This is a genomic window from Peptoniphilus stercorisuis, assembly GCF_017874395.1.
Taxonomy (GTDB): domain Bacteria; phylum Bacillota; class Clostridia; order Tissierellales; family Peptoniphilaceae; genus Anaerosphaera; species Anaerosphaera stercorisuis.
In genome coordinates, this window is sequence record NZ_JAGGLJ010000007.1 from 57672 (window position 1) to 109475 (window position 51804).

The 51804-nt window shown below is 28.9% G+C and carries 46 protein-coding genes, 3 tRNA genes, 1 rRNA gene and 1 riboswitch (1 of these 51 cut by a window edge); of the genes, 10 read left to right on the top strand and 40 right to left on the bottom strand.

Annotation, left to right across the window (positions count from 1 at the left end):
• The 15 genes from J2Z71_RS04620 to J2Z71_RS04690 all read right to left on the bottom strand — a co-directional run.
• Positions 1-74, bottom strand: partial view of a DMT family transporter gene (locus tag J2Z71_RS04620; RefSeq protein WP_210060688.1) — the 5' end (the start) only. It extends 820 nt beyond the left edge of the window; only the first 74 of its 894 coding nucleotides appear in the window; it begins with the start codon at positions 72-74; its stop codon lies off the left edge, out of view.
• Positions 75-152: 78 nt separating this feature from the next.
• Positions 153-2153 (bottom strand): sodium-translocating pyrophosphatase, encoded by a 2001-nt coding sequence (locus J2Z71_RS04625; RefSeq protein ID WP_210060689.1) that lies wholly within the window; start codon positions 2151-2153, stop codon positions 153-155.
• A gap of 9 nt (positions 2154-2162) precedes the next feature.
• Positions 2163-2387 carry a preprotein translocase subunit SecG gene (gene secG / locus J2Z71_RS04630; RefSeq protein ID WP_210060690.1) on the bottom strand — a complete coding sequence of 75 codons (225 nt, stop codon included), beginning with the start codon at positions 2385-2387 and terminating at the stop codon, positions 2163-2165.
• A 195-nt stretch (positions 2388-2582) separates the two neighbouring features.
• The gene (locus J2Z71_RS04635; RefSeq protein ID WP_210060691.1) at positions 2583-3794 is read right to left on the bottom strand and encodes an FprA family A-type flavoprotein; all 1212 of its coding nucleotides are present in this window, start codon (positions 3792-3794) and stop codon (positions 2583-2585) included.
• Positions 3795-3811: 17 nt separating this feature from the next.
• Complete coding sequence (locus tag J2Z71_RS04640; RefSeq protein ID WP_210060692.1) at positions 3812-4564, bottom strand: exodeoxyribonuclease III; 753 nt, start codon at positions 4562-4564, stop codon at positions 3812-3814.
• Positions 4561-5400, bottom strand: a complete 840-nt coding sequence (locus tag J2Z71_RS04645; protein ID WP_210060693.1) for a tRNA 2-thiocytidine biosynthesis TtcA family protein — start codon at positions 5398-5400, stop codon at positions 4561-4563. The genes J2Z71_RS04640 and J2Z71_RS04645 overlap by 4 nt, the downstream gene beginning before the upstream one ends.
• 177 nt (positions 5401-5577) lie before the next feature.
• Positions 5578-6144 carry a redoxin domain-containing protein gene (locus tag J2Z71_RS04650; protein WP_210060694.1) on the bottom strand — a complete coding sequence of 189 codons (567 nt, stop codon included), beginning with the start codon at positions 6142-6144 and terminating at the stop codon, positions 5578-5580.
• A gap of 75 nt (positions 6145-6219) precedes the next feature.
• Positions 6220-8025 carry an LTA synthase family protein gene (locus J2Z71_RS04655; RefSeq protein WP_210060695.1) on the bottom strand — a complete coding sequence of 602 codons (1806 nt, stop codon included), beginning with the start codon at positions 8023-8025 and terminating at the stop codon, positions 6220-6222.
• A 339-nt stretch (positions 8026-8364) separates the two neighbouring features.
• Entirely contained in the window at positions 8365-9396 is a 1032-nt protein-coding gene (locus J2Z71_RS04660) for an S-layer homology domain-containing protein (RefSeq protein ID WP_210060696.1), read from the bottom strand.
• A 148-nt stretch (positions 9397-9544) separates the two neighbouring features.
• Entirely contained in the window at positions 9545-10111 is a 567-nt protein-coding gene (locus J2Z71_RS04665) for a manganese efflux pump MntP (RefSeq protein ID WP_210060697.1), read from the bottom strand.
• A gap of 200 nt (positions 10112-10311) precedes the next feature.
• Positions 10312-11106 (bottom strand): L,D-transpeptidase, encoded by a 795-nt coding sequence (locus tag J2Z71_RS04670; RefSeq protein ID WP_342590797.1) that lies wholly within the window; start codon positions 11104-11106, stop codon positions 10312-10314.
• Between the two features lie 57 nt (positions 11107-11163).
• Positions 11164-13977, bottom strand: coding sequence for an excinuclease ABC subunit UvrA (gene uvrA / locus J2Z71_RS04675; RefSeq protein WP_210060698.1), 2814 nt, complete (start codon positions 13975-13977; stop codon positions 11164-11166).
• Between the two features lie 9 nt (positions 13978-13986).
• Positions 13987-15978, bottom strand: a complete 1992-nt coding sequence (gene uvrB, locus J2Z71_RS04680) for an excinuclease ABC subunit UvrB (protein ID WP_245311183.1) — start codon at positions 15976-15978, stop codon at positions 13987-13989.
• A 197-nt stretch (positions 15979-16175) separates the two neighbouring features.
• Complete coding sequence (gene hutH, locus J2Z71_RS04685; protein ID WP_210060700.1) at positions 16176-17711, bottom strand: histidine ammonia-lyase; 1536 nt, start codon at positions 17709-17711, stop codon at positions 16176-16178.
• A 206-nt stretch (positions 17712-17917) separates the two neighbouring features.
• Positions 17918-19249, bottom strand: coding sequence for a Na+/H+ antiporter family protein (locus tag J2Z71_RS04690; protein ID WP_210060701.1), 1332 nt, complete (start codon positions 19247-19249; stop codon positions 17918-17920).
• 199 nt (positions 19250-19448) lie between these two features.
• A riboswitch (TPP riboswitch) is annotated at positions 19449-19544 on the top strand.
• A 46-nt stretch (positions 19545-19590) separates the two neighbouring features.
• Between J2Z71_RS04690 and thiT the strand changes: the two genes are divergently transcribed.
• Together thiT and murI are read left to right on the top strand one after the other, a co-directional pair.
• A complete protein-coding gene (gene thiT / locus J2Z71_RS04695; protein WP_210060702.1) occupies positions 19591-20115 on the top strand; it encodes an energy-coupled thiamine transporter ThiT in 525 nt (174 codons plus the stop codon).
• Between the two features lie 202 nt (positions 20116-20317).
• A complete protein-coding gene (gene murI, locus J2Z71_RS04700) occupies positions 20318-21145 on the top strand; it encodes a glutamate racemase (protein ID WP_210060703.1) in 828 nt (275 codons plus the stop codon).
• Positions 21146-21170: 25 nt separating this feature from the next.
• On the opposite strand, the gene J2Z71_RS04705 is transcribed toward murI, so the two are convergent.
• Complete coding sequence (locus J2Z71_RS04705; protein ID WP_210060704.1) at positions 21171-22328, bottom strand: amidohydrolase; 1158 nt, start codon at positions 22326-22328, stop codon at positions 21171-21173.
• Positions 22329-22509: 181 nt separating this feature from the next.
• Here J2Z71_RS04705 and J2Z71_RS04710 point away from each other — a divergent pair, with 181 nt between their 5' ends.
• The 3 genes from J2Z71_RS04710 to J2Z71_RS04720 all read left to right on the top strand — a co-directional run bounded on the left by J2Z71_RS04710 (position 22510) and on the right by J2Z71_RS04720 (position 24502).
• A complete protein-coding gene (locus J2Z71_RS04710) occupies positions 22510-22860 on the top strand; it encodes an encapsulin-associated ferritin-like protein (protein ID WP_210060705.1) in 351 nt (116 codons plus the stop codon).
• Between the two features lie 9 nt (positions 22861-22869).
• On the top strand, positions 22870-23670 hold the full coding sequence (locus J2Z71_RS04715; protein ID WP_210060706.1) for a family 1 encapsulin nanocompartment shell protein: 801 nt from the start codon (positions 22870-22872) through the stop codon (positions 23668-23670).
• A gap of 106 nt (positions 23671-23776) precedes the next feature.
• The gene (locus J2Z71_RS04720) at positions 23777-24502 is read left to right on the top strand and encodes a copper amine oxidase N-terminal domain-containing protein (RefSeq protein ID WP_210060707.1); all 726 of its coding nucleotides are present in this window, start codon (positions 23777-23779) and stop codon (positions 24500-24502) included.
• Positions 24503-24521: 19 nt separating this feature from the next.
• On the opposite strand, the gene J2Z71_RS04725 is transcribed toward J2Z71_RS04720, so the two are convergent.
• The 9 genes from J2Z71_RS04725 to J2Z71_RS04765 form a co-directional block, all read right to left on the bottom strand.
• Positions 24522-25466: an ABC transporter ATP-binding protein gene (locus J2Z71_RS04725; protein ID WP_210060708.1), complete on the bottom strand. Its 945-nt coding sequence runs from the start codon at positions 25464-25466 to the stop codon at positions 24522-24524.
• Entirely contained in the window at positions 25459-26427 is a 969-nt protein-coding gene (locus J2Z71_RS04730; RefSeq protein ID WP_210060709.1) for an ABC transporter ATP-binding protein, read from the bottom strand. The genes J2Z71_RS04725 and J2Z71_RS04730 overlap by 8 nt, the downstream gene beginning before the upstream one ends.
• Before the next feature lie 2 nt (positions 26428-26429).
• Positions 26430-27266 (bottom strand): ABC transporter permease, encoded by an 837-nt coding sequence (locus J2Z71_RS04735; protein ID WP_210060710.1) that lies wholly within the window; start codon positions 27264-27266, stop codon positions 26430-26432.
• Positions 27267-27273: 7 nt separating this feature from the next.
• Positions 27274-28203, bottom strand: coding sequence for an ABC transporter permease (locus J2Z71_RS04740; protein ID WP_210060711.1), 930 nt, complete (start codon positions 28201-28203; stop codon positions 27274-27276).
• A 70-nt stretch (positions 28204-28273) separates the two neighbouring features.
• Entirely contained in the window at positions 28274-29788 is a 1515-nt protein-coding gene (locus tag J2Z71_RS04745) for an ABC transporter substrate-binding protein (RefSeq protein WP_210060712.1), read from the bottom strand.
• Positions 29789-29803: 15 nt separating this feature from the next.
• Positions 29804-31063 (bottom strand): UDP-N-acetylglucosamine 1-carboxyvinyltransferase, encoded by a 1260-nt coding sequence (gene murA / locus J2Z71_RS04750; protein ID WP_210060713.1) that lies wholly within the window; start codon positions 31061-31063, stop codon positions 29804-29806.
• Positions 31064-31191: 128 nt separating this feature from the next.
• The gene (locus J2Z71_RS04755) at positions 31192-31782 is read right to left on the bottom strand and encodes an ATP-binding cassette domain-containing protein (protein WP_210060714.1); all 591 of its coding nucleotides are present in this window, start codon (positions 31780-31782) and stop codon (positions 31192-31194) included.
• On the bottom strand, positions 31779-32522 hold the full coding sequence (locus J2Z71_RS04760) for an ABC transporter permease (RefSeq protein ID WP_245311184.1): 744 nt from the start codon (positions 32520-32522) through the stop codon (positions 31779-31781). The genes J2Z71_RS04755 and J2Z71_RS04760 overlap by 4 nt, the downstream gene beginning before the upstream one ends.
• Positions 32500-33480, bottom strand: coding sequence for an ABC transporter substrate-binding protein (locus tag J2Z71_RS04765; protein WP_210060716.1), 981 nt, complete (start codon positions 33478-33480; stop codon positions 32500-32502). The genes J2Z71_RS04760 and J2Z71_RS04765 overlap by 23 nt, the downstream gene beginning before the upstream one ends.
• Before the next feature lie 169 nt (positions 33481-33649).
• On the opposite strand from J2Z71_RS04765, the gene J2Z71_RS04770 reads away from it, so the two are divergent.
• The gene (locus tag J2Z71_RS04770) at positions 33650-34180 is read left to right on the top strand and encodes a guanylate kinase (RefSeq protein WP_210060717.1); all 531 of its coding nucleotides are present in this window, start codon (positions 33650-33652) and stop codon (positions 34178-34180) included.
• 14 nt (positions 34181-34194) lie between these two features.
• On the opposite strand, the gene J2Z71_RS04775 is transcribed toward J2Z71_RS04770, so the two are convergent.
• The 6 genes from J2Z71_RS04775 to J2Z71_RS04800 all read right to left on the bottom strand — a co-directional run bounded on the left by J2Z71_RS04775 (position 34195) and on the right by J2Z71_RS04800 (position 41110).
• Positions 34195-34968, bottom strand: a complete 774-nt coding sequence (locus J2Z71_RS04775; RefSeq protein ID WP_210060718.1) for an alpha/beta hydrolase family protein — start codon at positions 34966-34968, stop codon at positions 34195-34197.
• 9 nt (positions 34969-34977) lie between these two features.
• Positions 34978-35646: a uracil-DNA glycosylase gene (locus tag J2Z71_RS04780; protein ID WP_210060719.1), complete on the bottom strand. Its 669-nt coding sequence runs from the start codon at positions 35644-35646 to the stop codon at positions 34978-34980.
• 106 nt (positions 35647-35752) lie between these two features.
• A complete protein-coding gene (gene trkA / locus J2Z71_RS04785) occupies positions 35753-37126 on the bottom strand; it encodes a Trk system potassium transporter TrkA (RefSeq protein WP_210060720.1) in 1374 nt (457 codons plus the stop codon).
• A 15-nt stretch (positions 37127-37141) separates the two neighbouring features.
• Positions 37142-38587, bottom strand: coding sequence for a TrkH family potassium uptake protein (locus J2Z71_RS04790; RefSeq protein ID WP_210060721.1), 1446 nt, complete (start codon positions 38585-38587; stop codon positions 37142-37144).
• Positions 38565-39950 carry a Trk system potassium transporter TrkA gene (gene trkA, locus J2Z71_RS04795; RefSeq protein WP_210060722.1) on the bottom strand — a complete coding sequence of 462 codons (1386 nt, stop codon included), beginning with the start codon at positions 39948-39950 and terminating at the stop codon, positions 38565-38567. The genes J2Z71_RS04790 and trkA (J2Z71_RS04795) overlap by 23 nt, the downstream gene beginning before the upstream one ends.
• Positions 39947-41110: a cation diffusion facilitator family transporter gene (locus J2Z71_RS04800; RefSeq protein WP_210060723.1), complete on the bottom strand. Its 1164-nt coding sequence runs from the start codon at positions 41108-41110 to the stop codon at positions 39947-39949. The genes trkA (J2Z71_RS04795) and J2Z71_RS04800 overlap by 4 nt, the downstream gene beginning before the upstream one ends.
• A 91-nt stretch (positions 41111-41201) precedes the next feature.
• Between J2Z71_RS04800 and J2Z71_RS04805 the strand changes: the two genes are divergently transcribed.
• A complete protein-coding gene (locus tag J2Z71_RS04805) occupies positions 41202-41714 on the top strand; it encodes a hypothetical protein (RefSeq protein ID WP_210060724.1) in 513 nt (170 codons plus the stop codon).
• Between the two features lie 27 nt (positions 41715-41741).
• On the opposite strand, the gene gltX is transcribed toward J2Z71_RS04805, so the two are convergent.
• Both gltX and J2Z71_RS04815 read right to left on the bottom strand, forming a co-directional pair.
• Complete coding sequence (gene gltX, locus J2Z71_RS04810) at positions 41742-43394, bottom strand: glutamate--tRNA ligase (RefSeq protein WP_210060725.1); 1653 nt, start codon at positions 43392-43394, stop codon at positions 41742-41744.
• 103 nt (positions 43395-43497) lie between these two features.
• Positions 43498-44037: a DUF3783 domain-containing protein gene (locus tag J2Z71_RS04815; RefSeq protein WP_210060726.1), complete on the bottom strand. Its 540-nt coding sequence runs from the start codon at positions 44035-44037 to the stop codon at positions 43498-43500.
• Positions 44038-44146: 109 nt separating this feature from the next.
• On the opposite strand from J2Z71_RS04815, the gene J2Z71_RS04820 reads away from it, so the two are divergent.
• Both J2Z71_RS04820 and J2Z71_RS04825 read left to right on the top strand, forming a co-directional pair.
• Positions 44147-45046 carry a DMT family transporter gene (locus J2Z71_RS04820; RefSeq protein WP_210060727.1) on the top strand — a complete coding sequence of 300 codons (900 nt, stop codon included), beginning with the start codon at positions 44147-44149 and terminating at the stop codon, positions 45044-45046.
• A 72-nt stretch (positions 45047-45118) separates the two neighbouring features.
• The gene (locus J2Z71_RS04825) at positions 45119-46018 is read left to right on the top strand and encodes a DMT family transporter (RefSeq protein WP_210060728.1); all 900 of its coding nucleotides are present in this window, start codon (positions 45119-45121) and stop codon (positions 46016-46018) included.
• A gap of 22 nt (positions 46019-46040) precedes the next feature.
• Here J2Z71_RS04825 and J2Z71_RS04830 read toward each other — a convergent pair whose 3' ends face one another.
• Together J2Z71_RS04830 and J2Z71_RS04835 are read right to left on the bottom strand one after the other, a co-directional pair.
• Positions 46041-46667 (bottom strand): DedA family protein, encoded by a 627-nt coding sequence (locus J2Z71_RS04830; RefSeq protein WP_210060729.1) that lies wholly within the window; start codon positions 46665-46667, stop codon positions 46041-46043.
• A gap of 127 nt (positions 46668-46794) precedes the next feature.
• Positions 46795-48393 (bottom strand): Na/Pi cotransporter family protein, encoded by a 1599-nt coding sequence (locus J2Z71_RS04835; protein ID WP_210060730.1) that lies wholly within the window; start codon positions 48391-48393, stop codon positions 46795-46797.
• A gap of 141 nt (positions 48394-48534) precedes the next feature.
• Between J2Z71_RS04835 and J2Z71_RS04840 the strand changes: the two genes are divergently transcribed.
• On the top strand, positions 48535-49152 hold the full coding sequence (locus tag J2Z71_RS04840; protein ID WP_210060731.1) for a DUF47 domain-containing protein: 618 nt from the start codon (positions 48535-48537) through the stop codon (positions 49150-49152).
• 316 nt (positions 49153-49468) lie between these two features.
• Here the strand turns inward: J2Z71_RS04840 and gltS are convergent, their stop codons facing one another.
• The 5 genes from gltS to rrf all read right to left on the bottom strand — a co-directional run.
• Positions 49469-50686, bottom strand: a complete 1218-nt coding sequence (gene gltS, locus J2Z71_RS04845) for a sodium/glutamate symporter (RefSeq protein ID WP_210060732.1) — start codon at positions 50684-50686, stop codon at positions 49469-49471.
• Positions 50687-50913: 227 nt separating this feature from the next.
• Positions 50914-50989 (bottom strand) — tRNA-Val (locus J2Z71_RS04850).
• A 434-nt stretch (positions 50990-51423) separates the two neighbouring features.
• Positions 51424-51499: transfer RNA gene (locus J2Z71_RS04855), tRNA-Lys, on the bottom strand.
• Between the two features lie 76 nt (positions 51500-51575).
• Positions 51576-51650 (bottom strand) — tRNA-Glu (locus J2Z71_RS04860).
• Between the two features lie 66 nt (positions 51651-51716).
• A 5S ribosomal RNA gene (gene rrf, locus J2Z71_RS09085) occupies positions 51717-51804 on the bottom strand; the annotation flags it as partial.

Below are 51804 nucleotides of genomic sequence, written 5' to 3' on the forward strand. Positions count from 1 at the left end.
TGTGCTATAAATGATATTCCCCAAATAAATGCTACTATTAATAATGATATACTTGCTATTATTTTTTTATTCATTTCTACCTCTTTTTATGTATTTAAAATTAAAAAGAGACTTTCTACTTTTATAGAAAGTCTCTAATATAGAAATTTTATTTAGAATAGAATTCCACCGTATTGTACAAATAATGGTGCAAATACAAGTGAAACTACTGTTATTAGTTTGATTAGTATATTAAGTGATGGTCCTGATGTATCTTTAAATGGATCTCCTACAGTATCTCCTGTAACAGCTGCTTTATGAGCTTCTGATCCTTTTCCACCATGATTTCCATCTTCAATATATTTCTTTGCATTGTCCCATGCTCCACCAGCGTTTGACATAAATATTGCCATAAGAACACCTGTAATTAGTGCTCCTGCTTGAAGTCCACCTAGTGCTTCTGCTCCAAATAATAGACCTACTACTACTGGAACTACTACTGCAATTAGTCCTGGGATAATCATTTCTCTTAGAGCTGCTGTTGTAGAAATATCTACACATTTACCATATTCTGGTTTAGCTTTTCCTTCCATAATTCCAGGAATTTCTCTAAATTGACGTCTTACTTCATCAATCATAGCTGATGCTGCACGACCTACTGCACTCATTGTAAGTGCTGAGAATGCAAATGGAAGCATACCACCAACAAATGCTCCTGCGATTACTTCTGGTTTTGATATATTAATTCCAGTAAGTCCTGTTGCTTCAATATATGAAACAAAAAGTGCAAGTGCTGTAAGTGCTGCTGATCCTATAGCAAATCCCTTACCTATAGCTGCTGTAGTGTTACCTACTGCATCTAGTGAGTCTGTAATTTCTCTAACTTCTTCTGGTAAGTCACACATTTCTGCAATACCACCAGCATTATCTGCAATTGGTCCGTAAGCATCTACTGCAATTGTCATACCTGTTGTTGAAAGCATTCCCACTGCTGCTAGTGCTATACCATATAGTCCGTATATTGAGTCTTCACTTCCACCTGATCCAACGAAAGCAACAATAATTGCTATTGCAATAATTATTATTGGAGCTATTGTTGACATCATTCCAACTGAAAGTCCTGAAATAATATTAGTTGCATGTCCTGTTTCAGATTCATTTGCAATTGTTTGAACTGGTTTATGATCTGCTGAAGTATAATATTCTGTAAATTTAGAAATAATAAGACCAGCTACTATACCAGTAATTACAGGTACAAATGGTTTATATCCACCAAACATTTTTGATGATAATATTGCTGATACTATTATTGTTACACCAGCTGCAATATATTCACCATTGTTAAGTGATTTTTGTGGATTTTTATCTCCTCTTACGAAAAATACTGCTACCATTGAAGCTACTATACCTACAACTGCAATTGCAAGTCCATAAGTTACTCCTGTATCTTGGTAAGCTACTGCTCCAAGAGTAATAACTGATAAAAGTGCTCCTACATAAGATTCAAATAGGTCAGCTCCCATTCCTGCTACGTCTCCAACATTATCTCCAACATTATCTGCGATAACTGCTGGGTTTCTTGGATCGTCTTCTGGAATTCCTGCTTCTACTTTACCTACAAGGTCAGCTCCAACGTCTGCTGCTTTTGTGTAGATTCCTCCACCAACTCTTGCAAATAGTGCAATTGATGAAGCTCCTAGTGAAAATCCTGTTACGATTTCTACATTGCCAGTTATTTTATATGCTAATGAAATACCAATAATTCCAAGACCAACAACGCACATTCCCATAACTACACCACCTGAAAAAGCAACGTCAAGAGCTTTTCCAAGTCCAGATTTCATAGCTGCATTAGCTGTTCTAACATTTGCTTTTGTAGCAACTTTCATACCAGCATATCCTGCTAATACTGAAAATATTGCTCCAAAAATAAAACAAACTGCAGTTTGTATATTAATTCCAACTGCAAGTATAATTGCTAAAACAATAACAAATACTGTTAATGCTTTATATTCTCTCTTTAAAAATGCCATAGCTCCATCTTCGATGTAAGATGCAATTTCTTTCATACGATCATTTCCTGCATCTTGGCTAACTACGAATTTTGCCTTCGCAAAGGCAAATAGTAGCGCCACTACACCGACAATAGGAGCTATTATTAATATATTGTCCATTTCTCCTCCTTAAATTGCCGCTAAAATAAGAAGAGCAACTCCAAATACTATTGAAGAAATCTTAACTATCTTATTTTGCATTTCTTTTTTACTTGTTCCTCTGTGTTCACCCCAAGTAGAAGTTTCATCACCACTTAAAGTTCCAAGACCTGCTTGGTCACTTTCCATAGAAGCAACTACAACTATCATTAATATACTTGCAATGGCGATTATAACAGATAAAAAAGTTTCCATAAATTTCCAACCTCCTAAATAAATTTCTATATCTATAACGTATCAATTTTATCATAGAAAAATGCAAAAATCAATGAAATCAGCCATTAAAAGACCCTTATATTCTATTGAAATATTTTCACATTTTCTACTTTTTTAGCCTTATTATATTTATTTATAAAAATAAAAAAGGAGCTTTTTAAAGCCCCTTAATTTTTATTCTTTTGAAGCTAAAATAGCTTTTGCCATTTCTTCTCCAAGTTTCATAAGTTCTTCCATATCTTCATTATTTGCAGCACCTTTTATTTCAGGTTGAGTTTCTAAAACTTCATATTTGCAATCTTCTGCAAAAGCTTTTAAGTTTTTCATTGCTCCACCACTCCATGAGTATGAACCAAAGATACCCCAAATATTATTTTTCATTTTTTGATGTTTAAATTCTTCTGTTATAAATTTCATTGGTGGGAATAAGTCATTGTCATAGGAACATGATCCTAAGATAACTCCTTTATATTTCCATGCATCTGCTAAAAGATAAGAAAATGGTGTCTTAGATACATCTCTTACTCTTACATCTTTAATTCCACCATGAACGACTCCTCTTGCAACAGCCTCTGCCATTTTTTCTGTATTTCCATACATTGAGCCATATATTATTACTACTCCATCTTGTACTTCTTGACTAGCAAGAGATACATATAGATCAATTATTTTTTGTGGATTTTTTCTCCAAACTGGTCCATGAACTGGACAAATTGTCTTTATATCTAATGTTGTAGCAAGTTTATTAAGTGATCTTAGAGCTTGTTTTGCATATTTTCCAACTATATTTATAAAATATCTTCTAGTTTCATCTAGATAATATTCATCAAATCTTAGCTCATCATCAAATATTCCACCATCAAGTGTTCCAAATCCTCCAAAAATATCTTGTGAGAAAAGTGTTTTTGTCTCTTCTTCATAAGATACCATTGATTCTGGCCAATGCACCATAGGAGTCATATAGAAAGTTAGTTTTCTATTTCCTAGTTCAAGAGTTTCGCCATCTTTAACTATAATTAAATTATCCTCAATATCATAATAATTTTTAAGAAAATCAACAGTCTTTTTATTACATACGATTTTCACATCTGGATATATGTCTAGAATATTTAAAATTGCTGATGAGTGATCTGGTTCAGCATGATGTACTACTATATAATCAAGTGGTTTATCTCCAAGAACTTCTTGTAATTTTTCTACAAAAACACTTACTGTATTAATCTTTACAAGATCTAGTAATATATTTTTTTCTCCTGTCATTAAATAAGAATTATAAGCTACTCCATCTGGAAGTGGCCACATTGCTTCAAATAATTCTGTTTGGCGATCATTTACTCCAATATAGTATAAATGATCATTAATTGGTACTGTTAATAAATTGTCCATAAATATACTTACCTCCACTATTTTATTATAAGCTCTACTGGGCAATGATCTGATCCCATAATATCTTGATGAATTTTTGCATCAACTAATCTATCTTTTAATTTATCAGATGTTACAAAATAGTCAATCCTCCACCCAATATTCCTGTCTCTACTTTTTGCAAAGTAACTCCACCAAGAATACTCCTGTGTTTTTTCTGGATAGAAATATCTAAATGTATCAATATATCCTGAATCTAAAAGTTCTGTAAATTTAGAACGCTCTTCAATTGTAAATCCTGCACTTTTTTTATTAGTTGATGGATTTGCAAGATCTATCTCTTTATGTGCTACATTTAAATCTCCACATAAAATAACAGGCTTTATCTCATCAAGTCTATTTAAATACTCTCTAAAAGCATCTTCCCAAACCATTCTATAATCAAGTCTTTCAAGCCCTCTTTTTGAATTTGGCGTATAGCATGTTATAAAGTAAAAGTCATCAAACTCACAAGTAATAACCCTTCCCTCATCATCATGTTCCTCTATGCCTATTCCATATTTTACACTTAATGGTTCTTCCTTTGTAAATACAGCTGTTCCTGAATATCCCTTTCTCTGTGCATAATTATAATACATATGGTATCCAGGAAGCTCAAGATCAAGTTGACCTTCTGATAGTTTAATCTCTTGCAGTGCAAATATATCTGCATCTAATTTATTAAATTCATCTACAAAGCCCTTTTTTACAACGGCTCTTAAACCATTTACATTCCAAGAAATAAATTTCATATATTCTCCTTTTTGTCATAGTCCTCTAAAAATGTATGTTTTTCAGTTCTGTATTTCCAACCAACTATGGCACCCATATTTACATTTTCTGCAGATCTTAAAATATTAATATCTGCATTTGGATTTTTTTTCATTATTTCTTCTATTAAATCCTTTATATAAAATCTCATATTGCCTTCTTTTTTTTCTGTAACTGTACAAGCACAATCAAGTGCATGAAGTCCTGTTGAATTTATAAATCTAATAATAGACTCCTCTTTTACATAGTAAAGAGGCCTAATTAATTCAAGACCTTCAAAATTATCAGAATGAAGTTTTGGCATCATAGTTTTGAAATTTCCTGCAAACAAAACATTTAACATAATTGTTTCAATCACATCATTAAAATGATGTCCTAAAGCAAGTTTGTTACAACCTAATTCCTTTGCTTTATTATATAAATTTCCACGTCTCATTCTTGCACACATATAACAAGGATTTTCTCCTGCTACTTTATCTGCTACCTGAAAAACATCTGAATCATGTATTTTTACAGGTATTCCTAGATAATTGCAATTATATTCTAAAAGCTCTCTATTTTCTTTTTTATATCCTGGGTCCATTGCAATAAATTCAAGATCAAAATCCATTTTTCCATGTTTCTTTAACTCTTGAAAACACTTTGCAAGAAGAAGGGAATCCTTACCTCCAGATATTGCAACTGCGATTTTATCTCCATCTTGAATCATGTCATATTCATTAATGGCCTTTACAAATTTAACCCATATATATTTTCTATAATTTTTTATAATTGATCTTTCAATCTCATGTAATGATTTTAACTCTTTTTCTTCCATATTCACCATTCTTCTAATATTAATATACAATTAATTATAACATATTAAATTTGTGCATTTGTGTTTTTTTGTTGTAAATAAGTTAAATTAATATCTAACTTGCAGTCATATAAATAGCCTAATTTATTTAATACCCTAAAACAAAGAAAAGGACCAGAAATCTGGCCCTTATAAATATTAAATTTGACCTACTAAATCAATTCCTGGTGTTAAAGTTTCTTCACCTGGCTCCCAATTTGCTGGACAAACTTGATCTCCATGTTTATATACAAATTGTGCAGCTTCAGTCTTTCTTAAAAGTTCCTTAGCATTTCTACCAATACCTGGTGAATGAATTTCATAGGCAACTATTTCAAGTTCTGGATTTATAATAAATGTTCCTCTAAGAGCTTGTCCCTCATCTTCCATTAAGACGCCAAACTCCTTTGAGATTTTAAAGTTTCTATCTGCTACCATTGGAAATTCTACTTTTCCAACTGCATCAGATGACTCATGCCACTCTTTGTGAGTAAATTCTGAATCAGTTGAAACTGAATAAATTTCACAGCCAATTTCCTTAAACTTATTATAATTATTTGCTAAATCTTCAAGTTCAGTAGGGCAGACAAAAGTGAAATCTCCAGGATAAAAGAAAAATATTGACCATTTTCCCTCTAGATCCTCTGTTTTTAATTCTCCAAAAGCCTTATTTACATAAATAGGAGCTTTAATATTTTCTATCTTCTTATTAATTAAATTTTCCATAATATATAACCTCCTAAAATCATTATACCACACCAAAAAGGTATTGATTAAATATATTACAATAATTTTGTAAAATTATATATTTTTTTCAATTTTATCTAATAAATAGCTCATATAATATTCCATATTTCTAAAGTTATTTATTTTTTCCATTGCTTCATCACTAGGATTTTTTGTATATTCTCCATTTACAGAAAACCAAGTTTCTTTAATAATATTAATATCCTTTGAAGTATCTTGTAAAAATTGATTATAATTATCTCCCTTATAACCCATATACTTAAAGATATTACTCATAAAAAGTGCAGGTTCTAAAGTTCTAGTATCTCCTACAAAATCTTTTCCAATAGTTCTCTTAGCAGAATTATTTGCCCAAACTACATAAGGAGTTGTATAGACATTTTCCATTCCCTCATTTTTTGAAGGATCATAATTAATATTAAACATATCAAAGCATATTTTTTGATCTCCCATAGAAGGAGAATGATCTCCAAATAAAATTAAAACTGTAGGTTCATTAATACTTGAAAAATAATCCACTAAAATTTCTAAGGCATTAGATGATGAATGTATTCCTGTTAGATAATTATTAAAATAGTTATACCACTCTTCACTATAAGAGTCCTTCCACTTAATATAAGTATTTTCCTCACTTGCTTTTTCTTTACTATAAGGACCGTGATTTTGATATGTTACCGCAAAGTTAAATGCCTTTTGATTTTCATCTTTTTCACTAAATTTATTTACAATAAAATTATAAAAATCCACATCACATAAAATACTTTCATTTATATCTTTAAAAGTCTTATCATATTCATAAAATTCATCAAATCCTAAATTTTTATATGCATTATTTCTATTATAAAAAGTTCCAATATAGGGATGAAATGCTATATTTTTATATCCTTCATTTTTAAAATACATTGGATAAGACCAAGTTTTCTTATTAAATCTTGGAGTGTGTTTTATTCCTGTTAAAAAGTTTGTCTCTGTTAAGAAAGTCCCTCCACCAAAGGAATTTACTAATAGATTCCCACTTAAGGACTCCCTTTGTAATTTATGAAAATATTCATAAGGATCCTTTTGAAATACTAAATCTTCACTTTGATATACAGAAAAATCCTTAAAAGATTCAAGCATAATAGCTACAATATTTACCTTTTTATCCTCAGGTATATGTTCATAATTATAACTATTATAAATTTCTTCAGCTTTTTTTTCATCATAATCCTTATACTTGTAGTTTTTTGTAGATTTTATAGAATAAATAAAGGGATATACAAAACCCTTTGACTCATATCCTTCTATTTCAACCCAAGTATTAGCGCCTGATTTTTTTCCTAAAGCATGATATTTGTCAGTATTAAATATTATAAAATATATAAAAAATACTAAAATTAAAAAGCTATACAATGTCCTTTTACGATAGTTATTATAATCAAAAATATAATCTTTCATCTTATAAAAGATATAAAAAGAAAATATCATACTTACAATTAAAACTAAAAAATTAATTGAACTAAAATTAAGATCATATTTTTTTGCCATAGTAAGACCTTCCTTTGCAATTAATAAATCAACTGCATAAAGAGGTTCTTCTCTATAAATAATTTTTATGTAATTTGCATAAGATCCTATATTTAATAAAATAGCATTTAATATAAATGAAATCCTCAAAGACCTTGTTAAAAATGTAATAGTTAAAATAAATAAATATATCAGTATATAATTATATAAAAACACTCTAAAATCTTTAAAATAACTTACAAATAAATTGTCTATATTATATCCAAGTGCAGTTATAAGAAGAGTACTAATACAAATAATCAAAGCTAAAAATAAACTATATATGTAAATATTACTATTCTTTTTCCCTTCCAAAGCAATCATCTCCTTATTAACTAAATATTATAATTTATTATTTGAAATATTTCCATTAAAAATTACTTTTAATAAAATATTGCATAAAAATAAGCACCTATAAGGTGCTATTTTCAGTATCTTCTCTATTTATGGTATATTAGTGAAATTAAGCCATTATTTTAAATTAATAATCTTTTAAAGATTATGTATATAAGAAGATCGTTGGCTTTAGAATATTTAAAAATGGCTTAAACTAATTCTAACACAATTTTTATTAATGTAAACCATTAATTAGATAAAACTTAAACTTAATAAAAAAGAGATGAATATTCATCTCTTCTTTAAATACTAATTTAATTATTTAGTTTCTTCTTTTTTGTCTTCAGCTTTTACTTCTTCTTTTTTGTCTTCAGCTTTTGCTTCTTCTTTTTTATCTTCAGCTTTAACTTCTTCTTTTTTATCTTCAGCTTTTACTTCTTCTTTTTTGTCTTCAGCTTTAACTTCTTCTTTTTTATCTTCTTCTTTTACTTCTTCTTTTTTATCTTCAACTTTAACTTCTTCTCTAGGTTGAATTAAAAGTTCATTAAATACTTTTTTATCATTTTCAACTTTAAAAGTATGAGCATTTAAAGCTTCCATCATATCGTTAAAGTACCAAGCGTCTTTTTTAAGGTCTGATGGAATTAATTTTTCATCAATATCTTTCATATCTACTTCTTCACATCTACCAAATACTTTATTTGCCATTTTTACAAATTCTGCTCTTGTAATTTCTTTATTTGGTTTAAATGTTCCATCTTCATATCCCTTAATATAACCTTTAGTTACACCAGTTTGAATTTCAGTTTCTGCCCAATGTCCTTTATAATCTCCTTCAATTACTGCAATTGCTGGAGCTGTTTTTGAATATCTTGCAAACATTGCAGCTGCTTCTGCTCTTGTTATAGCTTTTGCAGGTTTAAATGTTCCATCTGGATATCCCTTTAAAATTTGTTGATTAACAAGCATATTAATATCATTATATGACCATCTATCTTGTTCTAAATCTTTATAAGCTGCCATCATCATAGTAGTAGGTCTTTCATCTCCTGCAAGTCTGTGAATTATTGCAGCAGCTTCTTCTCTTGTGATTTTGCCTTCTGGTTTTACAGTTTTATCTTGGTATCCTTTTAAATAAGCTTCATGAAGCTCAGGATTTTTCTCTTCTTTAACTTCTTCTTTAACTTCTTCTTTAACTTCTTCTTTTTTATCTTCTTCTACTTTTTTAGCTGCTTCTTGTGCTATTTCAGTTTTTTCTGCATTAATTGCTTGAACTCCCTCTGCTGCAACTGGAGCAATCATTGAAAGCGCCATAGTTGATGCAAGTAGTACTGTTGATAATCTTTTCATATTAAATAATCCTCCTAAGTAAATAACTTTTAAATTTAATTTTCGTTTTCTTCTTTATCTAATTATATTTTACCCTGAATTTCTGATTATAGTGTTACAGTATTATTAAGTATAAATTTCAATTATGTATTATAAGGTAATTTTTACCTTACAATATTATTCCAAGATGACTAAATAATATTTTTGTTCCCATTAAAATTAATATTACTCCACCAGTACATTCAGCCTTAGACTTAAATTTACATCCAAATTTAAATCCAATATTTACACCAATTATTGATATTATAAATGTAACTATTCCTATTAATGATGCTGATATAATAATATTTACATTTAAAATAGCAAAGGTAATTCCTATGGCAAGTGCATCTATACTTGTTGCAATTGCAAGAGTAATCATATTTTTAAAATTTAATGAATCGTCTAATTCACAAGTATTATCCCCTTTAAGTGCTTCTCTTATCATATTAAATCCTATTATAAATAAAAGAACAAAGGCAATCCAATGATCTATTGCTGAAATACTATCTTGAAAATTAACTCCTAAAATATAGCCTAATAATGGCATAAATCCTTGAAAAAATCCAAAATATGCTCCCACAATTAAAGATTTTTTGGTGCTAAATCTGTCTAATGAAAGTCCTTTACATATTGCTACTGCAAAAGCATCCATTGAAAGACCTACAGCTATTATAAAAAGTTCTACAAATGGCATTTTTCCCTCTCCTCATAAAAAAAAGACCTATCTGCAGAATTTTCCACAGATAAGTCTCATTATTTAAACTAAAACCAGATAAATTAATATCAATATGTTGATTTTAGTACAACTCGTGCCAACTACTCCCCTATCATATAATTAATAGTATAATAGATAATTTTTTATTGTCAAATATAAAAGACCTTATTTCTAAGGTCTTAAAATTCTAAAAGTTCTCCAACTTCATAAACTACTTCTTTTGGTTTTTCTTCTGCTGGTTTTTGAACTGGAGTTTGAACTTGATTTGGAAGTTTTTTCTCTATTACTTGCTCTACTCCCCAAGTTTTAAGTTCTGCATCTGTTCCTATCCATACAGGCATTCCAACATAGGCATTTGGAAATATAAATGTTTCTATATCATAATTAAACATTCTAATACATCCATTTGATACATATTGTCCTATTTGATGTGGTTTTATTGTTCCGTGAATTCCATATCCACTCATTCCTGGTATAGAAATTCCCATCCATCTTTCTCCTAGTGGATTATTTGGATCATCTGCTGCAATTGGTGTATATTTTCCACCCATGCCTCCCCAAGCTGGATTTACATGTTTGTTTTGAATTTTTGATTTTGCACTTGGTGTTGGTGTTGCACTTGTTCCAAGAGCTACTGGAAATTTATACATTGGAAGTTTTCCATTATACATTGTAAGAGTTTTCTTAGATTTATTTACTACAATCCATTTGCCAGTTGTTGGCATATGATTTATTACATCTCTTACTACAATATCTTCTTTATATAAAACATCATTTGTTAAGTCATTTATTGATCCTGTTACTGGAATATTATTTAATGCTTGAAATTTTTTAATCTCAGCTGTTTTTTCTGCTCCAGATTTATCCATGAAGTTGTTTGGTCTTATATATTGTGCATTTACAGCACTTGGTATTAATACTATTACCATTAAAAATAATGCTGCTAAATTTTTAATTTTTTTCAATAATTTCACTCCAATCTACTTAGATATTTTATAATATATTTTTCTTTTTTCAAGTAGATTTAACAATTATAATAAATTTTTAAGAAATTCTCCAGTATGAGATTCTTTAACTTTTACAATATCTTCTGGTCTACCTGTTGCTACAATACTTCCACCCTTATCTCCACCTTCTGGTCCAAGGTCTATTAAATGATCTGCTGTTTTTATTACATCTAAATTGTGTTCTATTACAACTACTGTATTTCCACGATCTACTAGTTCATTTAATACCTTTAGAAGTTTTCTTATATCTTCTGAATGAAGTCCTGTTGTTGGCTCATCTAAGATATATATTGTCTTACCAGTTGGTCTTTTTGAAAGTTCTGTTGCAAGTTTTATTCTTTGAGCTTCTCCACCTGATAATTGTGTAGATGGTTGACCAAGTTTAATATAGGAAAGCCCTACATCTTTTAATGTTTGAAGTTTTCTCATTACTCTTGGATGATTTTCAAAAAAGTCTAAGGCTTCTTCTACTGTCATATTTAATACATCAGAAATATTTTTACCCTTATAATTTACTTGAAGAGTTTCTCTATTATATCTTTGTCCTTTACACACTTCACAAGGTACATATACATCTGGCAAAAAGTGCATTTCAACTTTTATTATTCCATCACCTTTACAAGCCTCACATCTTCCACCCTTTACATTAAAGGAGAATCTTCCTTTTTTATATCCACGCATTTTTGATTCATTAGTAAGTGCAAATATATCTCTTATAATATCAAAAGTGCCTGTATATGTTGCAGGATTTGACCTTGGAGTTCTTCCTATTGGAGATTGATCTATATCTACAACTTTGTCTAAATATTCAAGCCCTTCAATTTTTTCAAATTTTCCAGGTCTAATTTTTGTCTTATTTAAATTTTGTGCAAGAGCTTTATAAAGTATTTCATTTACAAGTGATGATTTACCACTTCCTGATACTCCTGTTACTACTACAAAGTTTCCAAGTGGAATTTCCACATCTATATTTTTTAAATTATTTTCATTTGCTCCATAGATTTTTATAGATTTATCAGTATAGTCACGTCTTTTTTCTGGAAGTTCTATTTTTCTTCTTCCTGATAAATAAGCTCCTGTAATAGATTCTTCTACTTTCATTATTTCTTCAGCAGTTCCCTGAGCTACTATTCTTCCACCACCACGACCTGCAAGTGGACCTATATCTACTATTTGATCTGCTGCAAACATAGTATCCTCATCATGCTCTACAACTATTAGAGTATTTCCAATATCTGTTAGATTTCTTAAAGTTTTAAGAAGCATTGCATTATCTCTTTGATGAAGTCCTATACTTGGCTCATCTAGTACATATATTACTCCTACAAGTTGTGAACCTATTTGAGTTGCAAGTCTTATTCTTTGAGCTTCTCCACCTGATAATGTTCCTGCCATTCTTGATAATGTTAAATAATCAAGACCTACATTTTTTAAGAAAGATAATCTATTTTTTATTTCCTTTAAAACTTGTTCTGCAATAATCATTTCTTTTTCTGAAAGTTTTAAATTTCCAAAAAACTCTATTGCATTATTTATAGAAAGTTCTGTAACTTCATAAATATTAAGACCATTTACCTTTACAGACAAAACTTCCTCTTTAAGTCTTCTACCATGACATGTTGGGCAAGGTTTATCAGTCATAAATTCTTCTATTTTTTCAAGCATTTTATCAGAAGATGTCTCAAGATATCTTCTCTTTAAATTATTAACTACACCTTCAAAACTGCCCTTATAAGTTTTCATTCCAGAAAACATTGAATCAAATTTAAAGGTAAAATTATCATCTGTTCCATAAAGAATTGCATCTATTAATTCACTTGGTGCATTTTTTATAGGTTCTTTTGTAGAAAATCCATATTTTTTTGCAATTGATTTAATCATTTCCATATAATAAGTTCCATCACTATTTGAATAAGATGCAATAGCACCTTCATCTATTGATAAATCCTTATTTGGCAAGACAAGATCTGGATCTACTTCCTTTGAAAATCCAAGGCCTTTACAAGTCTCACAAGCTCCTGTTGGAGAGTTAAAAGAAAAAGATCTTGGAGATATTTCTTCTATTACAATATTACAATCTGGACATGCAAGTTTTGAAGAAAAAACTAAATCTTCTCCATCTATTACATTTATATTTACTATTCCATCAGAATCTTTAAGTGCAAGTTCTAGTGAATCGCTAAGTCTTGATTCAATATTTTCTTTTACAATAAGTCTATCTACTACAATTGAAATATTGTGATTTTTATTTTTCTCAAGTTCTATTTCATCTGTAATATCATACATAACACCATCTACTAAAACTCTTACATAACCTTCTCTTTTTATATTTTCAAGAGTTCTTTTATGAGTTCCCTTTCTATTTCTAACAACTGGAGCTAAAATCTGAATTCTACTTCTCTCTGGAAGATCCATAATTCTATCTACCATTTGGTCAACTGTAAAAGATGTTATTTCCTTGCCACATTTTGGACAAAAAGGATGACCAACCCTTGCAAATAAAAGTCTTAAATAGTCATATATTTCTGTTACAGTTCCAACAGTTGATCTTGGATTTTTACTAGTTGTCTTTTGATCAATTGAAATAGAAGGGCTCATTCCCTCTATATAATCAACATCAGGCTTATCCATTTGACCTAAAAACTGTCTTGCATAGGAAGAAAGACTTTCTACATATCTTCTTTGTCCTTCTGCATAAATTGTATCAAAAGCAAGAGAAGTCTTTCCAGATCCTGAAAGGCCTGTAAAAACTATAAATTTATTTCTTGGGATTGTCAGATCAACATTTTTAAGATTATGTTGTCTTGCTCCCTTTATTACTATATTATTTTCTGCCAATGTTACACCTCAATTATCTTTTAATTTTTCCATATCTTTTTTTAGTTCATTTATTTTATCACGAATTTCAGCTGCTCTTTCAAAATCAAGACTCTCAGCTGATTTATACATTTCAGTTTTTAAAGCATCAATCATAGCAAGTATTTCATCATCACTAAACTCTTCAACTTGAATATCAATTTTGTATTCCTTAGAATCTTCTGCTGCAATTGTTGCTTCAATTACATCTCTTACTCCCTTTGTAATAGATTTTGGAGTAATATTATTTTCTATATTATATTGATTTTGAATTTCTCTTCTTCTTTCAGTTTCATCAATAGTAACTTTCATAGATCTTGTAATCTTATCTGCATACATTATTACATGCCCTTCTACATTTCTTGCAGCTCTTCCTGATGTTTGAATAAGAGATGTTTCAGATCTTAAAAATCCTTCCTTATCAGCATCAAGTATTGCAACAAGAGAAACCTCTGGAAGATCTAGCCCCTCACGAAGAAGGTTGATTCCAACAAGTACATCATATACTCCAAGTCTTAAATCACGAATAATCTCCATACGCTCAATAGTATCTACATCAGAGTGCATATATGTTACTTTTAGACCTAAGGATTTAAAGTGTTTTGTAAGATCCTCAGCCATTTTTTTAGTAAGAGTTGTAACTAAAGTTCTCTCACCTTTTTCAGTAGTTTTATTGATTTCTGAAATTAAATCATCTATTTGATTTTCAGTTTTTCTAACATCTATTTTTGGATCAAGAAGTCCAGTTGGTCTAATAATTTGTTCAACTTTATTTTCTTCATGTTCTTTCTCATAAGGACCAGGAGTTGCCGATACATAAATTGATTGATTCATCATAGATTCAAACTCATCAAATTTTAAAGGTCTATTATCAAGTGCAGATGGAAGTCTAAATCCATAATCTACAAGAGTTTGTTTTCTAGCTCTATCACCATTATACATTCCACGAATTTGAGGAAGAGTTGCATGAGATTCATCTATAATAGTTAAAAAGTCCTCTGGAAAATAGTCAATTAAAGTATAAGGTCTTGAACCCTCTTCTCTTTGAGATAAATGTCTTGAATAGTTTTCTATACCTGAACAAAATCCAATTTCATTTAACATTTCAAGATCATATCTAGTTCTTTGTTCAAGTCTTTGTGCCTCAAGAAGTTTTTCTTGATCACGAAGTATTTTTAGTCTTTCTTCAAGTTCTTCTTCAATTGTAACTATTGCACGCTTGACCTTTTCTTCAGAAGTTGCAAAGTGAGATGCAGGATATATTGCAACATGATTTCTATATCCAACTAACTCTCCAGTAAGAGCGTCAATTTCAGAAATTCTATCTATTTCATCACCAAAAAATTCAACTCTAATAGAGTTTTCAGAAGATGATGCTGGAAATATCTCTAAAATATCTCCACGAACTCTAAAAGTACCACGAATAAAATTTATATCATTTCTTGCATATTGAATATTTACAAGATGAGACATTATTTCATTTCTATCCTTAATCATTCCAGGCCTTAAAGATACTACAAGATTTTCATAATCAATTGGATCTCCAAGTCCATATATACAAGATACAGATGCAACTATTATTACATCTCGTCTTTCAAAAAGCGACATAGTTGCAGAGTGACGAAGCTTATCTATTTCATCATTAATAGATGAATCTTTTTCTATAAAAGTATCAGTTTGAGGAACATAAGCCTCAGGCTGATAATAATCATAATAACTTACAAAATATTCCACTGCATTTTCTGGGAAAAATTCTCTAAACTCACTTGCAAGTTGATAGGCAAGAGTTTTATTATGTGCAATTACAAGAGTTGGCTTTTGAACACGCTCTATAATATTTGCCATAGTAAAAGTTTTACCAGAGCCTGTAACACCAAGTAATGTTTGATGTTTTAAATCTTTATTTAATCCATTTACAAGTCCATTAATCGCCTCAGGTTGATCTCCCATAGGCCTATAATCTGAATGTATTTTAAATTCCATAATCACACCTCTTTTTACGAACTGTTGTTTATATTATATCATATTAGTCAATTTTTCTACTAAATCAATATCTAATTTTCTTCTAATTATTTTGAAAAATAACAAAAAAGCAATCCTTAGATTGCTTTAACTGTCTTATTTTTACCCTATTAAATTTTATGTAAGCTAGAGACTAAAAAAGTCTCTAAATATAATTGCTATTGAATATTAAGTTTAACTTTTTCTTCTACTGCTAAAAGTAAACTTCTATCTTCTAAAACTTTTGTAGCTTTTTCAAGCTCATCATATATTTCAATTTCACTATCATGATCTATTGATTTTACACTTTTTCTAAAAGTATTATATGCAATTTCTGTTCCAACACCAAGTTTAAATTCTTTTTCTCTAAATTCAATTGCTTGACAAGCAGCCATTATTTCAGTTGCAACAATTCTTCTTGAATTCTTTACAATTTCTCTTGCCTTTCTAGCTGAAATAGATCCCATAGATACAAAATCTTCTTGATTTTCACAAGATGGTATTGAATCTACTGAAGCAGGATGTGATAAAACTTTATTTTCAGAAGCAAGTGCAGCTGCTGCATATTGTGTTATCATAAATCCTGAATTAAGTCCTGGATGTTTTACTAGAAAAGATGGAAGTCCTGATAATTGATGATTTACAAGTCTTTCAAGTCTTCTTTCAGATACATTTCCTATTTCTGATGTTGCTATTGCCAAAAAGTCAAAAGCTTGAGCTACTGGCTCTCCGTGGAAGTTTCCTCCTGAAATAACATCACCATCTAATGTAATAATTGGATTATCTGTTCCTGCATTTATTTCTATATCCACCTTATCAAGTACAAAGGCAATTGAATCCTTACTTGCACCGTGAATTTGTGGCATACAGCGAAGTGAATAAGCATCTTGAACCCTTAAATCTGCTGTATGAGTTATAAATGTTGATCCCTCTAAAAGTTCTCTTATATTTTTAGCAGTTGCAAGACATCCCTTATGAGGTCTTATTAAATGAAGCTTTTCATAAAAAGCATCTATAATTCCCCTATGTGCCTCCATAGATAAAGCTCCTGCTATATCTGATAATTTTAATAACTCAACTGCATCATATGTTGCAAGTGCGCCTATTGCTGTTAATATTGTAGTTCCATTGATTAAAGCAAGTCCCTCTTTTGCAGCAAGTTTAATAGTCTTTATACCAGCAAGATCCATAGCTTCTTTTCCACTTAGAAGTTCTCCATTATAATATGCACGACCAAGTCCAAGCATTGGAAGAACCATATGAGCAAGTGGCGCTAAATCTCCTGATGCTCCAAGTGATCCTTTTTCTGGAATATGTGGAATAACATTTTTGTTTAACATCTCTAAAAGTATTTCTACTGTTTCAAGTCTTATTCCTGAGTATCCCTTTACAAGTGAGTTGATTCTAATAAGCATTGCCGCTCTAACTTCATCTTCCCTTAATGGATCACCAAATCCACTAGAATGCGTTCTAATTAAGTTTTCTTGAAGCTGTGAACTATCCTCTTTTGAAATATTCACATTACATAGTGAGCCAAAACCAGTGGTTACACCATATACTACTCTTTCCTCTGAAATGATATCTTCTACAATTTTTCTAGAAGCTAATACTGCTTCAATTTGATTTTCTGAGATAGTAACATGAGTATAGTTTCTTGCAACATCAACTAATTCATCAATTGTAAGATTGTCTCCTGTTAATACTACATTGTTCATTCCTTTTCACTTCACTTTCCTAATTTAGTTACTTATATATAAATCTCCTATACTAATTATAAGGCTTTTCTACAAATTTTCAAAGAATTTGTTTATATTCATCTACAAAAATACAAATATTATTGTATATTATTCTAAAAGTACATTTCTTTATGATGTGATTATATCTAAACAAAAAAATAAAGCCCTAAGGCTTATTTTTTTAATTATCCTAATATTACAGATCCAATTACTCCTCCTATTATTAAGAAAATATCATAGGCAATAAATGTAGGTACACATGTATCCCAAATATGATTATGTTGCCCATCTATATTTAGTCCAGATGTAGGTCCAAGTGTTGAGTCAGATGCTGGAGAACCTGCATCTCCTAATGCTGCTGCAATTCCTATTAAAAGAATAATAGAATTTGTAGAAAATCCAAGTTCTAAACAAAGAGGTACATATATTGCAGCTATAATAGGAATAGTTCCAAAAGATGTTCCAATTCCCATAGTTATTAAAAGTCCAACTAATAACATTATAAAAGCAGCCATTACTTTTGATCCTTGCATAAAACCTGCAGCTGCTGTTACAAGTTCCTTTACTCCTCCACCTTCTTTTAATACATTTGCATATCCTGCAGCCACAAGCATTACAAAGGCAATGAATCCCATCATTTCAATTCCGCCAGTCATAATTTCATCTATTTCAGACCATTTTATACATCTTGTTATGATCATTGTAAAAAGCCCTGAAATTGCTGCATAAGGAAGTGATTTTGTAATTATAGAAACAACTGCTGTTACAATACATGCAGCTAATGCTCCCCAAGCTTCCCTTGTCATTTTTACATCTTCTTTTTTTTCTTTTTTTAATTCTGTAATTTCAATATCCTCATATTCTCTGTCTTTTCCATAAAGGAAAAACACACAAAATATAAGTCCAACAAGCATTGAAAGTCCACCTATCCACATAACTCTACCTGTGTCAGAAACACTAATCATAACTCCATTATCAGAAATATTTTCAACTAATAAATTGTGAAATATAAGTCCAAAACCAATAGGAATTGAAACATATGGAGCTTTTAGACCAAAGGTAAGAGCACAGGCCATTGCCCTTCTATCTACTTTTAACTTATTCATAAGAGGAATAAGTGGTGGTATTAAAATTGGAATAAATGCAATATGAACTGGAACTAAATTTTGAGAAAAACAAGCAATAAATGCAATAGTAAAAATAAGTAAAAATTTTTTCTCTCCAACTACCTTTGAAACTTTTTTAGTAAGTATTTCTCCTAGTCCAGATTTTGCAAGACCTACTGCAAAAGCACCTAATAAAATATAACTAAGAGCTGTTCCTGAGTTTGCTCCCATTCCTGAAATCAAAACATTAATAATACTTCCAGCTTCATTTGCCGAACTATAAATCGGCATACCTGCTGCTACTCCTCCAACAATTGCTGCTACAAGAATTGATAATAAAACATTGAATTTCACAAGACATAATGCACACATGACTATTACTGAAATTACAACAGGATTAAATAATAGCATAAATATTCTCCTTTTATATGATACCGTGATAAACTAATAACGTAATGAAAGCATTATAACATAATTTATATATCTTTATAAGGCTTTTTAGTAAATTCTTTTAACAACTTAATGTAATATAGTATTTTATTCCACTAAATTTATAAAGTTTCCTTGAAATTACTTTTACTTAAGATATATAATATTACATAGAATATTAATACAGGAATAGGGGAGCTTTTTGCTGAGAGGAAATATTTTCGACCCTTAAGCTGATCTGGATAATCCCAGCGTAGTGAATTTCTACACATCTATATCTTAAATATTTGATGTTTCAGCACCTGTTTGAAAGGTGGAAAACAATGAAAAACAACAAGACAAAAATGTTAGCTGAGGCAGGAGTAATGATTGCTCTATCACAAATTTTAAGTTATATTAAATTTATTCAAATGCCTCAAGGAGGAACAGTTACTCCAGGAAGTATGGTTCCTATTATTTTATTTGCACTTTTATGGGGTGGCAAGTATGGAATGATGGCATCTGTAACTTATGGTATTTTACAATTTATTCTAGGAGGAGCTTTTACTCTTCATCCATTATCCATATTACTTGACTATTTATTAGGATTTGGCGTTTTAGGTGTTGCAGGATTTTTTAATAAGAATTTTAAATCTTCAATATTTGGAACAATGCTTGCAGTATTTTTAAGATATATATCTTCATTCCTATCAGGATGGTTAGTATTTGGTATGTATGCACCTGAGGGAATGGCACCATGGCTATATTCTCTAGGATATAATGCAACTTATATGATACCAGAACTTATTATTACTACTATTGTAATAGCACTAATTTATAAACCTATTAGAAATGCTTTACAAAAGTAATACAATAACTAAATTTTAGCAAATCTATTAGAAGGAAGTATTAATCTTTCTTCTTTTTTTATTTTTTTGTAATATAATAATTAATAGATTTTCAAAATACTAATTTTTTGGTATTATGTAATCTTAGTACATAATTTGGGCTAAAATTTAAAGTTTCTTAAATGAAGCTTAATTTATATTATAGAAATAGGAGTAGTGAACAATGAACTTTTTTGATGAAAGACCAATAGGTCTATTTGATAGCGGAGTCGGTGGACTAAGCGTTCTAAAAAAAATGCGTGAAGTTTTCCCTAAAGAAAATTTTATTTATATAGCAGATACTCTTAGAGTACCCTATGGCGACAGAAGCCCTGAGGAAATAAAAAACTTTACAATACAGTGTTTTGGAATCCTAAAGGAACAAAATATAAAATCTGGCATTATAGCTTGTAACACCTCTACCTGTTATGGACTTGATGGTGTCTGTGAAACTTACGACTTCCCAACACTTGGAGTTGTTCTTCCTGCTATAAAAGATGCAATAAAAGCAACAGACAATAAAAAAGTTCTTTTACTTGGAACAAATGCAACAGTAAATAGTGGACTTTATGAAAATACAATGAGCTCTTTAGATTCTGAAATTGAAATTAAATCTCAAGGTTGCCCAGATTTAGTTGTGGCAATAGAAGAAGGACATGGCGAAGATGATATAGGATATGAAATATGTAAACAATACCTAGACCCCTATAAGGACTTTGACTATGATACATTAATCCTTGGATGTACTCATTTTCCACTAGCAGAATCAAATATAAGACTTGTACTTCGTGAACAAGAAAAAGATGTTAGAATAGTTAATCCAGCTTTTGCAACAGCTAAAGAAATGGAAGAACTTTTAAAAAATGAAAATAAATTAAATAATAAAGGATCAGGAAAAATTAAGTTTTTAGTATCAGGAGATGAATCTAAATTTAAATTTGTAGCAGCAGATGTTTTAAATTTAAGAGAAGATGAAATAGATATTGAAAAATTTAATCCAGAATCAAAATAAAAAAAGACTAGTTAAACTAGTCTTTTTATTTTTTATATACTATTTCACCATTTATAATTGTATATTCAACTTTATAATCTAAGTCTTTTAGTGGATTTTTATCAGTTATTACAATATCTGCATCTTTATTGATTTCAATACTTCCAACTCTATTATCTATTCTTGCAATTTCAGCTGGATTTATAGTTATTGCCTTTAGAGTTTCATATTCATCAAGCCCTTCAGATGCTGCAAGTCCTGCACAAAGTGGTAAATACTCTAGTGGTGTAACTGGTGAATCTGTTGTAATTGCAATTTTCATACCTGCTTCATTTAATATTTTTGGACCTTTAAAGGATTTGTCTTTTAATTCAAATTTAGTTCTATGTCCAAAACTTGGTCCAACTATTGCTGGAAATTTTTCCATTGCAAGTTCTTTTGCAATATTATGTCCTGATGTGCAGTGATCAAGTGTAATATTTAAATCAAACTCTTTTGCAATTCTTATTGCAGTAAAAATATCATCTTCTCTATGAGCATGTACTTTTAATGGAAGTTCTTTTTTCAGTACTGGAATTAATGCTTCGTATTTCATATCAAAGGAAATATCTTTTCCAGATTCTTTTTTATTCATATATTCTTGTGTCTTAAATAATGTCTCTCTAAAAATTGCACTTATTGCCATTCTTGAAGCTGGAGATTTACTTAAATTTCCATATACTCTTTTTGGATTTTCTCCAAAAGCACATTTCATTGCAACATTTTCTTTAATAATCATATTGTCTATTCTATTTCCATAAAGTTTAATAGCACTACATAGTCCACCTATTATATTTGCACTTCCTGGACAAATAACAGCTGATGTAACACCTTTTTTATAGGCTTCTTTTAAAGTTTCATCTTGTGGATATATTCCATCTATTGCACGAAGTTGTGGAGTTATTGGATCTGTTGCTTCATTTATATCTGCCCCTTCTTTTCCAATAGCTGATTCGTGAAGTCCAATATGTGAATGAGCATCTATAAAACCTGGATATATAAATTTTCCCTTTGCATCTATTACTTCACATTCTTTATTTATCTCTTTATTTATCTCTTTATTGATTTCTTTTATCTTTCCATCTTCTATAAGTATTGAAAAACCCTCTAACACTTCACATTCTTTATTCATTGTATGGATTTTTCCATTTTTAATAATTAACATATGTCCTCCTTGTAATGTAATATCACTTTGCTTAATTAAATATTATATACCTAATAAAAAATAAATACACTTTTTCTTAATTTTTATATTTATTTTTAAAATTATGCCTTGATTTATGTCAATTTACCAGGGTATATAGATAAAGAACGTTAATAATGTAATTGATATAAGAGGTGAAAATATGTCTACAGATTATCATGAACCAGCAAGTGAACTATCAAAAGAAGCTAGAGATATGACTCGTGCTTTAAGATCACTTATTGAAGAAGTTGAGGCAGTTCTTTGGTATATGCAAAGAATTGATGTTGCAACTGATGAAGAGTTAAAAAATATTATGCAACATAATGCCGAAGAAGAAATGGAACATGCAATGATGAGTTTAGAATGGCTTAGACGAAATCAAAAGGGATGGGACAAAAATATTAGAACTTATCTCTTAAAAGATAAGCCTATTTTAGAACTTGAAGAGGAAGCAACTAGTGAGGAAAATAGTTCTACTGACTCTACTTCTCTAGATATTGGGGAACTATAAGGAGGCAATATGGATATTTTAAAAAGACAGATAGCACCTATTTCTACCGAAGCATGGAAAGAAATAGATGAAGAAGCTATCAAAGTAATAAAAAGTATAATTACAACTAGAAAAACTCTTATGCTAAATGGACCTAAGGGGTGGAACTATACTGCAGTTCCTACAGGAAGGCTTATTGATTTAGATTCTCCTAAAGATGAAGACTCCATCTGTACAGGTATTTACGAAATGCAAAATCTCGTTGAAGCAAGAACTACATTTGAACTTAATAAATGGGAACTAGACAATATTCAAAGAGGTGCTAAGGATATTGATTTTGATAATCTATATAAAGCTGTTGAAGAATTAGTACTCTTTGAAGAAAAATCAGTATATCACGGATACGAAAAATCAAATATAAAAGGTCTTTGCGAAACTGCAACAAATAAGTTGAAATTTGGAAAAAATGGAAATGAAATTTTAAAAAATATTGGTGATGCAAAATATATGCTTTACAATGCCTATATTAGACCACCTTTTAATTTAATAGTTTCTCCAGAGTTTTTTGATATAATTAACATCTTATATGATGGTGGAAATTTAATTAAAAATATTGAAAAACTAATTGAGGGAAAAGTTATTAGATCTAAAATCTTAAAAGGAGCTTTGCTTCTACCAGTAAGAAATGAAGATCTAGAGCTTACTATTGGACAAGATTTTTCTATTGGATTTGAAAAAGAACTTGAACATACTGTTAAGCTATTTATAACAGAGTCCTTTACTTTTAGATGTCTTGACAATGACAAAGTAATATACTTTGAAAATTTATAAAATAATTAAAACCCCTCTTAATTAATAGAGGGGTTTTTCTTTTATAATACAAATTAAAATTTTAATATATGATATAGTTAAGTTAGGCTAATATTAAGGAGGTATTATGAAAACTTTTAAAAAACTTTTTATATTATTATGTATTTTTATATCTATTCCCTTTACTGTATATGCTAAAAATAATTTAAAAATATGTATTGATGGAAATTATATCTATACTGATAAAAAAATATTTATCAAAAATAATAGAGCCCTAGTTCCCATAAGAGTTATTACTGAAAATCTTGGATATATTGTAAATTGGGACAATTCAAAAAAAGAAATATTGATTTCAGAAGATGTAAATAATTCTAAGACTAAAACTATTATTTTAAAAATAGGAGATGAAAAAATAAATATTCTGGATTTTTCAAATAGTGATGATTTAATTAATTATACATATACTCTAGATGCATCTCCTGAAATAATAGATAATACTACTTATATTCCAATTAGAGCTATTGGAGAGATTTTTTCTTATAATGTAAATTGGGATAATTTAGAAAAAACAATTATTTTAAATAATAGAAATTTAAATGAAAAGGAAAATTTTTGCAAAAATTGTAATGAGAAACAAGTTCAAATAGACAGTCTAAATAAACAAAAGTCAAAAAATATAAAATCTAAAAATATAAATAATAAAAATTTAGATTTAATTAAGGGCAATAAAAATTCTAAAATTTATCATATAAAAGGCCAAAGATATTTTGATTCTATAAATGAGAAAAATATAATTTATTTTAATTCTGAAGAAGATGCCAAAAAATCAGGCTATAAAAAGTCAAAAATATAAGCACCCAATGGGTGCTTTTTTAATCTACAAAATGACAGGACACTTTATGTCCATTTTTTTTGTCTTCAAGATGTGGTTCTTCACTAAAACAAATATCCTTTGCATAGGGACATCTTGATGAAAACTTACATCCTTTTATAATATCTGTATTACTTGGCAAATCTCCTTTTAACAAAATCTTTTCTTTTTTCTCAAAGGGATTTTTAGCAGGTATTGAAGATATTAAAACCTTTGTGTAGGGATGTAGTGGATTGTTAAATATATCTTCTACATTTCCTATTTCTACTATTTTTCCAAGATACATTACAAGAACTTTATTTGATATATGTTCAACTACTGCAAGATCATGAGATATAAAAATTGTTGTTAGATTAAACTCTTTTTTTAAATCTTCAAGTAAATTTATTATTTGAGCTTGTATAGAAACATCTAGCGCTGATGTTGGCTCATCTGCAATTATTATCTCAGGATTTATTATAAGAGCTCTTGCAATGCCAATTCTCTGTCTTTGTCCTCCTGAAAATTCATAGGGATATCTATCATAATGAAAATCAGATAAACCTGATATTTTCATAGTTTCTAAAACTCTTTTTTTGATTTCTTCATTATTTAAATCTGTTAAATTTTTAAGTGGCTCACCAATTATTTCACCACATCTCATTCTTGGATTTAAAGAAGAATAGGGATCTTGAAATATCATCTGAACTTCTTTTCTATATTCTTTTAGTTCTTTTTTATTAAAGGACAATATATCTCTATCTTTAAATAAAATCTTTCCAGAAGTGGGCTCTATAATTCTTGCAATAGATCTTGCAAGTGTTGATTTTCCAGAGCCTGATTCTCCAACTATTCCAAGAGTTTCACCTTTTTCTATTTCAAAAGAGACATTGTCAACTGATGTTATTGTTTTTCCATTTTTAGTAAAATATTTCTTTAGATTTTTAACTTGTAAAACTTCACTCATTTTCTCTCTCCTTTGAATATAAAAAGCAAGATACTTTATGTCCATTAAAATCTATTTCTTCAGGTATTTTTTTGCGACAAATATCCATTGCATATTTACATCTATCACAAAAATGACAATTGTCTTTAAAATCTACAGGGCTTGGAACTTGTCCTTCTATTTCACTAAGTCTTTCCTTGCTTCCTATAATAGGTCTTGATTTTAAAAGTCCCTTTGTATAGGGATGTAGAGGATTTTTAAAAAGCTCTTTTACATCAGCTTTTTCTACAATTTTACCTGCATACATTACATTTACATAATCTGCTATTTCAGCTACTACTGACAAGTCATGTGTTATAAACATAAGGCCTGTATTATATTCCTTTTTCAGATCTTCCATAAGTCTAAGTACACCTGCTTGAATAGTTACATCTAAGGCTGTAGTAGGCTCATCTGCTATTAAAAGTTTCGGATTTGAAGAAAGAGCCATTGCAATCATAATTCTCTGTCTCATGCCTCCTGATAGCTCATGAGGATAATTATTATATATATTTTCTGCATCGGGAATTTCTACTTTTTTTATCATTTCAATAGATTTTTCCTTGGCAGTTTTTTTATCCATATTAAAGTGATTTCTAAAGACTTCTGATATTTGATATCCAACTTTTAGTGCAGGGTTTAATGATGTCATAGGCTCTTGAAATATCATTGATATATCATTTCCTCTTTTTTTTCTCATTTCTTCTTTAGGAATTTTAAGTAAATCTTCTCCATCAAAGATTATTTCTCCAGATATTATTGTGTCCTTTTCTGAAAGAAGTCCTATTAAACTAAGAGCTGTTACTGATTTTCCAGAACCTGATTCTCCAACTATTGCTACAGTTTGTCCCTTATCTATACTAAAAGATATTCCATCTACTGATTTTGCTATTCCTGCTTCTGTCTTAAAATAAGTTTTTACATTTTTAAATTCAAGTAGCATAATTACCTCCTAAGTTTTGGATCTAGTGCATCTCTTAGCCCATCTCCTACAATATTTAATGAAAGTATTGTCAAAGCTATTGCAAGACCTGGAAAAAGTGTCATATGAGGATAATCTCTTATATATGCACGCCCTTCTGAGAGCATTTGTCCCCATTCAGGTTTTGGTGGCATAATTCCCATTCCTATAAAGGAAAGTGCTGCTGCTGATAATATTGAAGTACCTACTCCAAGAGTTGCTTCAACTATTACTGGTGCAAAGGCATTTGGCAAAATATATTTAAGGATTATCTTTAAATCACTTGCTCCAGACATTTTTGCTGCTTCTACAAATTCTCTTTCTTTAATACTTAAAACCTGACTTCTCACAATCCTTGCATATCTTGGAATTGAAGATATTGAAACTGCAAGAATTAAATTTCTCATTCCATTTCCAAGTGCTGCTGCAAGAGCTATTGCAAATATAAGTTGTGGAATTGAAAGTACTACATCCATAATTCTCATTAAAATATTGTCAAATCTTCTATAATATCCTGCAATTGCACCTATAAATATTCCTATAATCATTGAAAAGAAAACAGATATAAATCCAATTTGTAGAGAAATTTTTGCACCTATAACAATTCTAGAAAAAATATCACGTCCAAAATTGTCCGTTCCCATTAAATGCTCTTTACTTGGCTTTAAAAATGTCATTGATAAATCCTGCACATCATAGGGATAAGGTGCTATAAAATCTGCAAAAATAGCAGTTATAATTAAAATTATTAAAATAATAAGTCCAACTACTGCAATTTTCGATTTTTTATAATATTTAAACATTTCCTTTAATTTTGTCATTTTTCACCTACCTATATTGTGTCTTAACTTTAGGATCTATAAATCCATAAATAATATCTACAATAATACTTATTATGCTATATGCTGCTGCAATAAACATTACACTTCCAAGTACCATAGGATAATCCCTTGTCTTTATAGAATCTACAATAAGTCTTCCAACTCCAGGTATTGAAAATATAGTTTCAGTAAGTACAGAACCTGCTAATAGAGATCCCATTTGAAGTCCTATTACTGTAATTATTGGAATCATTGCATTTTTAAGCGTATGAATAATAATAACTTTATTTTCTTTAAGTCCCTTTGCCCTTGCTGTTCTAATATAATCAGAATCTAAAACATCAATCATAGATGATCTTGTCATTCTCATAATAACAGCACTTGATTGAAATCCAAGAGCTATGGCAGGAAGTATCATATGTTTAAAACTTGAAAATCCTGATGATGGAAGTATTTTAAATTTAACTGCAAATAAAAGAATAAGTAATATTCCAGTCCAAAATATTGGCATTGCAAGTCCAATTAATCCAATTAACATAGTTATACTGTCTATAATTGTGTTTTTCTTAATTGCTGCAATAACCCCAAAACTAATCCCAAATATAATAGCTATTAAAAGTGAAAAAAATGTAAGTTTTAATGTATTTGGTAAAATTGACATTATTGTTTTTGAAACTGATGCATTTGTAATATAACTATTTCCAAGATCAAATTTTGTAAAAAATCCCTTTAAAAATCGCCCATACTGAACTACAAAAGGATCATTTAAACCCATATCTTCTCGAACAGATTCTATTACTTCTTCTGGTGCATTTGCTCCAGCTTTTGCAAGAGCTGCATCTCCTGGTGATAAATATAAAAGTGAAAATACAATAAGACTTACACCTATTAATGTTGGAATAAGTATTAGTATTCTTTTTAAAATGTATTTTGGCATAATAACCTCCCAACTTCTTTTAATAAAAAATCAACGAAGACCCAAAATAAGAGTCCCCGTTGATATTTAATTATTTATTTAATTTAATTCTATATAATTCTTGAGTGTAAGTCGGAGCTACATCAAAGTTTTCTACATAGCTTCTAGTACCTACAAGATTTTTTCCATAGCAAATATAAATCCATGGTTTCTCTTCATTTACAATTTCTTGTGCTTTCTTATATACGGCTTCTCTCTCAGGTGAGTCTTTTAGTCTTATACCCTCTTCCATTAGTAAATCCAACTCTGGATTAGAATAAAACATAAAGTTTGGTCCCTTACCTTTGTTTTCTGTTGAGAAAGGTTGGTATAATTCATAATGTGGATCTACTACTGATGGTGACCAACTCATTATAAACATATCATGCTCAGAATTTTTAAGAGCTTGTAAAAATGCTCCCCACTCTAACTCTTCAATTTCAACATTTATACCAATCTCTTTAAGTTGAGCCTGCATCATAGTTGCAATATCAACTCTTTGTTGATCTTCATTTACATATAATCTTAAAGGTTTTGAAAAATCAAATCCAGATTCTTCTAAAATAGCCTTAGCTTTTTCCTTATCATATGCAGTAGGATTAGTTTGTTTTGCATTTGAATACTTAAAGTTAGGATTTACAGGAGATGTAGCTATTTCTGCTTGTCCCATATAAACTGAATCTACAATAGATTTCATATCCATTCCATAAGCCATTGCCTCTCTTACTGCCTTATTGTCAAAAGGAGCCTTTGAAACATTAAGTCCTAAAAAGTGAGTTGAGTTATCAAGTTTATTGTAAAGTTTTAAATCATCATTTCCTTCAAACTTTGAAGTATCATTTGCAGATATTTTATAGGCAATATCTACAGATCCACTTTCAAGTTCTATAAGTCTTTGAGATGCTTCAGGTATTACTCTTAAAATAATTTTATCAACTTCTGGTTCATCTGCCCAATAGTTTTCATTTTTAACAAGAGTCATAGAATCAAGTTTTGTCCAATCTTCTATTTTAAAAGGACCTGTTCCCATTGCATCTTGTGAAATATCACCTTTTTCTTCAACATATTTTTTATTTAATATTGAAGCTCCTGGATGTGATAAAGCTTGTAAAAATGATCCATCTGGTTTCTTAAGTTTAAACTCAAGTGTATTATCATCTTTTTTCACAAAAGTTGATTCATCAATATTTCCAAAAATATATCCATATTGTGAACTTTTAGCAGCTCTACTTAGAGAAAATATTACATCATCAACAGTTAAATCATCATCATTTGAAAATTTAACATTTTCTCTTAATTTTATAATATAAGTTAAATCATCAGGTTGTTCTATACTTGTAGCAAGAGCATTTCTAAGTTCTCCTGATGGTTCTTTTTCCACAAGTGTATTATAAATTTGTCTCATGGCATTTTCTGAGAAATCATCATTAAAGTTATCTGGATCAAGACTTGTAGCATCAGATGCAACAGCAACTGTCAAAGTCTTATCATCTGTTTTTGCTCCACCACATGCACTTAACATAAATGTTAAAACAAGTAATACTGCAATTATTGACTTCTTCTTCAATTTATCTCCCCCTTATTATTCTCTATCAACTCTTTCTATATTAGCACCAAGACTTCTAAACTTGTCCTCAATATTCTCATACCCACGATCAATATGATATATCTCAGAAATCTCAGTAGTTCCCTCTGCAACAAGACCTGCAAGTATAAGTGCAGCACCTGCTCTTAAATCTGTAGCCTTTACGCTTGTTCCCTTTAATTTCTTAGGTCCATTAATAATAGCTTCTCTACCTTCAACACTAATATCAGCACCCATTTTATTAAGTTCATCAGCATGCATAAATCTGTTTTCAAATACAGTTTCAATTGCAACACTATTTCCACGAAGTTGTGTCATAAGAGATAAAAATTGAGCCTGCATATCTGTAGGAAAACCTGGATATGGTAGAGTTTTAATAGAAATGGCCTTAGGATTTTCTGTGCCAATAACTCTAATAGCTTCATCATTTTCAATAACTTCACAACCTGCTTCTTTAAGCTTTGCAATAATAGGTTTCATATGTGATGATATAACATTTTCAACAATTACATCACCCTTTGTAATAGCAGCAGCAACCATAAAAGTTCCAGCTTCAATTCTATCTGGAATAATTTGGTGATTACAACCTGTAAGTTTTTCAACACCTCTTATTCTAATACTAGAAGTTCCCGCACCAGTAACACTTGCTCCCATCTTACGTAAGAAATTTGCAAGATCAACTATTTCAGGCTCCATTGCTGCATTTTCAATAATTGTTTCTCCCTTAGCTAAAACTGCTGCCATAATAATATTTTCAGTAGCTCCAACTGATGGAAAATCCAAATAAATTTTATTTCCTGTAAGTTCTTCTGCACTTGCAGTTATATCTCCAACATTATTTTCAATAATAGCTCCTAATGCTTCAAATCCCTTTAAATGTAAATCAATTGGTCTAGAACCTATATTACATCCCCCAGGAAGAGAGTTAACTGTTTTACCCATTCTTCCAAGAAGCGGCCCCATTACAAGAAAAGAAGCACGCATTTTGCTCATTAACTCGTATTTAGTTTCATATGAATTTAGATTCTTTGAATTTATAATAAATTTATTTTTACCAATTTTTTTAACGTCACTACCTAAGGATTTTAGAACTTCTGTCATTATTTCTACATCTTTTAACTCAGGTACATCTTCAAGAACTATATCTTCAGTTCCAAGTAATGATGCAGCAAGTATTGGAAGTGCTGCATTTTTTGCTCCACTTGTTCTTACAGTACCTCTTAAATGTAAACTGTTTTTTACTAAAATCTTTTCCAAAAAAACTCCTCCGTATACGCATATTTTTCAAGAAATATTATATCATAAAGTGCATATAATAGTAAAAGAATGAAGCTTTCTAAATTTCACTTAAATTTCACTTTATTACATATACCCATTTAACTTTTTTATAAATTATATATTTCACCAGTCTCTAAATTTACAACCTTAGTTGCAGATAAATCTTTAATGTCATTTTCATCATGTGTTGTAAATATTAAAGGACAACTTATACTTTCATTTAACAAATATATAATCTTATCTCTAGTTTCTAAATCAACTTCCCTTAAAGCCTCATCTAAAATATAAATATTTCCAGAATAAACTATTGCCCTTAAAATAGAAACCCTTCTTTTCATACCACCAGATAACTGAGATACCTTCTTATCTAAAAGACCTTTCACACCTAAAATATCTAAATATTTCTCTACAATATCTCTATTAGCACTTTTTACAAATTTAATATTCTCATAAATACTTCTATTTTCAAAAAGAAGATTTTCTTGAAAAACAACAGAATATTTAGGTTCCTCACTAAAGATTATCTCACCAGAGTCTGCCTTTAAATCTCCTAAAAGCATTCTTAAAAATGTAGTCTTTCCAATACCTGATTTTCCAACAAGAGCAACTCTATCAAAACTATTTATTTCTAAATTTAGATTTTTTATTACTATTTCATCATCAAAGGACTTATATAGATTTTTGATTAAAATATTCAACCTAAAACTCTCCTTAATATTTTTAAAATTATTTTTTCACATAAATAAGAAACTAAAACAGCGATTATAGTATATGAAAATAGATTTGCAGTATCTAAATATATCTTAGAATTATAAAGCATAGTTCCAATACCATAACTTGGAAGAGCTATCACCTCAGCTGCAAGACCAGACTTAAAAGCAAGACCAATGCTCAAAGAAAAAGCACTAATTAAAAATGGATTTAACTCTTCAAAATATATGTATTTAATTTTATTTTTTAAACTTACCCTGTAGATATCTGCCATTTTTAGATAATTTTTATCCACATTATTAAGACCTTCATAAACATTTAAATAAATAATTGGAAGCACCATTATAAAAGAAATATAAATTGAAAGCTTATATGATCCCACAAAAAACAAGAGTAAAATCACAAAAGAAACTACAGGAATTGACTTTAAAATAGTAATAGGTAAATATATAAAATCCTTAAAAATTTCAAATCTATAGGAAATAATCGATAAAATAATACCAAATATAGATCCAAAAATAAAACCTAATAAAATCTTATATACAGTTGCAAAAACACTTTTATAAAAATAAATATCCATTAAATTAATAAAAGTTTTTTCTAATACTTTAAAAGGAGATACAAAAAGTATCTCCTCCTTAAATATCATACTGATTATTTGCCAAATTACTAAATAAAAAATCACTATTAAAATTTTTTTAAATTTATTTTTTATAGTAGAATTCATCATCAGGCATTGCTCCTCCAATAGAGTTTGGATCCTCAACATATAAAGTTGTAAGATAGGACTCTAATTGATCTTTCATTTCATCAGAATCAATATAGACAATATTACAATTAGGAATTGCTTCAAGAGCTACTTCTTCTTTAACAATATCATATTTACCTATTAATTTTGCAGCTTCTTCTATATTATCATTAGTAAAATTAACAGAATTTTTATATTCATCTAAAAAAGCATCAAAGGCCATTTTATTATTTTTATCCTTTAAAAATTCCTTTCTAACTACAAGCACACCAGTAATTAAATTTTCTCCAGGATTTATCTCTTGCCACATATCATTTAGAGAAATTGTATTTGTAATATTTGCCTTCTTAGAAGCTATTGTCAAAAATGGCTCAGGTAAAATAGCAACAGACTTATTGTCATTTATAAGCTCTTGAAGAACCTCAGTATGTTCAGACTTATAAGAAAGTACAACATCTCTATTTGGATCAAGTCCATTTTTTTCAAGTAAATATCTAATAGCATACTCTGGTGTAGCTCCCTTTCCAGATAAAATAATAGTCTTTCCCTTTAAGTCCTTAATATCTTTTATACTATCATCTGCACTAGCAAGATATAAAACACCTAAAGTGTTAATATTAGAAACTTGAAGAAGATTTCCCTCAGATTTATTGTATAAAACAGCAGCAAGATTTGCAGGAACTGCAGCAATATCAAAATCTCCCTTAGAAAGTCCAGCTACAATTTCATCAAGCGTATTAACTATTTTATAATTATAATTATTTTTAGTCTTTTCATTATCTTGATCATCATATAATTTTGCAAGCCCCATAGAAGTAGGTCCCTTAAGAGATGCAATATTTATATCACGTCCCACTTCAGCCTTGCTACCTCCACAAGCAGTAAGCGAAAACATAAGTACAAGTAGCATAAATAAACTTATAATTCTTTTTTTCATATTATTACCTCCATAACTATTAAATTATATATAATAGATACTAAATTGTAAAATATCTAAGTATCTATTATTTACAATAAATAGGTACTTTTTGTGATTAAATTATAAAATAATTATTACAAAATTAATTTTAGGATATATATTATATAATATATAAAAAGGAGGATTTATGATATATCTAATAGTTGGAAACTCAGGCTCTGGCAAAACCACACAGGCAAAACTCTTAAAAGAAAATAATAATCTTCACAAAATAATAACATATACTACACGAGAAATTAGACCAGATGAAATAAATAACATAGATTACCATTTTATAGACATAAATACATTTAAAGAATTAAAAAATCAAAACAAACTAATTGCCATTACAAAATTTGCAAATAATTATTACGCCGTTCCAAAAAATGAATTATTAAAATATATAGACTCAAATAAAAGCACAATTTTAATAGTTGACTTACAAGGTGTAAAAGACTTAAAAGATGAATTTAAAGCAATTTGTATATATTTAAAACTTGATAAAATCAATCTTGAAAATAGAATGATTAAAAGAAATGAAAAAGAACATATACTTGAAGATAGACTAAGAGAAATTCAAGATTATAGTAAATATGCAGATTATATAATCAATGCAAATAAATCAGAAGAAGAAATAAATAATGAAATACTTAATATAATAAAAAAGACCTCAGTCTAAACTAAGGTCTTTTTTTACATTTGTGCAATTTCTTTTAAAAATCTAATGCCATCTTCTAGCATATGTGTTGTTAGTTGATGTGTTGTATGTTCGTATTCTGTAAATACTATTTTTTCTTTTTCACTATATACTTTTACAGCTTCTTTATAAAATTCTTCTTGTGCTTTTGGATCTATTGAGTCATCTTCCATTCCATTAAGCATTGCAAGTGGTCTATTTTCTATGGCATTTAAATGTGTCATTGGATCCATTTGAATCATAAAATCATTTATTCTCATTCTCTCGTAGGAGTCTTCTTCTCCTTCTTTTAGAGATTCCACTATCCAGCTCCAATTTAATGAACCATTAAATATAAGTGCCGCTTTAACTTTTTTATTAAAGGTAAATAGTCCTCCTGCTGTTATTGCACCCATTGAATGACCTGATACTGCAATGTTTTCTGGATCTGCATTTAATTCTTCTTCTATATATTTAAATACTGCAGGAGATTCTTCAATATTGTGCATTATTGTTTCTAGTATATATCTTTTTACTACTTCTATATCATCATATTCTAAACTTCCTCTTTCTCCGTGAAAGGTTGCTTCTGGAAGTACTACTTGATATCCATAGCTTGCCAAAATATTCGCTCTAAATATTTGATTTTTTGCACTACTACTCCAACCATGATAAAAAATTATAGTTTTTAATTTTCCGTCTATATTTTTTGGAGTTATTACATAGGCTGGTGTTTTCTCAGCTATAAGTACTTTTTTTATATCTGCATAGTTTGTTTTTAAATAGTCCATTTTTCCTCCTTATACTCTCCAAGTTGGTGCTTTTATATTATTTTCTTCTAAAAATTCATTTGCCTTAGAAAAAGGCTTTGTTCCAAAAAATCCTCTACTTGCTGATAGTGGACTTGGATGTACACTTTCTATTATTAGATGTTTTTTATTTTTTATTAATTTCTTTTTGCTCTTTGCATGATTTCCCCAAAGTATAAATACTACTGGTTCTTCTTTTTCATCTATTAGCTCTATTACTCTATCTGTAAATATTTCCCAGCCTATTTTTGCATGGCTCATAGGTGTGTGAGCTCTAACTGTAAGTGTTGTGTTTAAGAGCATAATTCCCTCTCTTGCCCAATTTATAAGATACCCAGTAGTAGGTATTTCAAGCCCTAAATCACTATTTAACTCTTTGTATATATTTCTAAGTGATGGTGGTATTTTAATTCCATCTCTTACAGAAAATGCAAGTCCATGGGCTTGATTATTGTTGTGATAGGGATCTTGCCCTAATATTAAAACTTTTACATCTTTATAATTTGTCAAATTAAAGGCTGAAAAAATTTCATCTTTTGGTGGAAATATTTCATAATTTTTATATTCTTCTATTAGTAAGTTTCTAAGTTCTTTATAATAATCTTTTTCAAATTCATCTTTTAATAAATCTTGCCAATCATTTTTTATTATTTCTTTCATTTTCTACCTCTTTTATTAAATAGTCTATATTATTATATACAGAAATTTTTTATTTTTTCAAATATTACTATTTTAATGCATAGAAAAAGAGGCCCTTAGGCCTCTATTATTCATATAAAAAAAGATCTGATAATAATCCTCTATTTTCTTCTGGATTTATAAATTTCATTAGTTCTCTTTTATTTTCATTTTTACAAAATACAACTAATGTATCTCCCTTTTCAAATTTAGTTTTTCCTCTTGGAACTACTACTGTTTCATTATCTCTTACTATTCCACCTATTAATATTCCTTTTGGAAGATCTATTTCTTCTAGACTAAGTCCTATTACTTTTGATAGGTCTGATAGTTTTATTTCAGATACTTCTGCTTCTCCTCCAAACATTAAGTGAATTGAAACGCCTTTTCCTTTTCTTACTTTCTTAATAATTTTATTTGATGTTATATTCATTGGATTAAGTGTTGAAAAGTTTAGTTCATCTAGTATTTTAGAGTAATTTAATTCATCTACTCTTGCTATTACTTTTTCTACTCCAACTTTTTTTGCCATTAATGAAAGTACTATATTTAGCTCATCATTTTCTGTTAGTGCTATAAATATATCTGCATTTTCTATTTCTTCTTCTGTAAAGAAATCTGCTCCTATAAGAGTTTTTTTAATTATAAAAACATCTGGTAGTTCACTTCTTAAATCTTTTAATTTATTGTCATCTTTTACAATTAATTTTATATTTGCATCTTTAATTCTTTTTGCTGTTTCTTTAGATATTCCATTGCCACCTATTATTGCAATATTTTTTTCTTTTTCTTTTTTTCTAAATTTAAAGTATGTGTTTTTAAAATTAATTATATCTTTTTTTAGTCCTATTAAATATAGATAATTCCCTGCTTTTATTACTGTGTTTCCATCTGGTATGATAAGTTCTTTATCTCTTGCTATTGCTGCTACAAGAACTGTTGTAAGACTTCCTATATTTTTAATTTTTTCTTCTTCGAAGTCTGATCCTGATGTTATTTTATGTCCTACTACTTCTATTCTTCCATTTGCAAAGCTATCACTTTGATATTCTAATTCTTCTTCGATTATTGTTCTTATCATTCTTGATGTTTCTAGTTGAGGATTTACTATATAATCTATTCCCAAAGATTCTTTTAACAAAAATAATTCGTCTATTGATTCTGTACTATTTACTCTTGCTATTGTATATTTTGCACCTAGTTTTTTAAGTGCTGTACAAGTTAGAATATTTGTCTTATCTGATTCTGTAAGGGACATGCAATAGTCAAATTTTTCAATATTAAGTGTTGATAAAAGCTCTACATCCATTCCATTTCCAAGTATTGTTTCTACTCTTTTTCCTGAAACTTGTGCTAAGGCACTATGTTTTTTATCTATTACTGTAATATTAACTTTATCTATTTCTAAGGTTCTTATTACCTTTGATCCTATTCTTCCTGAACCAATAATTAAAATATCCATTTAATCTCCTTTTTATTAATTCTCGCTAATTCTTCTTGGTGTAATAAGTGCAAGAAGTGTAAAGAATTCTAGTCTTCCTAAAAGCATTAAAGCACAAAATAATAGTTTGTATCCTCCTGAATAAAAGGCAAAAGTTGATGTAGGTCCTACTGCTGAAAATCCTGGTCCTACATTTGAAAGCATTGTTGTAACTGATGATACAGAACTTATAAGATCTACTCCACTTGTTGCTACAATTCCTGTTGCAAATACAAATATTATTAAATATACATATATATATGATGATATTCCAAGTATTACTTCGTCATTTACGACTTTTCCATTTATTCTAATCGGCACAACAGCCTTTGGATGTACTACTTTAATAATCTCTCTTTTTATCATTTTAAATACAACTACAATTCTTATTATTTTCATTCCTCCTGCAGTTGAACCTGCACAAGATCCTGTGAAAAATAATATAAGTAATATGAATTTTGAAAAAGATGGCCATAAATCAAAATTAGCATTTGAAAATCCTGATGTTGACATTACTGAAGTTACTTGAAATGCTGAATCAACTACTGTTTTAGATAGCTTACCATATCCATGTGAAAACAAATCAATAGTAATAAAAATAATAGCTAATATAATAATTATATAATAAGCTCTAAATTCTTCGTCCTTTAGTACATCTTTAAATTTACCTTTATATAATAAATAGTGCATTGAAAAATTCGTACCACATATTACCATAAAAATAGACATTATAATCGGTATATAATATCCTGTATAAGCTCCTATGGAATTTGTCTTTGATGAAAATCCTCCAGTTCCCACAGTTCCCAGTGTATGAACTACTGCATCAAAAACTGTCATTCCACCAAGATATAGTAAGAAAAATAATATTACTGTAATAAACATATAAATTACATATAATCTTTTAGCTGTTTGACTAATTTTCGGCTCAATTTTTCCTGCTATTGGCCCTGGAGATTCTGCTTTAAACATTTGAAATCCACCTACGCCTAGTTTTGGAAGTAAACTTAGTGCAAATACTAAAATTCCCATTCCACCAATCCAATGAGTAACACTTCTCCAAAGTATTATTGATTTTGGCACTATTTCTATATCTGGTATTATTGTTGCTCCTGTTGTTGTAAAACCTGAAATTATTTCAAAAAGTCCATCTATATAAGTTGGAACTGAGTTTGTTAAAAATAATGGTATTGCTCCAAAAATTGAAACTAATATCCAGGCAAATGAAACTATTAAAAGTCCATCTTTTGGTGATACTTTTTCTCTTCCTGGAACTACTCTAATCATTATTATAGAAAATATTCCAAGTATTATTATAGTTCCTAAAAAAGAATAAAAAGCCCCATCATTTATTACTCCACTTAAAATCAGTGAAGGAAGCATAAAAGTGCCTTCTAAAGCTAAAATATAGCCTAGCATTTTAAAAGCGATTGCGTAGTTCACTTAATATGCCTCCTCTTTTTTCACTTTTATAGAAGTATTCTTTTAAGACATCTAGTTGATCATGTCTGCAAAATACTATAATTCTATCTGATTCATTTAATATTGTATCTCCATTTGGAATTTCAACTTCTCCATCTCTTACAAGAGCTGCTATTAATATTCCATTTGGTAAATTTAAATTTTTAATTGGTTTATTTAGCACTTTTACATTTTCTTCTAAAAGAAGTTCTGTAAATTCAGCTTCTCCATCAAGCATTAGATTTACACGAAGAGATCCTCGTCCTCTTACAAATTTTAAAATTTCATTTGCTGTTATAAAGGCTGCATTAAATGCTCCATCTATTCCAATTCTATCTAAAATTCTATTGTAATTTGGCCTTGAAATCTTAGCTACCGATTTATATACTCCACCTTGTTTTACACTTAGTGCCATTAGAAGATTTGTCTCATCAATTCCCGTTGCAGCTACAAAGGCATCAAAGGAATCTATCATTTCTTCATTTAATAAACTAAAGTTTGTTCCATCTCCATTTATTATTACACAATTTGGAAGTTTTTCTTTAAGTTCAAGACATCTTTCTTCATCTTGTTCTATTATTGTAGTTTCTATTTTTTCCTTAGATAAAATATATCCTAGGTTTAAACCTAGTTTTCCGCCACCTAATATCATAACTTTTTTAACACTTCTAGCTTTATTTATATGAGAGTGTTTTTTGTCAAAGTCTTCAATATCAGAGCTTGCTCCACTTATTAAAATAACATCGCCTTCTTTTAAGACTGTTTCTCCATTTGGAATTATTGTCTTACCTTGTCTTGAAATTACTATTATTAATAATTTTTCAAATCCTTCAAGTTCATGAAGTTTTCTTCCTACAAATTTCTCATCAGATTCAATATTAAAATCTACAAGTTTAACCTTGCCATCAGCAAAATCATCACTCATAAGCAAATACTTTTTAAGAAGATATTTAGCAATACTATTTGCAGTTGCCTTATCTGGATTTATTATATAATCTATTCCAAGTTCATCAGTTATAAAATTAACTTGGTTATAATACTCAGAATTTCTAACTCTTGCAATAGTTTTATTACAGCCTAGTTTTTTTGCAACAGATGAAATAAGCACATTTGCCTCATCATTTGTAGTAGTTGCAAGCACTAAATCATAGCTTCCTATTTCAATTTCTTTTAGTACTTGAAAATCAAGTCCATTGGCATTTATAGACAATACATCAAGGGAATTATTTACATCATCAATTACCTTTTCATCACTGTCTATAACTGTTATGTCGCATTTTTCATCAATAAGTGTAGAAGCAAGTCTATATCCTAGCTTTCCACATCCAATAATTAAAACTTTCATTTTGCCTCCGTTAAAAAATCTCTATCAATTTGAATTTCATACTTAAGACCTTCGTAAGAAACTAAATTATTAGAAATTATTTCTTTTATTTTTCCAATATCTTTAGCTGAAGTTATAATATTTCCATCTACAACAATTTCAACTCTTATTATATCTTCTTCTTTTGCTAAGTCATGAAAGGACAAAATCCTATTATCTCTTTTAATTAGCTCATTTAAACTCTTTATTATTTCTCTTTCAATTTTACTATATGAGCCAACGGGATCTATATGAATTGTGATTTCACACTTTAATTTTTCTTTTATTTCTCTTTCAGCATCATCAATTAAATTATGAGCTTCAACTAAAGTCATGTCGTAAGGAATTTCTGCATCTAAGGTTACAAATGTTTTAACAGGTCCATAATTTGTAATTACAATATCATGAATCCCCAATACATTTTCATAGCTTAACATAATTTCCTCTATTTGTTCAACAAAATTTTCCTCAGGTGCCTCACCTATTAAATCACTAAGTGTATCTCTAATAAGTTCGTATCCTGAATAGATAATAAATACACTTACAAGCATACCTACATATCCATCTACTCTTAGACCTGTTATGTTATACACTATTATTGATATTATTACAACCCCTGTAATAAAAACATCTCCCATTGAATCTTTATACTGTGCCATAAGTGGAGAAGAATCAATTCTTTTTGAGATACTTTTATAAAGTTCAGCCATATAAAATTTGACAATTACTGAAAAAAGCATAAGTCCAATTGAAATATAAGAATAATTTATATCAAATGGATTTTTAATTCTATCATAGGAAACTCTTATAAATTCAAATCCTGCAACTAATACAAAAGATGCAACAATAAGAGTTGCAATATACTCTATTCTTCCATGTCCATAGGGATGCTTTCTATCAGCTGGTCTATCAGAAATCTTAACTCCTATTATAGCTACAACTGAAGATATTGAATCTGTTATATTATTTATTGCATCAGCTAAAATCGAAACAGATCCTGTAAAAACAAATAAAAACACCTTAATTACAGAAAGAAGCAAATTAAGCAACAATCCTACAAAAGATGTCTGTGTTGAAATTCTAGTCCTATCCTCTTTTTTAGTGCCATAGTTTCCAGAATTTAATATTTTTTTTATTATCATATAATACCTCTTTTTAAATAAATAATTTTCATAAAAATGAAAAGATTGAAATCTAATTCTTACTATTATAAAATTGTCTTAGGTGATATTAATGAAAACAATTAAAATCTTTTCACAATCAACAATACTAGAACAATTTTCTTATAAAATTACATCTGATAATTTTACTTACAAAGCATTTACAGAACTTCCAAGCCCTATTAAGAGTATATTAAAAGAAAAAAGAGCTTATTTACTAAAAATATCTGTAATAAATGAAAATAATGAAATAATATCAATTTTTAAAAATTATCAAAGCCCAATTACATCAAATTTATTTGAAATAATTGCAAATAATACTACATATTATTTAAAAGAATCTAATAATTTTAGAATGCCAGACTTTTTTATAAATACAGACTTTGGCAAAGTTGAAATTTCAGGTTTGATTGCAAAGGGAGAATACTTTATAAATATTAATAATAAAAAAATTGCAAATATTAATACTTATAAATCAAAAGAAAAGAAAGAATACAATTTAGAATATGATACTGATTATGATATATTAAAAGAACTTCTAATTAGTATAGTTTTAATACTAGATAATTTATATCATTATTATTAAAAAAGGAGCTTCTACTGAAGCTTCCTTTTATTTATCTAGATAATTTATATATCTTTCAATTCTTTTATTTGTCTTTTCTAACCCCATAATTTGACCTATTTCATAAATATCAGGTGAATTTATACTTCCTGTTATTGCAAGTCTTATTACAGTAGATACATCAGCCACAGATCCATTATAATCTTGTGGATTTTTCTTATAATCTTTCATCTTAACTGCAAAATTATGTTTTTCTGAAATTTCTCTTATTTTATCAAACCATTGTCCATTATCATCTTCAATAGAAAAAGTTTCACTATATTCTTTTAAAAGCACAATAGCCATTTCTTTAGATACATTTTCTGGTAAATCTTCATATTCATCAAAAAATTCATCAAAATAATAAGATATAAAATCAAACATTTGAGATGCATAAATTAAATCTTTTCTAGGTTTTTTTCCAGATCTTCCAATAGAGAATAATCTTTTAATATCATCTTTATAATCTTTTAGAACTTCATATTTTTCTTTTTCAAAATTCTTAGCCCAGTTCATAAAGAAATCTACTACATCATCAATATCCATATTCACAAGAACATCTTTAGATACATCATCAAGTTTATTCATATCAAAAAGTGCACCTGAGCCTGACATTTTAGAAAGTTCAAAATTAAATTCATAAATTGATTTTTCTTTATTTTTCATTCTCCACTCTTCAAAATCAGAATTTAAAATAGTCATTAAATACTCTAGTAATGCCTCTTTAAAATATCCAAGTTTTTGGTAATATTCAAGTGAAAGTTCAGGATCTTTTCTCTTAGAAAGCTTTCTCTTATTTCCATTATCCATTTTCATCATATGAGCTGTGTGACAATATATTGGATGTTCCCAATTAAAAGCCTTAAATAGCTCTAGATGAATAGGAAGTGTAGAAAGCCATTCCTCTCCTCTTACTACATGTGTTATTCTCATTAAATGATCATCTACAACATGAGCAAAGTGATAAGTTGGAATATTATTTTGTTTTAATATTACAATATCCATATTATTTGGATGAGTTGTAACACTTCCACGAATTCCATCAAAAACTTCAATAGTCTCTTCTGGATTTCCCATAGATTTAAGTCTTAAAGTCCATGGAGTATTATTATTTAATTTTTCTTCAATTTCTTCAAAGGATAAATCACGATCTACTGCAAATTCTCCATAATATCCAGTAGTTAAATTATTTTCAATTTGTTTTTTTCGAATTTCATCAAGCTCTTCCTCTGTTGTAAAAGAAGGATAAGCTCTTCCCATTTTTACTAATTCCTTAGCAAAAGTTTCATAAATTTCTTTTCTATTAGATTGGTGATATGGTCCATAAGATCCTTTTTCTCCATCTAATGACACACCCTCATCAAAATTTATATCAAAATACTTCAAAGAATTAATAATAATCTCCTCAGCACCATCAACTTTTCTCTTATCATCTGTATCTTCAATTCTTAAAATCATAACACCATTAGATTGATGAGCAAGTCTTTCATCAACAAAAGCACCATATAAATTTCCAAGATGAATAAATCCTGTTGGTGATGGTCCAAGTCTTGTAATAGCAGCATTGTCCTCTACATCTCTTTTTGGGAATTTTTCTTCATAAAAATCAACTGTATTATCAATATGAGGAAATAATAATTCTGATAATTTTTTATAATCCATTTTGTCACATCCTTAATTTGTGTATTATATCATATTTCCAAGAAATAATCTTCTCTTTAATAAAATAAAAAATAAACCTACTTTTTTGTAGGTCTATTATCATTTAGCCAAGTATGTCTTTAAATATCTCAAATCTTTCATCTACATCATTTTCTGTAATATCATTCATTTTTGTAAGCTCTAATGCTTTATCTACAGCCATTTCTAGCTCTTTATTTTCTTCTGTTTCTAATATTTCTCTTGCCTTTTTTACATATTGACCAAGAAGATTAAACTTCTGCATAGTTCTATGCTCAATCTCAATATGATCTAGAAGTTCTTTAAAAGTCCAGTCCTTAGTCATTTTTGTTATTACAGATTTATGAGGAATACTTATATCTAGCTTTCTAAGTGTGATTAAAAAATTACTTAAATCCTCTCTGTCAAAATCTGAAAATAATAAAAACTCTAAATCTTTTTTGTCATTATGCTCCTCTTTAACTTCATCATAATCAGCAAGGCCCATTAAATATCCAACTTTTTGATTTAAATCACTTTCTTCAATATTTTTTACATCTATATTAAAGTCCTTTGCAACATTTAAAATCTCATTATATTTTGAGCTATTAAGATCAAATCCATAAGTTAATAACTTTTTCTTCATTAAATCCCCTCCGAATTATATAATACCCCAAAACTTAAGATAAACAAGTTTTAAGAGATATTCATTTTGTAAAATGATATAATTACTATATTAAAAGGAGGTGTTTTTTTTGAACAAAAATAAAAAACATAAATTAAAAGGATTTCTCCTAACTATATTTGGAGCAATATCTTGGGGTTTTTCTGGGACTTGTGGTCAGTATTTAATGAATACTAAAAATCTTGATTCAAATTATATTACTAATATTAGACTTTTATTTGCAGGACTATTACTTATAATATTTTCAATAATTAAAAACAAAAATAAAACCTTTGAAATTTTCAAAAATAAAAAAGATACTATTACATTATTTTTATTTGCAATATTTGGAATGTTAATCTGCCAAGTTGCCTACTTACAAGCTATATATTATACCAATGCACCAACTGCAACAGTACTTCAATTTTTAAGTTCTGTTTTTATAGTAATTGGAATTTGTATTATTGAAAAAAGACTTCCTAAAAAAATCGAAATTTTCGCAGTAATTACAGCAGTCCTAGGAACATTTACACTTGCAACTCACTTTAATCTAAATTCCTTAGTAATAACACCTCTTGGACTTTTTTGGGGAATAGTTGCAGCACTTGCAGTAGTTTTATACTCAATACTTCCACTTAATATACTTAAAAAATATTCAAGTATCGTAGTAACAGGCTTTGGAATGTTTATAGGTGGAGTTGTACTTACTATTATATTAAGACCTTGGAATATTAAAATTGATTTTGATTTTATGACATTTTTTGCACTTTTTTCCATAACAATAATAGGAACAGTATTTGCTTTTACATCATTTCTTGCAGGAATTAGTATTATAGGACCTGTAAAAGGATCTTTAATAGCAGGACTTGAAGCAATTTCCTCACTGTTTTTTTCAATAATCTTACTTAAAGAATCCTTTGGTTTTTTTGATATTCTTGGAATGGCACTAATCCTAATCGCTGTTACAACACTTAGTTTAAAGAAAGAGTAAATCTCTTTCTTTTTTATTTAAAACTTTTTATTTAAATATTAAATGTTATAATGACTTTAAGGTGGTGATTTGTTGAAAAATACTGACAAAAACTTAACAAAAGGATTAATACTTACTATTTTAGGAGCAATTGCCTGGGGTTTTTCTGGAACTTGTGGCCAATACCTTATGAATTACAAAAATGTAGATTCTACTTATCTTGCAAATGTAAGATTAATCTTTGGTGGACTATTACTTATAATCTTTGCAATTTTTAAATACAAAAAAGATGCCTTTAGAATATTTAAAAATAAAAAAGATACTATTACATTAATATTATTTGGTGTACTTGGAATGTTATTTTCTCAGTTCGCCTACTTACAAGCAATATATTACACCAATGCACCAACAGCAACTACACTTCAGTTTTTAAGTTCAATATTTATAGTTTTAATAACTTGCTTTAAAGAAAATAGACTTCCTAAAAAAATTGAAATACTAGCTATCTTATTGGCGATTTTAGGAACATTTACACTTTCAACGCATCTTGATATATCAAAGCTAGTTATTAATCCTCTAGGCCTTGTATGGGCTTTAATATCTGCACTTGGAATTGTAGCTTGCACTTTACTTCCTTTAGAAATTATGCCAAAATACACAAGTTTTGTAGTAAATGGCTTTGGAATGTTTTTTGGAGGAATTGCACTTAGTATATTCACAAAACCATGGAATATTACAGTTAATTTTGATACAGGAATTATTCTTGGATTTATTGGAATAGTTCTTATTGGTACAATCCTTGCCTTTTCCTTTTTCCTATATGGAGTTACTATTATAGGACCTGTGAAAGGATCTTTAATTGCAGGACTTGAATCAGTATCTGCCTTAATATTTTCAGTTTTATTTTTAAAAGAAATCTTTTCTCTATATGACATATTGGGAATGGCCCTAATACTATTTGCAGTTTCAGCCCTTAATTTTATAGACAATTAAAAAAGCACTGTTTACAGTGCTTTTACATTATATCTTCTAAATATTCTCTTTTTTTAAATAATTTATAAATACATATTCCCGCAATAGCAAAAATTATAAAAAGAGTAATAATACTATAAAAACTCATATATTTTGGAATTTCCTTCCAAGCATTTTGTGCAATACTTCCTAAATAAATTAAAATTGAATTCCAAATTAAAGTCCCTATAAAAGTAAGAGGTATAAATTTATAAAGTTTCATCTTTGCACTTCCAGCTGGTATTGAAATTAAACTTCTAACTATTGGAACAAATCTACAAAGTAAAACTGCCTTTGAACCATGTCTATTAAACCATTTTTCTGATTTATCCAAATCTTCTTCCTTAAGTCTTAAAATTTTGACAAAACTATTATTATTAATCAAATATTTAAGTCTATCTCTATTTAAAAATCTACCTACCATATATAAAATCACAGCACCAAAAACAGAACCTATTGTTGAAGATACTATAACATAAATTATATTCATATTCGTATATGTCGTTAAAAAACCACCAAATGTAAGTATTATCTCAGAAGGTATAGGTGGAAATATATTTTCTAATGCAACAAGTAGAAAAATACCAATGTATCCAAAACTATCTATTATATTAATTATAATCTCTTCCATAAATCCTCCTTAATCATCTAATTAGATAATATCATCTTTTTTGAGGATTTTTTCAATTTACACTATTCTTAAGATTTTTTTAAGAATCTTTAGATTTTCTAAATAAAAAAACAGTGCTAAGCACTGTTTAATCTAATAATTTACCTGCATTACTTACATAAGAACTAATTCTTTCAAGAGAACTTAAAACTTTTTCAAAAGCAAGACCACTTACAGGATCACACTCTCCAGATTTCATTCTCTCTAAATGATAGTTTCTATAAGTAATAACATAGTTTTGGACTTTTTTATTAAAAAATCTCAATCTATTATTTCTTTCAATTCTTGAAATATCTTCATACATAGTATTAAACATAGTCATAATAGAAGTTTCTACAGCATTTAATTCCTTTAAGGAATTTTCTGTATATACTAAATTATCAGTGACATTTGCCTTTGCACTTTCTGCTATTGATTTTGTATGATCTCCTACTCTTTCAATATCTCTTACAGCTCTCATATAGCCCGTTAGACTTGCAGCTAGCTCATCATCCATTTGATGTCCTAGAGCATCGATTATATACTTTGTAATCTCTGTATTTAGATAATTTATAATCTCTTCATTATGAAATATAATATCGTATTTTTCCTCATCAAAATTATAAAAAATCTCTAATGAATATTTAAAGTTTTGTCTTGCAATATCAAACATTCTAAGAGTTTCAGCTTTTACATTTGTAAGAACTAAAAGTGTATCATTGGCTGTTTTTGGATTAATATATCTAAGTGATAACTCTTCAGCTTCTTTATCTTTACCTTTAATAACCTTAGTTGCAAGATTTGATAATTGCTTTGCAAAAGGAAATAAAATAATAGTTGTCATAAAGTTAAAAAAAGTATGCATATTTGCAATTTGTGCTGCTGGTAAATTTCTTGAAAAATTAGCAACAAAAACATCTAAAGGCACAAAGAATGATACAAGAACAAATATTACAGTTCCTATAAAGTTAAATAGAACATGCACTGCTGCTGTTCTTTGAGCATTTTTACTAGCACCAATTGCAGATAATACAGAAGTTATACAAGTTCCTATATTAAAACCACAAATAATATACATTGAGCTATGTAATCCAATTAATCCCTCATTTGCAATAGCTTGTAAAATACCAAGGGCTGCTGCTGATGATTGAATAGCTCCTGTTATAACAGTACCTGCTAAAATACCTAAAAATGGATTTGAAAATTTTGTCATTAATTGAATAAATGCTGGATCTTTTCTAAGAGGAGCCATTGAAGATGACATAAACTCCATACCCATAAATAAAAATCCAAGACCAATTATAACTTGACCTATATATTTAAGCCTTTCATTTTTTAATCCCTTATTCATTGCAAATCCAATAAATGCAATAATTGGAGCAATTTTAGTAATATTTAAAGCTACTAACTGACCAGTGATAGTAGTACCAATATTAGCTCCCATAATAACACTTGTCGCCTGATAAATTGACATTAGCCCAGCATTAACAAACCCAACTAGCATAACAGTAGTTGCTGATGATGACTGAATAATTGCAGTTACAATAACACCAACAAAAACACCCTTAATTGGATTTGAAGTTACTTTTTCAACAAAGCTTCTCATTCTATTTCCCGCGACAAGATCTAGTCCACTACTCATAAGATCCATACCATATAAAAATAAGGCAAGACCTCCAAGTAGCCCAAAAATATAAGTTATAGACATAAAGACCTCCAATTTATTAATTCATATTCATAATACCCGATAGAGAAGATTATTGAAAGAGATATTGTAAAAATAGTATAAATTTTATTTTATTGATATGTAAAGTCCTTTATGGTAAATTAACTACTAGGGAGGTTTTTTATGCCTAAAAAGATAGATTATTTTAATATGTTAGTAAATCTAGGACAAAAAGCAACATCAGCATCAAACCTATTAAATAGAATATTAAAAGAATTTGATTATAAAGATATGAAATATTTAATGGTTGAAATGCAAGAAATAGAAAAAGAAGCAGATGTAATAGTCCACGATTTAAATAAATCCTTAGTAGATCAATTTATACTGCCAATTAAAAGAGAAGATTTCTTCGATATAGCTCAAAGTATAGATTCAATTATAGATTCAATTGAAACAATTACACAGTATTTCTATATGTTTGCAGTAAAAGAACTTCGACATGAAGCAACTTTATTTGCAGGAATAATTTCAGAATGTGTAGAAACTATAAATTTAATATTGATAAATCTAAAGAAAACGAAAAAACTTACAGAAATAAACGAACACCTAAATAAATTAACATACTTAGAAGATAAAGCAGATAAAATTTATATAAACTCCACAAAAAAATTATTTAAAGAAGAAAATGATCCATTAATACTTACACAGTGGGAAGAAATTATTTATCGAATGGAAAAATGTTGTGATAAATGTAAATATACAGGAACAGTAATAGGAAGAATATTCCTTAAAAATAGCTAAAAAAATAGACCATTTCTGGTCTATTTTTTTAGCTTTAATTAGTTATTAGGTTATATAGTGTAAATATTTTAACTATTAAATTTATAGGAATACATTCCCTGTTAATAAAATCTATTCATAATGTTTAGTGAGGTTAAGCATATTCCGTTTTGTGGAATGTATTCCATTAATTAAGAAATCATAAATAGATTATAATATAATATTAAAATTAAAGCTAATACATAAATTCATATACTTACCTTATTGATTAGTATATAATTCCTATACTTGTAAACAAATAAAAAAGACCTCTATAATTAAATAGAAGTCCTTATCATTAAAATAACGAAGCAAAAAATGTAATTGCAAAAGTATTTGTAAGATCTATTAAAAACGCTCCGACAATTGGAAGTATAAAAAATGCCTTTGGCGCTGGTCCATATTTTTCTACAACAGAACTCATATTAGCAACACCATTTGCCGTAGCTCCCATTCCAAAACCACACATACCAGCAGAAAGAACAGCCGCATCATAATCTCTTCCCATAATATTAAAAGTAACAAAAGTAGTATATAAAACAATGATTAAAGTTTGAACTAATAATATTATAATCATAGGACCTGCAACTTCTGCTAATTGCCATAATTTTAAATTTGTAAGAGCCATTGCAAGAAACATATTTAAACCAATATCTCCAAGTAAATTTGCACATCTTTCATTTACCTTGAAAGTTCCCTTTCTTCCAATAGTATTTCTATAAATTCCAGCAATTAACATTGAAGTTACATAAGCAGGAAGAATTAACTTTTGCCATAACTTTAAAAGTTCATTTTTTAAAATTACACCAATAGCAATAGATACAAAAATAACTGCCATAGTCTTTAATATCTCATTGACATTAATTTCTTCAACAACAGTATTTATAAGTTCTTCTTCCTTATATCTTATATTTTCCTCTTTATCTAAAACAGAAGGTGCTAAATTATTCTTTTTAATTAATCTACCACCAATTGGTCCTCCAATTAAAGAGCCCATAATAAGACCAAATGTAGCAGCTGCCATACCTATTTCATTCGCACCTACAAATCCATTCTTTACAAACTCAGGTCCCCATACACCAGCAGTCCCATGTCCACCAACCATAGTTATAGAACCACATAAAAGACCAAGTAGAGAATCCTCACCTAAAAACTTGGCAATTCCAATACCAACACCATTTTGTAAAAATACAAGTATAACTGTAGCTATGTAGAAAATAATAACTCCAACGCCACCCTTTTTAATAATATCTATACTTGCGATAAGTCCAATACTAGTAAAGAAAAACATCATAAAGGGATCTTGAAAAGTAACATCCATTTGAAACTCAAGAATTCCAAACTCTCTTAAAAATAAATGAATTATTGCAAATAAAAATCCACCAATAACAGGTGCAGGAATACAAAATTTCTCAAAAAAATCAACCTTCCCTTTAATCCACTTACCAATAAATAAAACTACAATACATATAGCCGCAGTTTGCATCATATCTGGTTTAATTATCAATTTTCTCATCCTTTCTTATTTATAATATTTATAAATGATTTAGCAAGAAAAATAGCTAAATTATTATTTAAGTAAATATAAGACTAATTGTTTTAAATATAAACAATTATCATTTTTATATAATGGTAATATTGTACCACTTTATCTAATATAGGTAAAGATAAATATATATTATATAAGATGCATTATACTTTTAAATACAACAAAAAAATCTACTATTTCTAGTAGATTAACTATGGTGGACACAATAGGGCTCGAACCTATGACCCCCTGCTTGTAAGGCAGATGCTCTCCCAACTGAGCTATGCGTCCATATTCAATTATTTAATATAATTACTTTTATTTATATACTTAAGACGTACCAACTGGTAACTACGGCTCAAATTACTGTGTAATTTGGTCTTCGTTACATTTGACCTACGACGAAATCAAAGATTTCTGTTAGGTCAAGAAGCTATGCGTCCAGATATTCAATTGTTTAATATAATTACTTTATTTATATACTTAAGACATACCAACTGGTAACTACGGCACAAATTAATTCATAATTTGGTCTTCGTTACATTTGACCTACAACGAAATCAAAGATTTCTGTTAGGTCTAGAAGCTATGCGTCCAGATATTTAATTGTTTAATATAATTAGGTTGTATTACAGTGGATTTCTAGCTATTCGAATTTCATTCTCATAGGAAATCCTTGTATAAAATCTATCTACAAATCACTTCGTTCTTTGGATAGATTGTTATGGTGACCCATGCGCGATTCGAACGCGCGACACCCTGATTAAAAGTCAGGTGCTCTACCGGCTGAGCTAATGGGTCATTTATATTATTTTACCTATGAAGCAATACTTCTATTAGGCTATTTTATAATGTGTTTTTTATTTATCTATATAAATGGTGACCCTGCCGAGAATCGAACTCGGGATACCACCGTGAAAGGGTGGTGTCTTAACCGCTTGACCACAGGGCCTTTTATTTATTTTTAACTTAAAAAATCCGCCAACGATCACTAGATACGTCAACGGATCTTTATGTAAACTGGCGATTATCTACTCTCCCAGGCCGTTGCCAGCCAAGTACCATCGACGGTTAAGAGCTTAACTACTGTGTTCGGTATGGTTACA

Coding starts and splice junctions, on each gene's coding strand:
- thiT (WP_210060702.1), top strand. CDS start 19,591: ATGAAAAACAACAAGACAAAAATGTTAGCTGAGGCAGGAGTAATGATT.
- gltX (WP_210060725.1), bottom strand. CDS start 43,394: ATGGATTATAAAAAATTATCAGAATTATTATTTCCTCATATTGATAAT.
- J2Z71_RS04725 (WP_210060708.1), bottom strand. CDS start 25,466: ATGAGTGAAGTTTTACAAGTTAAAAATCTAAAGAAATATTTTACTAAA.
- J2Z71_RS04765 (WP_210060716.1), bottom strand. CDS start 33,480: ATGAAAAAAAGAATTATAAGTTTATTTATGCTACTTGTACTTATGTTT.
- J2Z71_RS04805 (WP_210060724.1), top strand. CDS start 41,202: ATGAAAACAATTAAAATCTTTTCACAATCAACAATACTAGAACAATTT.
- J2Z71_RS04770 (WP_210060717.1), top strand. CDS start 33,650: ATGATATATCTAATAGTTGGAAACTCAGGCTCTGGCAAAACCACACAG.
- J2Z71_RS04645 (WP_210060693.1), bottom strand. CDS start 5,400: ATGGAAGAAAAAGAGTTAAAATCATTACATGAGATTGAAAGATCAATT.
- J2Z71_RS04660 (WP_210060696.1), bottom strand. CDS start 9,396: ATGAAAAGATTATCAACAGTACTACTTGCATCAACTATGGCGCTTTCA.
- J2Z71_RS04705 (WP_210060704.1), bottom strand. CDS start 22,328: ATGTTAATTATTAAAAATGGAAAAATCCATACAATGAATAAAGAATGT.
- J2Z71_RS04840 (WP_210060731.1), top strand. CDS start 48,535: ATGCCTAAAAAGATAGATTATTTTAATATGTTAGTAAATCTAGGACAA.
- J2Z71_RS04815 (WP_210060726.1), bottom strand. CDS start 44,037: ATGAAGAAAAAGTTATTAACTTATGGATTTGATCTTAATAGCTCAAAA.
- gltS (WP_210060732.1), bottom strand. CDS start 50,686: ATGAGAAAATTGATAATTAAACCAGATATGATGCAAACTGCGGCTATA.
- secG (WP_210060690.1), bottom strand. CDS start 2,387: ATGGAAACTTTTTTATCTGTTATAATCGCCATTGCAAGTATATTAATG.
- J2Z71_RS04715 (WP_210060706.1), top strand. CDS start 22,870: ATGGATATTTTAAAAAGACAGATAGCACCTATTTCTACCGAAGCATGG.
- J2Z71_RS04640 (WP_210060692.1), bottom strand. CDS start 4,564: ATGAAATTTATTTCTTGGAATGTAAATGGTTTAAGAGCCGTTGTAAAA.
- trkA (WP_210060720.1), bottom strand. CDS start 37,126: ATGGATATTTTAATTATTGGTTCAGGAAGAATAGGATCAAAGGTAATA.
- murI (WP_210060703.1), top strand. CDS start 20,318: ATGAACTTTTTTGATGAAAGACCAATAGGTCTATTTGATAGCGGAGTC.
- J2Z71_RS04665 (WP_210060697.1), bottom strand. CDS start 10,111: ATGCCATTTGTAGAACTTTTTATAATAGCTGTAGGTCTTTCAATGGAT.
- J2Z71_RS04710 (WP_210060705.1), top strand. CDS start 22,510: ATGTCTACAGATTATCATGAACCAGCAAGTGAACTATCAAAAGAAGCT.
- J2Z71_RS04740 (WP_210060711.1), bottom strand. CDS start 28,203: ATGCCAAAATACATTTTAAAAAGAATACTAATACTTATTCCAACATTA.
- J2Z71_RS04735 (WP_210060710.1), bottom strand. CDS start 27,266: ATGACAAAATTAAAGGAAATGTTTAAATATTATAAAAAATCGAAAATT.
- J2Z71_RS04830 (WP_210060729.1), bottom strand. CDS start 46,667: ATGGAAGAGATTATAATTAATATAATAGATAGTTTTGGATACATTGGT.
- J2Z71_RS04800 (WP_210060723.1), bottom strand. CDS start 41,110: ATGATAATAAAAAAAATATTAAATTCTGGAAACTATGGCACTAAAAAA.
- J2Z71_RS04730 (WP_210060709.1), bottom strand. CDS start 26,427: ATGCTACTTGAATTTAAAAATGTAAAAACTTATTTTAAGACAGAAGCA.
- J2Z71_RS04720 (WP_210060707.1), top strand. CDS start 23,777: ATGAAAACTTTTAAAAAACTTTTTATATTATTATGTATTTTTATATCT.
- J2Z71_RS04780 (WP_210060719.1), bottom strand. CDS start 35,646: ATGAAAGAAATAATAAAAAATGATTGGCAAGATTTATTAAAAGATGAA.
- trkA (WP_210060722.1), bottom strand. CDS start 39,950: ATGAAAGTTTTAATTATTGGATGTGGAAAGCTAGGATATAGACTTGCT.
- uvrB (WP_245311183.1), bottom strand. CDS start 15,978: ATGGAATTTAAAATACATTCAGATTATAGGCCTATGGGAGATCAACCT.
- J2Z71_RS04760 (WP_245311184.1), bottom strand. CDS start 32,522: ATGAATTCTACTATAAAAAATAAATTTAAAAAAATTTTAATAGTGATT.
- J2Z71_RS04625 (WP_210060689.1), bottom strand. CDS start 2,153: ATGGACAATATATTAATAATAGCTCCTATTGTCGGTGTAGTGGCGCTA.
- J2Z71_RS04650 (WP_210060694.1), bottom strand. CDS start 6,144: ATGGAAAATTTAATTAATAAGAAGATAGAAAATATTAAAGCTCCTATT.
- hutH (WP_210060700.1), bottom strand. CDS start 17,711: ATGAACAATGTAGTATTAACAGGAGACAATCTTACAATTGATGAATTA.
- J2Z71_RS04775 (WP_210060718.1), bottom strand. CDS start 34,968: ATGGACTATTTAAAAACAAACTATGCAGATATAAAAAAAGTACTTATA.
- J2Z71_RS04690 (WP_210060701.1), bottom strand. CDS start 19,249: ATGCTATTATTTAATCCTGTTGTAATTTCAGTAATAGTCATGTGTGCA.
- J2Z71_RS04835 (WP_210060730.1), bottom strand. CDS start 48,393: ATGTCTATAACTTATATTTTTGGGCTACTTGGAGGTCTTGCCTTATTT.
- J2Z71_RS04635 (WP_210060691.1), bottom strand. CDS start 3,794: ATGGACAATTTATTAACAGTACCAATTAATGATCATTTATACTATATT.